Below are 57,671 nucleotides of genomic sequence, written 5' to 3' on the forward strand. Positions count from 1 at the left end.
CGAACTACGAAAAGAGAAAAGGTCCGGGCGTCGAAAACCCAACCTACGCCGCGATGATCGAGGGGATGGATGCATCGATCGGGAAGCTTCTCACCGCAATCGACGATCAGGGGCTGAGTGAAGAGACTCTGGTGGTCTTTACTTCCGACAACGGACCGTTCGCGGCGAACGTAAAACCTCTGAGGGCTGAGAAGGGTTATCTATACGAAGGCGGAATCCGTGTCCCGATGATTGTTCGCTGGCCTGGTCGCGTCAAGCCTTCGACTCGGACGTCGACGCCCGTGATCACGATGGACATTCACGCAACGATTCTGGATGCCGCCAAGTTACAGGCCGATCCGTCCAACACTCAGGACGGAATTTCTCTGTTGCCGATGCTGACCGGCGAATCAGAGTTGCGGCGTCAGTCGATTTACTTTCACTATCCCAATTACGCGTTCCACAAAAAGAATCGACTGGCTAGTGCGGTTCGCTCGGGTGATTACAAGTTGCTCTGGTTTTACGACGACGATTCCGTTGAACTCTACGATCTGAAAAACGACATCAGCGAGTCACGCAACCTCGCGAGCGAAATGCCGGACAAGGCACGACAGCTTCGATCGGAACTGGAGGCATGGCTCAAAGAAACCAATGCCAGCCAGCCTGGACGTGCCAATTGAGCCAAGTTTCTCAGCCCGGACAAATCCCTGTTTTGCTGGTTTAAGAACCGGCGATACGCCTGTCCGAGCGAGTCCGGTGGATTTGCGTTGTCCTTTGGGAGTCGGACTTCATGGCTGCCCGAGACTCCCGGTGTCCCCGATCCAGACCGGGGAGTTACCATTTCTTCAATGGGTGTTTTTCATGTTCGTCTCGCCTGAATTGAGCAATCCGACTAACAACATCCGGATGGTTGTCAGTGGATAGGTCGTAGAGTTCGATGTTTCCATACAGACCATTGAGTCGGCAGCCCTTTCATTTATCCGTTGACACGCCAGAAGTCGACCGCCTCGCCATAACTGAGTGTCTGCGGATGGCGTCGGCCCCGACGCAGTCCAGGTCCTCCAATCGCTTTGTTTATCAGTCCGCGCAGCCACCAAAGCCAACGTGTGATGTGGCAGGCGATCAAAGACTCTCAAGCCGTTAACCCGACCCGAGCTAAACATGAACCGTCCGGTTCGGTGGGTCGGAAGCAAACGGCATGGTAACAAGCGGCCACTTTGTGAACCGAGAGCGCGATAGTTCGCAGAGAAAAAACCGCCCGGACGGACGCTGGCTAATGCGAATCTGGGACGGCCGAGTTCGGAAGAGAGGTTTCGGGCAAATCACCGGAACTTGAAAAACGCCCCAAACACGGCGTTTATTAGCCGGCCAAGAACGGCCGATGGAGACTCTCAACCTGCGAACTGGCCGGTAGGGCCAATTCCGCAGATCGTGATGAGTGCAGCGGAAACAACAGTCTTTGTGAAGGCTATCTATATCGATAAGCAGCAGAAGTGATGTTATCGAGTCGGGAGCCTGGGTGCCGGACGGTTCTTCCAAACCTAAGTGACGCTGTCTTCGTTGGCGCGGTAGCCTTCGTAGCCTGCCTTCGCGACAGCTTCGGCGACAAGGTTGCGGATGAGAACATGCCTAGCTTACCCATGCCAGAGTCTTCGCCGAATGCAGTTTCCGTCGCACCGGGTTCGAGGCAAGTGACGTGAAGACCAGTGCCAGCAAGTTTTTCTCGTATACGTTTGGTGAACAACAGCACGTATGCTTTGGTGGCGTCGTAGGCCGACATGTTGGGACGGACTTGATAGGCTGCGATGGAATCTAACCAGTGTTTCTGCGTCTCATCCGGAAGTGATACAGCTTGAAGAAAAAGGGACCCTCGAATGGGCGCACGAGGAACGTTGAACCATTGCATGCCTGTTGTGCTTCAATGGGCGTTGCCTTCGGGCTGGTTTATCGAATATCTCAACGATCACGCTCGGTCGATCAACGGGGCTACGTGGACTCCGCGATTCCGCGTCGATAGTCTCCCGGTGTCTCTCCTGTCTCGCGTTTGAAGACAGCGCTCAGGCTTTCTTTGCGACTGTAGCCTGCCTTTGGTGCGATTTGTTCTAGAGTCATATCCGTTTCCCGCAGCAGTTGCTTCACTCGATCAATTTGAGTATTCGTGATTTGCTCGTGAGGTGTGCGTCCCAATTCCTCTCGGAACCGACGCTCTAGCTGACGGCGTGACAGTGACGTGATTGCCGTCACATCATTGACATTGATTCCGTCACAAGCATGTTGGCGAATGAACCGACAAACGTTGGCTAGCTCTTGATCATCAACTGCGACGACATTCGTCGAAAGTCGTTCAGAAACCGACTTGGGTGCGACGAATTCGATATCCAATTTCGGCTGGATGCCTGAGAGCATTTCGTGCAATACCTCACACGCGCGGAAGCCAACTCGCTCTGCATCGGGACGTACGCTCGATAGCGCTGGGTCGCAAAGCAAGCAGGTGGCTTCATCATCATCGACTCCGATCACCCCAATGTCATCGGGGACGGCGATACCCGCACTGCGACACGCGTTCAAAACTTGCTGCCCGCGAATGTCGTTGCAAACAAAAAGCCCCGTTGGACGCTTGAGTGCAGTAAGCCATTTTGACAATCGATCGGTTTCGACACTCCCAGCTTCTTCCAGGCTGGTCAGTGTGCTTCCGGGGCGTCCCTCCGATTCATAGAAATCGAATGGGCAATCGGACTGCTGAACTAGTTTGCGAAAGAAACACAGCCGAGCCTCTGAGTAGGCCGCGAACCGAAACCCGCAAAAAGCAAAGCGACGAAATCCGCGATTCCAAAGGTGCTCGAACGCCAATTCGGCGACGCGCTGGTTATCCGTTTCGACTTGGGGAACGCCAGTAAATTTTCTGTTGCAGCGCACGTCAACAATCGGCGCCTTCAACTCTCGAAGTGACTCGATGTTATGGGTATCGACACGGGCAATCACTCCGTCGATCCTGGATTGACGCATCCAATCGGGCATCGCTGAATCAAGTGTCATCTCTTGATGCAACAGCGACCAATCGACCTGGGTTCGAGCGAAGTACGACACGCCGCGAAGCAATTCTCGCCCGTAGGCGCGAGACGCCTCGACAAGCAAAGCGATTCTCGGGCGGCTTTTCTGGTGGCTCATGGATGCCTCGCTGAAATGTCGCAAATCGTTATTTCTGTGTCGCGAATCAATATCTCCCGGGCGTTTGCAGTCGCTATTTTGTAGTTTGTAGCAGGCAAACGCGACGACGCAAATGCTTTCTTGTACTTTTGCCTCCGTCCACATTCATGACATCATGCCGTAAGGAACCGAATGACTGACGAAGCCATTCCAACAACTAACATCGCGACGGATGACCAAACCCGTGAGTTGCCCGTGGTGCCAATGCAATACATTTATCCGTTTGTGCTTGTCACGACGCTTTTTGCGCTCTGGGGATTTGCCAACGACGTGACCAACCCTTTGGTGGCGGTGTTTAAGGATGTCTTTGTCATTGATAATGCTCAAAGCACGTGGGTGCAGATGGCGTTTTATGGAGGGTATGCCACGATGGCGCTACCGGCGGCGATCTTCATCCGAAAGTTCTCCTACAAGTCTGGCATCATTGTAGGCTTGTTGCTTTACGCAACAGGTGCCCTGCTCTCGGTCCCTGCTGCTGCAGGCGCGAACTTCAATCTGTTCATCATCGCACTTTACATTTTGACCTTTGGGCTGGCATTCTTGGAAACGACGGCGAATCCTTACATCTTATCGATGGGACCGGCGGAGACATCGACCCGTCGTCTCAACTTGGCTCAAGCCTTCAATCCCGTTGGTTCGCTGACAGGAATGTTTATTGCCGGCACGGTCATTCTGTCCACGATTCAAGTCGAGGACTTCAAGAATGATGTAAATGGTTTTCAAGCCGAACTCAGGCCAGCAGCAGTGGAGAAACACGAGCACAAGATTCTTCCGTTTCTCAAGGCGAAAGATCGCGAACGAACCAATGACCCGAATGTCAAAACCTACGTCACGAACCTGGGTCCCGATGCCCAGAACGTCGCCTCGACTGCGCTGCAGGATTTTAAGGACGGAAAGATCGCTACGTTTCAGGGCAAAACCCATTCGGAACTACAGAAGCAGGATTTGAAGACTGTTTCGATGCCTTACATGGTGATTGGCTTTATCGTCATCGGCGTGATGGTCGTTTTCATACTGACGAAGATGCCAGACACTAGTCCCTCGGGCGACGAGCATGACCTCCACTTCGGCAGGACCGTTGGCAGATTGCTGAAAAATCCCCGTTACGTGGGAGGCGTGATTGCGCAGACGTTCTATGTGGGAGCACAGATCATGTGCTGGACGTTTATTATTCAGTATGCTGAAAACGCTTTGGGCATCGACAAGGCAACAGCGCAAAACCACAACATCCTGGCGATGGTAATTTTCCTCTGTAGCCGATTCATCTGCACGTTCTTCCTGAAATATATCTCACCGGGACGGCTGCTCATGGTTCTCAGTCTGGGCGGGTTTGTCTGCACGCTGGGAGCCATTCACTTGGAAGGCATGTCGGGACTCTATTCCCTGATAGCTGTTTCCGCATGCATGTCGCTGATGTTCCCAACCATTTACGGCCTGGCGCTCGACGGTGTCGGTGAAGATGCCAAACTTGGTTCGGCAGGACTGATCTTTGCCATCGTCGGCGGAGCTTTCATGCCACGTCTGCAGGGTCAAATTCTTGACTTGGACAGTTTCATGGGAACCACCGCGACGCGGGGATCATTTTACCTGCCAGCACTTTGCTTTGTGGTGATTGCCATCTACGGAATTGTTTGCTGGAACCGGAGGGAAGTTTCAAGTCCGGAAAGCAAACTCGCTTAGTAAACCACCCGTAGCCACAATTGTCTCGACAGTTCTTTTAAGCATCAAATAGACGGTAACTACATATGACCCATAACCAAACTTCTCCAACCATTTGGAAAGGCAACCTTCCCAAGATCGGCATCCGTCCGACGATTGACGGTCGATTGGGTGGCGTTCGCGAATCGCTGGAAGACCAGACGATGAACTTGGCCAAGCGAGTTGCCGAGTTGATCTCGTCCAATGTCCGCTATCCCAACGGTGATCCGGTCGATTGTGTAATCGCCGATTCTTGCATCGGTGGCATTGCCGAGGCAACTGCCTGTGAAGATCAGTTTCGCCGCGAGAATGTTGGCGTTTCACTCACTGTCACGCCGTGTTGGTGCTACGGATCGGAAACGATGGACATGGACCCGCTGCGTCCAAAAGCGGTGTTCGGGTTCAATGGCACCGAACGTCCCGGCGCGGTCTACCTCGCTGCCGTACTAGCGGGCCACACGCAAAAAGGCATCCCCGCGTTTGGCATTTATGGTCGTGATGTTCAAGAAGCAGGCGACGCCGCGATGCCTGCTGATGTGCAAGACAAGATTCTGAATTTTGCTCGCTGCGGACTCGCGGCGGCGCTGATGCGTGGCAAAGCCTACTTGTCGATGGGCGGAACTTCGATGGGTATTGCCGGTTCGATGGTCGATTTCGCTTTGTGGGAAAAGTGGTTCGGCATGCGTGTCGAAGACATCGACATGAGCGAGTTCATCGGACGAATGAACAAGGGACAGTTCGACCAAGCGGAATACGAGCAGGCAATGGCTTGGGTGAAATCGAACTGCCCAGAAGGCGACGACTACAACAGCGAAGAAACGAAACGCTCACGCGAGCAACTCGATAGCGAATGGTCGGACAGTGTGAAGATGTCGTTGATTGCACGCGACTTGATGGTCGGCAATCCGAAGCTGGCGGAGAACGGACTGGGTGAACAGGCTCAAGGGCACGGAGCGATCGCAGCGGGATTTCAAGGCCAGCGTCAATGGACCGACCACTTCCCCAACGGCGATTTTCTCGAAGCGATCCTAAACACGTCGTTCGACTGGAATGGAAAGCGTGCCCCCTACATCGTCGCAACCGAAAACGATGCCCTCAACGCGGCAACGATGCTGTTCGGTCACTTGCTGACCAATACGGCGCAGGTGTTCGCCGATTTGCGGACGTACTGGAGTCCTGACGCGGTTGCTTCCGCATGCGATGGCTATGAGCTTGATGGTGCCGCCAGCGACGGGTTGCTGCACCTGATCAACTCCGGACCAGCAACGCTCGACGGTACAGGTCAGCAAACCGATGCGGATGGCACACCGACGATGAAGCCGTTCTGGGAAATCAGCGACGATGAAGTCGAAAAGTGCTTGAAGGCAACGACGTGGCATCCATCGATCACTGAGTACTTTCCCGGTGGTGGGATGAGTACCCGGTACAAAACGAAAGGCGGCATGCCGGCCACGATGACGCGAATCAACCTAGTTGATGGTTTAGGTCCAGCGATTCAGATCGCCGAAGGTCACACGGTTGAATTGCCGGAAAATGTTCACGATGCGTTGGACAATCGAACCAATCCGACTTGGCCAACGACCTGGTTTGCTCCAACGGTCACTGGTCGCGGTGCATTCACGTCGACTTACGAAGTCATGAATCACTGGGGTGCCAACCACTGCGTGATGACCGCCGGGCATGTCGGCCATCTGTTCATCACTTTGGCTTCCATCCTTCGGATCCCCGTTTACATGCACAACGTCGATGAATCTCGGGTCTTCCGTCCGAGTGCGTGGAATGCGTTCGGTACCGACAATTTGGAAGGCGCTGACTTTCGTGCCTGTCAGAACTTTGGACCGTTGTACGGAAGGCACTGAGCCGACGGCGCTAGCCGCGGGTGACACAGCACCGCTATCAACACAACCAACAACGAAACCCGCGGCTAGCGCCGTCGGCTCAAAGAGGATGCTATGAACGACACCATCGCAATCTTAATAACGTGGACAACCTACGGCACGTGGATGCCGGGTGACGCGAGAGGCTGGAGAAAACGAAAGGGCGGTTCGCAATTGCCGCAGCCTCTCTTGGCCGATTGGTGTCGCAAGCAAATGAAGGGTGAAGCTGTGCTTCTAGAACCTCACCATCACGATGCGGTTGAAACTGCGTGTCGCAACCACTGCGAACATCGCGGTTGGCATCTCTACGCTGTTTCAGCAAGGACCAACCACGTGCATGTGGTGATTGCAGCCGATGCAAAGCCCCAAATTGTCCGAGATCAGTTGAAAGCGAATTGCACAGGTGCGATGCGAAGATTATCAACACCGCTCAGCGTTGAAAGAACGTGGACCAAGGGCGGCGATTGTGAAACGCTAGAGACCGATGAAGACATCCACGAAGCTGTGATCTACGTGACCGAAGCGCAGGACCAGAAAGGGCGTGAGCAAAGCCAAACCGCAACGACTGCTGACCATTCAGAATAAACTGAGCCGACGGCGCTAGCCGCGGGTAATCGAGCACCACCAGTAACAACGACCAACAACGACACCCGCGGCTAGCGCCGTCGGCTCAGAGAAAAACACATGAACATACTACAATCCATGCTGGAACTGTCTCACTTCGTTGGGCAGGAGCATCGAGACTTAGCGATCCTTGGCGAAGGCAACACGTCGGCGAAGATTGACGAGGAAACTTTCTTGGTCAAAGCGAGCGGTAGTTGCCTTGAAACGCTCAGGGAAGACGACGCGGTTGCGTGTCGATTCGATGCGCTGCTGCCGATGTTGGATCAAGACGACATCAGCGATCAGGAAATCGAAGATCGCTTGCTGGCCTGCCGTGTCAACTCAAACGCCAAAAAGCCGTCGGTCGAAACGCTCTTTCATGCTTACCTGCTTTCATTGCCAGGCGTTGAATTCGTAGGCCACACGCACAGTATCGCCGTGAATCAAATCCTCTGTTCGCCGCTCGCAGAGAAATTTGCAACCAATCGACTTTTCCCTGACGAGATCGTGTGTTGCGGCACACGATCGGTCTTCGTTCCCTACGTTGATCCGGGACTCACGTTGTCGCAAGTGATCCGAGAAAAGACTCAGGCGTTCATGGACGAAGGTGGAAACGCTCCGCGTGTGATCCTGCTGCAAAACCACGGATTGATTACCGTCGGCAAAACACCCGGTGCTGTGAAAGCCGCGATGCTAATGGCTCACAAGGCAGCGGAAATTTTTGTTGGTGCCGCAGCCTTGGCAGGTCCGGTATTCATGAGTGATGCCGACGTGGATCGCATTGCCAATCGTATTGACGAACACTACCGCCAAAAAGCACTGAAACTATGATCAACCGTCGCTACGTCGCGTGCGACTTGGGTGCCGAAAGCGGACGAGTCATTCTTGGCACGCTCGATGATGGTCGCGTCGTACTGGAAGAAGTGCACCGATTTCCAACGGGCGCGGTACGAGTCCAGAACTCACTGCGTTGGAATGTCCTGAGCATCTTCGAGGAACTCAAGCAGGGTTTACAGAGGATCGCCGCTCGCGACGTTTCGGTGTCATCGTTGAGTGTCGATTCGTGGGGCGTCGATTACGTGTTGTTCAATGACCGCCAACCAATGGTGGCGTTGCCCTATCAGTACCGCGATTCGCGAACGGAAAAGACTTACGCCAGCGCGCTTGCCGGGGACGGACGCGAGAAGATTTTCGCCGAGACCGGCATCCAATTTATGGCGATCAACACGTTGTATCACTTGATCGCAGACGTGAAAGACAATCCGGATGTGCTAGCGATCGCAGATCATTTTCTGACGATCGCCGACTACATGAACTACCTCTTCAGCGGAGTGGTCAGTGCGGAGGTGAGTTTGGTCAGCACGACTCAGCTCTACAATCCGATTGCAGGAAAGTGGTCGGACGATTTGATCCAGCGGTTTGGCCTGCCCGGAAAATTATTTCCCCGTATCGTGCCTTCTGGCACTCGGCTTGGCCCTTTGACTGCAGAACTTGCCGCGGAAACTGGCTTGGAAGATGTCCAGACGATCGCGACTTGTTCGCACGACACCGGCGCGGCGGTTGCTGCAGTGCCGGCGGAACCCGGCGACGATTGGGCTTACCTGAGCAGCGGGACATGGTCATTGATTGGCGTCGAACTTCCGCAGCCACTAATCAATGATCAGATCTTGGCAAACAATTATACGAATGAAGCTGGATTCGGCGGTACGACGCGCTTTCTGAAAAACATCGTTGGACTGTGGTTGTTACAAGAGTCGCGTCGTGCGTGGCAGCGCCAGGGCAACGACTTGAGCTACGCCGAAATCAATCAGCTAGCCGAACAAGCCGAACCGTTTCGCTCAATTATCAATGCCGACGACCCGCGGTTCATGAGTCCTGCTGACATGCCGGCGGCCATCGTCGAGTTTTGTCGCGAGACGAATCAACGCGAACCGGAAACCCCGGGGCACTTTGCTCGGTGCATCTTCGAGAGCTTGGCACTCCTTTACGGAAAAACCCTCGATACGATTGAAGAGTTGACCGGCCGTACGATCAAAAAACTACACATCGTCGGCGGCGGCAGTCAAAGCAAGCTGCTAAACCAGTTTGCTGCCAACGCGACTGGCCGAACTGTGCTCGCCGGACCCGTTGAAGCCACGGCGATAGGCAACGTTTTGATTCAAGCCATCGCGATGGGCGAACTGCAATCGCTCGCCGAGTTACGTCAACGGGTGAGCAAGTCGTTCGAGATCGACTCGTTCGACGCACTTCCATCGCCAGCACTACAAGAAGCACGACAACGTTTCGCGGGAATGACCAAATGATCGTTTCCGTCTTAACGAACACAAGCTGAGCCGACGGCGATAGCAGCTAAACCCGCGACAACTCCCACCACTCTATAGACGAGAAACGACCATGAGCTTGCGACTAAGAGTCTTCGTCAGCCTACCCCTCATCATCGCGTCGATACCTTCATCGATTCATGCACAGGAATCAATGGACAAACTGTGGGGGGATCGTGTCGTCAAACTGCGTGCAGAAAACGCTCAGCGCGGACAGTTGTTTGACGAAGGCAACTACGCCATGTTTATTCACTGGGGTCTTTATTCGCTGCTGGGAAATGAAGTCGACGGAAAGACTTATTACGGCATCGGCGAGTGGATCATGAACCCACGCATGGCGGGCATTCCGGTCGAGAAATACAAGCAGCTTGCCGGCCAGTTCAATCCAACGAACTTTGACGCCAAAGAGATCGCACGCATCGCCAAGGAAGCGGGCATGAAATACATCGTCATCACAGCCAAACACCATGACGGTTTCGCGATGTACGATTCAAAGGCATGCGACTTCAACATCGTCGACGCGACGCCGTGGAAGAAAGACCCGATGAAGGAGCTTGCTGCCGCGTGTCGTGAAGCTGGTTTAGGTTTCGGATTCTACTACTCCCACAACCAAGACTGGACATTCCCCGGTGGCAACGGTGGTCCGACGACAGATGAAGAAGGCAATCCGGCGACGTTTGATGATTACTTTTTGAAGAAGTGCGTGCCGCAAGTTAACGAAATCACGACCGAGTATGGTCCGATTGAACTGGTCTGGTTCGACACCCCTGGCAAAATGCCCAAGGAGTACGTGCAGCAACTCGTCGACTTGGTCCATAAGAATCAGCCGCGGGCATTGGTTTCGGGCCGAGCTGGTCACGGACTTGGTGACTACCAAACGCTTGGCGACATGGAAGTGCCACGAGAGAACATCGAGGGCATGTGGGAAAGCGTTGATACAACTAACGACTCGTGGGCCTATGCTTGGTACGACGAGTATTGGAAATCGCCGAAAGAGATTCTCCATCGTTTGATCTCATGTGTCGGTCGCGGTGGAACCTACATGCTGAACATCGGCCCAAAAGGCGATGGTTCCGTACCCAAGCGAGCTGAACAAACGCTGGCCGCTGCGGGCGAGTGGATCCATCGTTATCCGCAAGTCGTTTACAACACAGCCGCTTCACCTTGGCATCACGCACTGCCGTGGGGCGATGTGACACGGAAAGACAACACACTGTTTCTTTGCGTGTTTGATTGGCCTAAGTCCGGCAAACTGTATCTGCCGAATCTGAAAACTAAGATCGCATCCGCCAATTTGCTGTCAGGCGGTGAATCGGTACCGGTCACGTGGACCGCTGCGGGCGACTGGGCTGTGATCAATCTTCCACCACAGGCACCGGAGAAACTGGCCTCGGTGATCCAGGTCAACCTGGAATCAGAACCAATCGTTGACCCCGTTTGGGCACTCGACCCGGGAATGGACACCGAAGTGCTTGCGGAATTCGCAGAAGTCGAGAACGCGAAGAAAGGCCGCAAGCGATGGATGGAAAAGTTCGGCGAGTGGAAAGCAGTCGTTCACGCACACGCGTTTGAAGATGGCGGCCACGCATCTTGGGAAATCGATGTCCACCAGCCCGGCGAATACAACGTTTCACTTACTTACGCGGGCACAGGGCGGCTTGTCTGGAGTGTCGCGATCGAGGGTGGAGAGAAGATCCAGAATCAACAGAATTCGTCGCACAACTATCAAACGTTCCCGATCGGATGGATGAACTTTTCTAAAGCCGGTCGGTACACGGTTTCGGCCAAATGCATAGACGGCGACATCGCTTCGGCAAGTCTGAAGGCAATCCATTTCGAGCCGATGCAGTAGTTTTGCAGATGCACTTTGCTTCACCCTCCCACTGCGTGGGAGGGTCGGACGCGGTAGCGGCCGGGGAGAGCCCTTTCCGGGGCCTGAGAGCCCGACTCTTCCAAAGAGAGAGTGAAGACAACTGGTCAAATTCAAAAACCGTGAAGTCAACCACCATGCGAAACGCATTAGTGCAGATGAGCAATTGAAACCGATGACCATAAAACTTGTCGTGGGCACCGTGTTGCTTGCCGTAGGTGCCTGTGCGGGCTTCGCCCAAGCGGAAACCATCGATGGCAGTCGCCCGAATATCGTCCTGGTCATGACCGATGATCAGGGGATGGGCGATCTTTCCTGCATGGGAAATGAAGTTGTCAAAACGCCGCACATCGATCACTTCTACAAACAGTCGACGCGGTTTACCGATTTCCAGGTCAGCCCAACCTGCGCGCCGACTCGTGCCGCGATCATGAGTGGCCGCGCGCCGTTTAAGAATGGTGTGACGCACACGATTATGCAGCGCGAACGGATGGCGCCCAGTACGTTCACGATGCCACAGGCGTTGCAGTCTGCCGGCTACAAGACTGGGATTTTCGGCAAGTGGCACCTTGGTGACGAGGACGCGTATCTGCCCGGAAGCCGTGGTTTTGACGAAGTCTTGATTCACGGTTCCGGTGGAATTGGACAGGTCCCGCTTGGCGATTTCCCTACCAACAAGGAGAACCTCTATTTCGACAACGTGCTATTGCACAACGACACGATCGTGCAGACCAAAGGTTTTTGTACCGACCTGTTTTTTCACTCTGGCCTGGCGTGGATCAAGAAGCAGCATCAATCCGGCAATCCCTACTTTGCGTACATCTCGCTGAATGCACCACACGCGCCGCTGGTCGCCGCGGAAAAGTACACGCGGCGGTTCACGGAACTCGGTTACGACAACGGGACGGCGGGTCGCTATGGCATGATCGAAAACATCGACGACAATTTTGGACGCTTGATGGAAAAGCTCGACGAGTGGAAGGCGCTCAATAACACGCTTGTGATTTTCATGACCGACAACGGCGCGACGCATTTGAGTGGCAAGCTAAATGGCAAGAGGGTGAGGCACTTCAACTTCAATATGAAGGGAGGCAAGAATTCGCCCAACGAAGGCGGTTCGCATGTTCCGGCATTCTGGTACTGGAAAGGCGTGCTGGGCGAAGGCGTTGATATCGATGCGTTGACGGCACACATCGATCTGTATCCGACGTTTTGTGATTTGGCAGGCGCAAAACTGCCCGACAACGTGCAGGAGTTTGACGGTCGATCAATGGTGCCGTTGCTGAAAAATCCGAAAGCAGCGTGGGCCAATCGAGAATTATTCTTCCATTGCGGTCGTTGGCCGATAGGGAAAAGAGACGAGTTTAAGTTTCATAAGTGTGCAGTGCGGACCGATCGCTGGCGTTTCGTCAACAACACACAGCTCTACGATATCTCCGCCGACCCGAATGAAACGACAGATGTGGCGGAATCGCACCCTGAAGTGATCTCGCAATTGCGCACATCGTACGATCAATGGTGGTCGTCTTTGCCTCCACTGATGGTCAACGAAGATCTCCCTCGGGTTGCCCCGGCCGACCAACCGTTGGCGATTCGGTACTACAAACAATTGGAAGCGAAAGGCATCCCCGATTGGGTGCCCGATGACATTTGACTCCGTGTTCATTACTAGACTGAGCCGACGGCGTGAGCCGCGAGTGACCGAACACCGCCGGTACGACAACCAACGACGCCACCCACGGCTCGCGCCGTCGGCTCACGAAGTTTGCTGCACATCCAAGCACGACACTACTCAACCAAAGAATCTGCATTGCCCCTAAGGCTTATCATGCATCTAGAAAGTATCACTCAAATTTTGTTCATCGCAGCGGTCATTGTGCCGTCTGTCCATGCAGATGAAGCAAAACGACCGAACGTTGTGGTTGTCATTACCGACGATCAGGGCTACGGCGATCTGGCCTTTACTGGCAACCCCGCCATCAAGACGCCCAACATCGACAAGTTGGCCACGCAAGGAACGCTGCTGAACAACTTTCACGTCGACCCCACCTGCGCGCCGACTCGATCCGCGTTGATGAGTGGACGCTACTCCGATCGCGTCGGCGTTTGGCACACCGTTCAAGGACGCAGCATGTTGCGTCGCCGCGAAACTACGATGGCGAACGTCTTTGGCGCTAACGGCTACGCCACAGGGCTGTTTGGCAAATGGCACCTCGGTGACTGCTATCCCTATCGCCCCGAAGATCGCGGATTTCAGCACTGCGTTTACCATGAGGCCGGAGGCGTTGGGCAGGCACCCGACTATTGGGGCAACGACTATTTCGATGACACCTACATTGTCAACGGAAAGCACCAACAATTCGAAGGTTTCTGTACTGACGTTTGGTTCGACGAGGGGATGAAGTTTATCGAGGCCAACAAAGACAAGCCTTTCTTCGCCTACATCTCCACCAACGCGCCTCACAGTCCGTATTTCTGCCCCGAGAAATACACGCAGCCGTACGAAGGCAACCCGCAAGTTTCGATCACCGAATTCTATGGCATGATCACCAACATCGACGACAACATGGCCAAGCTCATGAAGCTGCTTGATGACCAAGGCATCGCCGATAATACAATTCTGGTTTTCATGACCGACAACGGAACCGCCGGCGGCATTAAAAACGGGCGTGGTTTCGATGGTGGCATGCGTGGCATGAAGAACTCTGAATACGAAGGTGGTCATCGCGTCCCGTTTATCATTCGTTGGCCCAACGGCAAGATCGAAGCGGGTAAATCCGTCGAGCGTTTGACCGCGCACATCGACATCCTGCCGACCTTTATCGAACTATGCGACCTCGAAGCACCTGAGATCGAGTTCGACGGCCGCAGCATTGCCGACTTGCTGCACACCGATGGCAAAGACTGGACCTCGCGTGCGTTGATCGTTGAATCGCAGCGCGTCGTGGATCCGATCAAATGGCGGAAGAGCGCCGTGATGAATGACCGCTGGCGATTGGTCAATGGCGAAGAACTTTATGACTTGAAGGCCGACCCCAAGCAGGCCACGGACCTGGCCGCATCGCATCCTGACGAACTGAAGCTTCTGCGTGCTGAATACGATCGGTTTTGGACTGACGTTTCCGCCGAGCATGACCTCACCAGCTACATGGTGATTGGATCGGACCATTCGCCCATCGTGTCGCTGTCGTCGCATGACTGGCTGATCGACAAGCTTCCACCATGGAGTCAGGCCCACATCAAGCAAGGAGCGGTCGCAGAAGAATCGTTCTGGGCGATCGAAGTCGAACGTGACGGCGACTATGAAGTCTCGCTGCGACGTTGGCCCGTGGAAGCCGACAAGGGCATCAACGACGGCACTTACGGCAAAGCGTTCAATTACAAGCAAGCGCGTCTGCGGATTGGCGACGTCGACGAAACGATCGACATTCCCGAAGGTGCTAAGGAAGTCACGTTTAAAGTGAATTTAGAAAAGGGGATCACCAAACTCGCACCGGTTTTCATCGGCCCCGATCTAACGGCCACGCCGTACTACGCCTACGTGACGCACCAACCCAAAGCCGACTGGCAAACGCCACAAGGCATGGGCATTCCCGTCTACGACCCGTCGTATGGACGCGTCCCGCCACAGGTGAAAAAGTAAACGCGAGACGTCACATGTGTTTTGAGACAATACCCTGATCGTCGTAGTGGGATTCGCCAGAATTCCTGACGCGGGCGAATCCGAACCAAGGGATTTCGGGCGAAATCCACTACGGCACGTTAATCGACCCGCGGGCTCGACACCTACACACTTCAAGAATAGAAACCATCGACGCAACGCATCGACCTAAAACTCTGGACACTCGTCATTACCATCGAGCCCACTTGGGAATCGTTAGCCGAACACTATCAAGTGCCAGATTGGTTAAGCGATCCAGCTTTTGGGCGAGAGGGGAGCCAGACCGTAGAACGGGGACTTATCTCCAGTTCGTTCCTTTGCATTCCCAAACAACTTTTAAACACTAGTGAACGAGCACCGAATGAGATACTTGCAAATTTTGACTTTGGTCCTGCTGACCGGATCGTACTGCCAGGGCGCGGATACGGAAGCGAACTTCTATGTTTCCCCCACTGGATCTGACGATTGGTCCGGGGCCCTTGATGTGCCTAATGCCGCAGCCAATGACGGTCCATTCGCGACGTTGGCGCGAGCGCGTGACGCGGTCCGAGATCTGAAGCAGACGGAGAAAAACGACATCGTTGTTCTGGTTCGCGAGGGCACCTACTCATTGAAACAGACCGTGGTCTTTGGAATCGAAGACTCGGGACCAGATGGTTCGACGATTACCTACGCTGCGTACCCCGACGAAACGCCTGTCTTCAGCTCGGGCAAGGCCATCGACGGATGGACGAAAGTCACTGCTGCTCTGCCGGGCTTGCCCGACGTCGCCGATGGGAACCTGTTGATGGCCGACGCCTCAGATCGGTTCTTGACGCTTTACGACAAGGAAGGGTTGCTACAGCGAGCACGCTCGAAGGGCTTTATTCCGCTCGGTGGTGGCAGTCGCAATCAGCTGCATTTTCCTAAGGGCCGATTGAAGAATTGGCCGAACGTGGAAGATGTGGAGATCGTTGTCCGGCCGCATCACGCCTGGATCTCCAATGTGCTGCCGTTGGTATCTGTTGACGAAAAAAAGCAACTGGCCAAGACGTCGATCGATGCAACCTACGCGATGAACAAGCTCCATTTTCTGCCGACCGTTAAATCCTGTTGGGTAGAAAACGCGTTGGAGGAACTCGACGAACCAGGTGAGTGGGTTCTCAATACAAAGGAAAGCAAGGTCTACCTCTGGCCGCGAAACAATTCGACCGTCGTCGCTCCCCAGTTGACGGAGCTGATTCGCATCGAAGGCGAGATCGATAAGGAAGGTCCGAAGGACACGCCGGCACGGAACCTACGCTTTCGTGGTTTGACATTTATGCATGGCGAGCGATATCAGTTGACTGCTGACGACGCTGGACTGCAGCACGACTGGGACATGCATGACAAGGCCAATACATTGGTTCGTCTTCGCGGCACCGAGAACTGTGTGATTGAGCAGTGTCATTTTGCCCATAGCGGCAGTGGTGCGATCCGTGTGGATCTACACGGTCAGAAGAATGAAATCTCCGGTAACCATATTGAAAACATGGGAGGTGCAGGCATCCTGCTGTGTGGCTACGGCCCAGGAACGAAGGATGTAAATCATCACAATCTGGTCTTCAACAACCACATTCATCACATGGGGCGAATCTACCTGCACTCGCCTGGAATTCTTGTCTGGCAGAGCGGCGAGAATCGCGTGGCGAACAATCTGATCCACCACATGCCGTACTGTGGAATGATCGTCTCCGGTTTCATGAGCCACTTTTTCGACAAAAGCGGGCGGGAGCTTTGCAGAACAATACGGAAGCATGAAGTCGGCGACTTGCCTAGAAATCCGCAACCGGACGATGTTAAGCCTTTCCTTCACTCGCATGACAACCTGATTGAGTACAACGAGATTCATCATGTGATGGAAACAATGGGCGACGGTAACGGTATCTACATTCGCGGCGCGGGTGCGGGTAATGTGATCCGTCGCAATTACATCCATCACTTGGTCACGCCGATGCTGATGCAAGCGGCGATTCGGACCGACGGCGGTCAACGAGATACGCTGATCGCAGAGAACTTGATTTACAAGTGCATGGCACAAGGGATCATTTTAAAGCTGAATAATCGCGCGGAAAACAATATCGTTGCAGACGTACTTGCCCCGCCACGCGGCTACTACATGTCGTTGCGGGAGGGACCGTTAACGGGTGCCGCTATCAAACGAAACATTTTCTACTCCGTTAACAAAGAAACTGTATTCATCGATGAACTGGCGGCCGGGAACAAGAAGAAGACTGAGGATAGCCGCGGGCGTGAACTAGCGAGATCGATCGACGCCGACACGAATTACAACATCTACTTCTGCGCTGTGGATCCCAGCCTGGGCGAAACGATGCTGCAGAAACAGCAAAGCGAGGGCGTTGATGCAAACAGTCAGGCAGCCGATCCGCAGTTCGTTGATCCTGAAAATGGTGACTTCCGATTTAAGCCAGACTCGCCCGCACTGAAGATGGGCATCGTTCCCATCGATCTTTCCAAAGTCGGATTGCGTACTGCGAAACCGTGAATCCGGGCGTTTCATTGAAGGTGACTATAGTTGGCAACTACGGTCCGACTATGGTCGATAAGATGAGATTGACACGAACGTAGAAATTACAACCAAGCCATTCCTGCTCTGCTGCGAGCAATGTGGTACGAAGCGGTTGTCGCGTTTTCTATCCAACTAGACCATGGAATCTGGCCCTCCCATGCAGACTGCATCTCATTCGTTCAAGCGTCCCGAAGCCGATCTTTCGATGTTGGAACTGCTCGCGGTCGAGTATCCCAACGTGGACGCCGCGATCGCCGAATCCGCACGACTTGCAGCAGTCCGAACACTGCCAAAGGGGGTCGTGCATGTCATCAGCGACATCCACGGCGAAGACAAGAAGCTCCAACATGTGATCAATAACGCATCGGGAACTTTGCGACCGCTGGTTGAAGAGTTGTTCGCTGAAACGATGGACGCGGAGGAGAGGTTGGAGTTTCTAAAGCTGACGTTCTATCCAGCCGAAGTGACCGAGCGCGTTGGTAATACACTGACACCGCCTGACGAAATTCGAGCGTACGCGTTACGGATGCTCGGGCCACAGCTGGAACTGCTTCGTTACCTTGTTTCCAACTTCAGTCTGCGGCTTGCGACCAACGTCTTCCCTGCCGAGTACCGCGAACTATTGCTAGAGATCATGCACGCGCCGTCCACCGAGCGCGGTCCCGAATTCGTCGGAGCGATGCTTGACGAACTTGTGCGGCATGATCGCGCATTGCACTTGATCCATTTGCTCGGGCGTTTGATTCGCAACCTTGCGGTCGATGAATTGATTATCGCGGGAGATTTGTGGGATCGAGGGCCACGTGGTGATCGCGTGATGGATTACCTGCACCGTCAACCCAACGTCGAATTCGTCTGGGGAAATCACGACGTCCTGTGGATGGGCGCGTCGTTGGGACATGAAGCGCTGATCTGCACCGTTCTGCGAGTCTCGTTGCGGTATCGTCGTTTGGGTCAATTGGACGAAGGCTACAGTGTTCCTTTGACGCCGCTGGAGCATCTTGCTAGAACCGTCTACGCCGATGATCCGGCGGAGCACTTCATGCCCAAGGGCGAAGGCATGCGGCCAATGGAGGTGGTCGCAAGAATGCAAAAAGCTGCCGCCGTGATGCAGTTCAAGCTGGAAGGACAAATGATCGAGCGGAATCCGCATTGGAATTTGGACCACCGACGTTTGTTGCACCAAATCAATCACGAAGCAGGGACCATCGACATTGATGGTGCAACCTACGCCCTCCGCGACACCTGTTTTCCGACCATCGACCCGGAGAATCCTTACGAGCTTAGCGTCGAAGAAGCGAAGTGTTTGTCGAATTTAAAACACTCGTTTTTGAACAGCCAAAAGCTGCGTGAGCAAATGCGATTCATGGTCGGGCATGGTTCGATGTATCTCAAGCGAGACGAATGCCTGATCTTTCACGGCTGTGTGCCCGTGGATGCCGATGGCAACTTCCTGTCGTTTGAAATCGACGGAAAATCGTTTGCGGGACGTGCACTGTTCGAGGAGATTGAAAAAGTTGTCCGGCGCGGCGTCGTCGAATCCCAACAAGCCGATCTGGATTTCCTTTGGTATCTATGGAGCGGTCCGAGGTCACCGTTGTTCGGCAAAGATCGTATTGCGACACTCGAGCGGGACTTCATCGCCGACAAGACACCGCATCGAGAAACGAAGGATGCCTACTTCTCGTTAATCCACGAAACCGAATTCTGCGACAAAGTGTTGGCAGAGTTTGGGATGGCTACCGACGATGGGTTGATCGTCAACGGGCATGTCCCGGTGAAGGTCGAGGCAGGCGAATCGCCGCTGAAACGCAGCGGCAAAGCGATCACGATCGACGGAGCGTTCTCCGAGGCGTATGGCGATCACGGATACACCTTGTTGCTGGAACCAGGTCGCATCGTTCTGGCTCAGCACTCGCACTTCGATTCGGTGGAGGTTGCGATTCGGGACGGTGTCGACATTGTTCCCAGCGTTCAGGACATTCGCGTCTTCGATTCACCCAAACGCACCTGCGACACCGAGCGCGGCCAGCGAATCGGGCACCGCGCTGACATGCTGGAGCGGCTAATCGAAGCGTACCGAACCAATCGCCTGCACGAACGACCGAGCAGTTCGCGTTAGGCAGTCGAAGGATGTCGTATTGGCTTCTAGCCTGCGATCAATCGATGCGTTGAAGTGTCACTTGACGAAGGTTCATCGGTTGCCTGTTTTCTGGATCTGGTTTGATAATTAGATTCAGTCGCCGCGGTTGGTCAATGGTGATGACTCCCAACCGGTTTTGCTGGTATTTTCCGTAGCTGCCCGTTGATGAAACTTTGGCCGCAGTCATGTCCCCTTCGGATCCAAAGCGGAATCGCGTTTCTTCGTTCTGCACCGACATCGTCGCATGGACTTTGTACTTGCCCGGCTGATCAATTTGAATGCTCCAATCGACCCAATCGCGGTTGTCGAGCCAGTAGCCGATATGGGGAATGTCGTCATGATGTCTCACATCCGCTTGTTTTTGCTACCCTCGTTGTTGTGCACATATGCCGTGTCTGCAATCAAAACCAACTTGCCGCTCGCGTCGGGTGTGGGAAGCTGGACTTTCACAATTAACTCGCCCTCGATCGTCAGCTTGATCACGCTGGCGTTCGGATCAGGAGCTTTCGTGGGAAGTGCCAATTCAAGACCCGCATCGGTCACCGCCGATGCGACGTCGCGGTTCCCGTCTAGCAAGCGAGCACTTAGTAGCTTCTGAGTCAGTCCTGGTACGATTAGCTTGCCCTCCTCAGGCCAATCGAACACATGCAAATAGAGCGTTGTTTGTCCTTCATGGAGCTTTGCGGTGCATCGTCCCCAATCGAGCTTTGGAAGCGGACTTGCCACGGTTCCATAGATGGATTCGCTGTTGACGTCCATCCACTGACCGATTGTCTTTAACCGTTCGATCGCAGGCGGCAACAACGTGCCGTCTCCGGTCGGGCTAACATTCAACAAGTAGTTGCCGCCCTTGCTGGCGATGTCGATTAGGTTGCGAATCAACTTCTGGCCCGACTTGAAATCGTTGTCACCCTTTTGTAGCCCCAACTCCCGCTAATCGGAATGCAGACTTCCCAATCTTCACCGACGGGGGCCTGCTGAGGAATGTTGCGTTCGAGCGTTTTGTAATAGCCACGGTAACCTTCGCCCAAGCGATCATTGGTAATCGCGTTTGGCTGCAACTTGGTCAGCGAATGCAGCACGTCAAACGATTCTTGGCTCATCTTTCGGGGCGTTTCCCACCAAAAGATTCCGATCGGGCCGTAGTCGGTGAGTAGCTGACGAAACTCGGGGACGGCTTTGTCTCGAACATAATCATCGGTGCTCACCCGCTGGAATTTTGGTACCGGCGATTTCGGCCAGCGTGGGAAAGAGATCGAAGTGGCGCGTCATCCGATCAATCTCAACGCCCGGCTTCATGATACCGGGTAGACGCATAAACAGAGGGACTCGCGAGCCTCCTTCGTTCATTGATCCCTTGCCGCCCTTCATCCCGGCGTTGTGGATCGGCGATCCCGCCGCGCTGCCATTGTCGGTCATGAAAATCAGTAGCGTATTATCGGCCAAGTTCCATTTGGTCCAGCTTCTCCATCAGTTAACCAACGTTCTCGTCGATGTTGACGATCATCCCTAGAAACGCAGCCTGCTTTGCGTCGCATTTGTCTTTGAATAAGTCAGAGTAGCTCGGATCGACACGGTAAGGAGAGTGCGGTGCGTTGGTAGATTTGTAGGCAAAGTAGGGTTGTTCTTTCTCTGTACCGGCTGTCTTTGAGCTCGTCGCTTTCGACTGGATCCAACCGAGTGCTTGCTGAAAGAACACGTCGGTGCAATACCCGCGGGTTTGCTCGAAGCGTCCGTTGTGCTTGAGGATGGGGTCGAAGTAGTTGGTGCCGGGAGCGTCGCTCTGGTCACCCGCGTGACTTTGGCTGGATGAAGACTTCATCAAAGCCACGGCGATCGGGTTGAAAAGAATCAGCATCACCTAGATGCCACTTGCCGAAGATTCCCGTGGCGTAACCGGCTAATTTCAAAACTTCTGCAATCGTGGTCGTCTCCAGCGTAAGCCGTTCCCGTTCGACCACAGTATGAGTCACCCCGACTTTGAACGGCGATTTGCCCGACATCAGCGCCGCTCGCGTGGGAGAGCAAGTCGCGCTGACATGAAAATCGGTGAAGCGAATACTTTGGCTGTACAGCTTGTCCATGTTGGGCGTCTTCAAGAATGGATGCCCATGACAACTCAGGTCACCGTAACCCTGATCGTCCGTCATCACCAAAATGATGTTGGGCCGCGTTTTGCTTGTAGATTAATTATCGGCAGCCGACTCTGCAATCGCAGATTCGTGGACAATTGCAATTGCTAAAAAGCAAATCGCGATTGACCAGCAAAGTCCAAGGCGACCGAAAATAGGTGTCAACAAATTCATTTCGCGTTTTTCAAATGGATGGTTTCTTCGATGGCATTCTTGGCCACGCTCCTGCCTCCGTCACTCGCACTGATCGGTGAACGCGAGTCGGCCCAGCGAACGTACCCTAGCTACTAAGATAACGTTGTCACTGTGCTCCAGGAACCTGCGAATAACGCCCTTGGCTCGCCATTCGATATGCTTCTAGCCTGTCGCAAAACGTGAGACAGCTGAACCTCGCTCCAACGGCGACAGCAATAAAAGGTCCATCCGGGAACTCTGTGGGTCGGTTAAAATTCTCCGAGAAGGAGAACCCGAATGCACGAAACAGAATTCTATCAGCGGCTCCTTGGCTTGCAGGCTCCTTGGACTGTCGCTGACGTGAAGCTTGATCTCGAAGCCGGCCAAGTGGACATCCATGTCGAGCACACCGAAGGCACGAAGTTTTGCTGCCCAAAGTGTGTTTCACGATCTTGCGTGTTACGACCACGTTACTCTACGTCACGACGCTGCAAAGACTAGGTGTCGAAACGGAAACCTTCGCCGACAGCACCGGCACCATTGCTGAAGTTTGACGATGATGAATTCGCCGATCTGCCGGGCAATGACGCTTGAACAAATATGAAACTGTAAAGCAAGGCATTGAATATGAGTTATAGAGAGATCCTCCGTGACGTTCTCCTGTCAACGGGGTTGATAGTGAGTGTGGCGACGAGTGTGTGTGCTCAGGAGGGGAAGACGACCGCACCGACGAACAAAAACAAAATCGTTCAGCTTGATCCTGATGGCGTGACAGCGATCATTGCTTCAAGTGGAACATTGTCCAGCAATGCGAAGCGTCACTTTAGAAGTGGTAATGTGGTGCACGGGTTTGAGTCTCCGCAGGATACGGTGACCTGGACGATCGATGTTCCCAAAGAAGATGATTACGTGGTCGATGTACTATTTAGCAAGCGGGAGCAGACGCAACTGGAAGTGAGTTCGGGGGACTCTGTTCTGACCGCCCCGTCCATGATTAGGACTTGGGAGTATCGCCCTTTTTTCTGGCGTCAGGAACTACCGGGCACCTTGCATTTGAAGGCCGGTGTGAACCAGATCACCCTACGCCTGCCTGATGCAAAGCCTGCAACGGCGTCCGCAGGAAATAACGCCAACAAGTCCACGCGATTCGGCCAAGGAGTGACCGAGGATTTCAACCTGTTTTCCATCGAGTTGGGAACAGCCGCTGCGCGTCGGGGGCAAGTGGAACGCGCCGAAGCGATTCGGGGCGATGCCTCGTGGATGGCCGATGGGAAGTACGGCATCTTCGTCCACTGGTCGTCACAAAGCCGTGGATTCAGCATCGATGAAAAGAGAGTCGATTGGTTCCAGAAATCAGTGGAGATGTTCGATGTCAAGGTTTTTGCGGATGCCATTGAACGCACCGGTGCCGCGTGGATCACCTTTACCGCGACGCACCAGGGATTCTATTGGCCCGGACCCAACGCAGCGATCGACAAGGTTGCGCCGGGACGTACCGCCCAGCGCGACTTGCTGGGTGAAATCATTGATGAACTGGACCAGCGAGGCATTCGCACGTTGTTCTATCTGCATACCGGCTACAACGGTTACGACCCCAAGGTGTGGCGGGAGGCGTTAGGCGCCAACGATGCAGACACCAAACGCTTCAGCGACAATATCGAGGCGATTCTTCGCGAATGCAGCCTACGCTATGGCGAGAAGCTGATGGGATTCGGCTACATGGATGGCGCGCTGGCATGGGACTATCCCCTCAGGCCATCCTGGGAAGGCTGGGCCCGCGCGATCAAGGCGGGCAATCCCAAGGCCGTGGTGGGGCTCAGTTCGAACCGGGGCCCGACGGTCAGCCCGTTCAGCGAATTGGCCGTCACCGATGGTGGCAGTGAATTGCACGAGATCGATCCCCAGCTCATCGGGCCCGGTAAGCAATTGGGAGATGTCTCTCCGGCATGGTGGTGCCTGATGGACCAGGGCGGTTGGTTCCAAAATCGACCGATGAACGCCCGGTATAGCGGTGGCCCGGTTCATTCGACGCAGAAGTATGTTGACTTCTTCAAACGCATGGCAGAGGCCAAGGTTCCCGTGACCATCAACCTGATCATGACCGCCGATGTTACCGATGACCATCCGATCTTTAACCCCGAATGCATGGCGGTCATGGAAGAAGTCCGCAAGGCCATTCGTGGGAAATAGACGATGACGCTTAACCGACTCGAAACCCATATGCAATTACCGTCGTAGCTTGTGACTAGAAACACCATGAAGGATACAAAGATGACGAAGCAGACCTTAACTCTTTTCTTTTACGCGATGTCCGGGCTGATGTTGTCCGCAACCCATGCGGCGGATATCTATGTAGCACCGGGTGGTTCGGATGCCAGTGGAGGCACCTCCGACCAGCCGTTGGCCTCTCTTGCCGCTGCGCAAAAAATGGCCCGCAAGGCAGCCGGTGCAGAAGCGGTTACCGTGCATGTTGCTGACGGAATTTACTACCTGCCGGAGACCCTGGTCTTTGCGCCGCAAGACTCGGGCACTGAAATCAATCCTGTCGTTTACAAGGCGGTCAACGAGGGCAGTGCGGTGCTGAGCGGCGGGTCCAAATTGGAACTCAACTGGCAACCTTATGAGAACGGAATCTTTCAGGCGAAGACTCCGGCCGGGCTTGATGTCGACCAGCTGTTTATCAACGGCAAAAACCAACGCATGGCACGCTACCCGAATTTTGATGCCTCGAAAAAGACCGAGGCCTATCAAGGCTTTGCAGCTGATGCTTTTTCCAAAGAGCGTGCCGCCAACTGGGCTGATCCGACGGGTGGTTATATCCACGCCATGCACTCCAAACGCTGGGGCGGATATCACTATCTGATCACCGGTAAGGACGCCAAGGGAGAGGTGACCTATGAGGGCGGATGGCAGAACAACCGTCAGATGGGAATGCACAAGGATTTCCGCATGGTGGAGAATGTGTTCGAGGAACTTGATGCTCCCGGAGAGTGGTTTCATAACGCGAAAACATCAACGCTTTACTACATGCCGGAGTCTGGCGCAGACCTGCCGAACGCCGCCGTGGAAGTGGTCCGTCTTCGTCATCTGATTGAGTTTCGCGGTTCAGAAAGTAAACCTGTCAAACACATCACTCTGCAGGGGTTTGTTGTCCGCCATGCGGCGCGTACTTTCATGGACACTAGGGAACCGATGGTGCGCAGCGACTGGGCGATCTATCGCGGCGGCGCGTACTTCCTGACCGGCACGCAGCACATTCAGATCCTGGACACAGAATTCGATCAAGTCGGCGGCAACGCGGTTTTTGTCAACCACTACAATCGCCATACGTTGGTAAAGGGCTGCCACATCCACGATGCGGGTGCCAGCGGTGTTTGTTTCGTCGGCGATCCGGACGCGGCGCGTGACCCGTTGTTTGAATACCGTGAAAAGAATGACCTGACAAAAATTGACCGTACGCCCGGTCCGAAAACGGATAACTATCCAAGCCGTTCAGCGGTCGAGGACTGTCTGATCCACGGCATCGGCCGCGTTGAGCGTCAGCCGGCCGGAGTGATGATGGATATGGCTTCCGAAATCACGGTGCGTGACTGTTCTGTGTATGACTGCGCACGCGCGGGGATAAATATCGGCGATGGTGCTTGGGGCGGCCATTTGATCGAGCGCTGCGATGTGTTTGACACGGTGCTCGAAACTCACGACCACGGATCTTTCAACTCTTGGGGACGGGACCGCTTCTGGCACTCAGACCGAGGCATCTCGCAGGCAGAGATCGACAAGGATCCAAAACTTCCGTTCCTAGATGCCGTCAAAACCACGACCATTCGAGACAGTCGCTGGCGCTGCGATCATGGTTGGGACATTGACCTCGATGACGGGTCCAGCAACTACGACATCTACAACAATCTCTTGCTCAGCGGTGGTCTGAAGTTTCGCGAAGGCTTCCGCCGTCGTGCGTGGAACAACATTGCGGTCAACAACACCTTTCATCCCCATGTTTGGTATGCCAACAGCAATGATGAAGTGTATGCCAATATTTTCATGGACACCTACAAAGGCGTCCGCACACCTACAAAGACGGCCTTTGGAAAACGGATCGGTGGCAATTTGATTTTCGGCGGCAACCTGACGAAAACATCCGGATGGGACGAGGGTTCGATTGTGGCCGACCCAGTGTTTGTCGGTCCGGCCAATGGTGACTTTCGCGTCAAGGAAGGATCACCGGCACTGAAGCTCGGTTTTAAGAACTTTCCGATGGATCAATTCGGAGTCAAAAAGCCTTCGCTGAAAGCAATTGCTCGCACGCCCGTGATACCAACTCTGGAGGTTGCCAGTGGCGGTGTAGGTGTAGCATCCGCTCGGACAATGACATGGTTGGGCGCTACCTTGAGTGATTTGTCGGGTGAAGAATTTTCGGCCTTCGGTGTGAGCAAGGACGAAGGAGGCGTCGCTGTCATGAAGGTTATGAAACGCTCGGAGGCAGCGACAGCCGGTCTTCAAAAAGGCGACTTGATTCAGGGAGTGAATGGCCACGCGACTGTCGACGTCAAACAGTTCAATCGAGTCGTTCGTCGAGCAGACGGAACTCTAAAACTGAAGGTTGTCCGCAATCAGCAGGAAATTGAAGTGAAGGTATCTCGATAGAAGGCTGGGTTCTTAGGGTTACATCACCGTCAGTATCATGAAAAATCAACACATGGTCCTCTATCGTTTTCTATTTTCGATCAGCTTGTTGGCTTTCCTGCCTGTTGCCGCGTTCGCCCAACATGCCGATGTGCATTCCTACTGGGCACCGAGGACGTGGCAACTCAGGGCGGATGATATCACCACCATCATGGGATTTCTCGCTCAGCTAAGCGGAAACCTTGCTCATGCTGATCGTCCCACCCCGACGGTTGTCAACGATGCGTTCGTCCGCGGGTTTCAAACCGAAAACGATGTCATGACATGGGAAGTGAATGCACCTGATGAAGCGAGCTACTCGGTTTCCCTTCGGTATGCGGGTCGCGAGGAAATTCTTGCGCAATCTACTTTGGAAGTCAGTTCTAGTGGGACAACCATCCGCGAGAAAGTGAATGTGCCGAATTGGGACACGCGGCCTCTGGTGCAGACGCACACGCTGAAAAGGACGCTGCTGCTGAAGACGGGAATCAACAAGATCAGTTTGCGACTGGTGGACTTTCAGGGGACGCAGGATGAACGAGATGCGCTGGACAACATGAAGAACGCGAGAGGGAAGACAGCTCCGTTTTCCCTGTGGTCGATTGAGCTGGTGCGTCCAGAAGCATTGGTTGCCATGAAAGCCCGCGCCAAAGCGATGAAAGCCGATGTGCAATGGATGGTCGATGGAAAGTACGGCTTGTTTGTGCATTTTTCATCGGGCCGATCCAATGGTGGCGAATACCAGCAGCGAGTCGACAGTTTTGACGTGGATGCCTTTGTCGAGAAAGTGGTCGAAATAGGCGCGTCGTGGGTCTGCTTCACCTGTTCGCATGGCGCACATTTCTGGCCGGGGCCCAGCAAGTCCATCGACCAACTCAAACCTGGGTTTACCTGCCAGCGTGATTTGATTCGGGAGCTCATCGATGCGTTAGGGAAACACGATATTCGCCTGATGCTTTACTACAATCCGAACAGTGGCATGCAGGAGCTGTATGGCAACACATACGGCAGTGGTACCGAGCCGGACCCGACCGGTTACTTCAACTTTTTGGAATCCCATTTTCGCGAGGTGAGCCTCCGCTACGGTGAGGATCTCGCAACGACCGCTGGTTATATCGATGACTGCGGCTGGAAACTCTATCAATTGGATCCGCCGTGGGAAAAATTCGCGAAAGCGATCAAGGCAGGCAATCCGAATGCTCCGGTAGGATTCAGCCAGAATTTGTTTGCGAACTTAACTCCGTTCAGTGACTTCGTGGTGTCCGACGGAGCCGGCCGGGAGCCGGAGCATTACGCTGATTTTCTATTTGAAGAGGGCGGCCAATTAGAAGGTCAGACCACGGCCGCATGGTTTTACATGGACGGTTGGAGCGGCGGCGCACGCAATGGCGTGTGGCGGGGAAAACCCAAGTTCTCTGCTGAGAAATACATCGAGATTTTCAAGAAAGCGGATGAAGCCAACATGCCGGTCACCATCAATCTTTCGTCAAGCGCGTACATCACTAGGGATGCACCGTTTTTCAATCCTGCGTGTATCGACATCATGAAAAAGGTGCGTGAGGCAGTGAAAGGCAACTAGAAAACAGGATATAGAGCGACAGACGCTCGCGACGTTAACAAAGTCGATACTTACCAAGGTAAAGAAGAAAACATGAGTCGCTGCACCGTGAAACTACTGGGGCTGTTTGTCGGTGGCCTGCTGGCCGGAAATTCGTCCGCTGCTGAACTAGGGACGGCTGATTTTTATGTTTCGCCGAAAGGTTCCGATGAGTGGTCTGGCACGGTGGCTGAACCCGATGATCGGCGAGCCGATGGACCGTTCGCGTCGCTCTCACGCGCGAGAGATGCGGTGCGCGAATTGAAGAAGCAGAAGACGACGGATATCGTTGTTCTGGTCCGCGCGGGAACCTATCAACTTTCCAACACCGTTGTTTTCGGACTGGGCGATTCGGGAGTCGGAGAGTCGACGATTACCTACGCGGCCTACCCTGGCGAAACGCCCGTGTTCAGCTCTGGACGAGAGATCCAAGGCTGGGAAAAGGTGACCAGCGAGCTTCCAGGTTTGCCTGAGTCAGCGAAGGGGAAGTTGCTGGTCGCGAAAACTGCGGATCGGTTCTTAACGCTCTATGACAATGACGGGATGCTGCCACGCGCGCGGTCGGAGCGTTTTGTTCCGAAGGGTAGCGCTACCGAGTTGCGTTTTCCAGAGGGACGATTGAAGAACTGGCCGAATGTGAAGGACGTGGAGATCCTGGTTCGTCCGACTCGGCTCTGGACCATGAACGTCCTGCCGTTGGCGTCGGTGGACGAAGACACCGGGATTGCTCGCACTGCCATTCCAGCGACCTACGGAATGAACAAAATCGGCTGCTGGGTTGAGAACGTGCTGGAGGAGTTGGACGAGCCAGGCGAATGGGCGCTCAACACAAGAGAAGGCAAGATTTACCTTTGGCCACGTAATACCGATCGCGAAGGCGACTCACCTGTGATGGCTCCACAGTTGATCGAATTCATTCGGATCGAGGGCACGATCGACAAGAAGGGCCCCAAAGACATTCCCGTACGCAACCTTTGCTTTCGCGGCCTGACGTTCCAGCATGGCGACCGCTATACGCTGACCAGCGACGATGCCGGCCTTCAGCACGACTGGGACATGTTCGACAAAGACAACGCACTCGTTCGTCTTCGTGGTGCAGAGAACTGTGCCATCGAGCAATGCCATTTTCTTCACAGTGGAAGCGGCGCGATCCGCGTGGATCTGCATGGGCAGCACAATAGAATCACCGGCAACCATATCCACCACATGGGCGGCGGTGGCGTTCTGCTTTGCGGTTATGGTCCCGGCACCAAGGACGTGAACAAGAACAACCTTGTTTACAACAACGACATTCATCATGTGGGCGAAATCTACTGGCAGTCACCCGGGATCTTCCTTTCGCAGAGCGGAGAGAACCGCATTGCGAACAATTTAATCCATCACACCAACTATACGGGGCTGATCGTTTCGGGAATTGTGCACCGCTTTATCACGAAGGGCGACAAACGCGAATCGGAGCGCACTGTCCGATGGCATGAACTTGGCGACCTGCCGAAGAACCCGGAGCCAGACGACGTTCGCCCGTTTCTGCACACCCGCAACAACCTGGTTGAGCACAACGAGATTCACCATGCGATGCAAATCCTTGGTGACGGCAATGGTATCTACGTTCGCGGCGCTGGCCCAGGCAATGTGATTCGCCGAAACTATATCCATCATCTGGTTTCGGAGATCCACGGGCAAAGCGCGATCCGGACAGACGGCGGACAAGAGGATACGCTGATCGCCGAAAATTTGATCTACAAATGCAAGTCGCAGGGCGTGACGTTGAAGCTGAACAACCGCTTTGAAAACAATATTGTCGCCGATGTCATCGTACCGCGCGGAATTTACCTGAAGATCGTCGAAGGCCCGATGAAGGGCGCGAGCAACAAGCGGAACATTTTTTATTCGTCGCTGGCGGATTGCACATTCATCTCGGAGCCAGGAGGCGGAAAAGGAAAGGTGGGCGAAGATCGTAGAGGCCGCGTCCCCGCACGGATGAAAGACATCGATTCAGACGACAATATTTACTTTTGCAAAGCGGACTCGAGTCTCGGTGAAAAGACGCTGGAAAAACTCCAACGTGACGGCGTCGACGGGAGAAGCCTCGCGGTCGATCCGATGTTCGTCGATCCCGAGAATGGTGACTTTAGTTTCAAGCCAGATTCACCGGCATTGAAACTAGGGTTCGTTCCGATTGATTTGTCCGAAATCGGATTGCGTACCGACGAAGAGTAGCGAACAGTCGGGTTTCGCTCCCCGAAAATAGCGTGTTGAGTAACTTGTGCAGAGCAAGATGCGACGATGGAAGAGACCCAAAAACACATCTTTAGAAAAGGCACGACACGATGAAACTGATTGTCACACACAAGTTGATGCTGGTGTTTGTACTCGCAAGCTTGTCTTCGATGGCATCTGGCGAGATTGCGAAGCCGGATGTCTATAACATCAAAACCTATGGTGCCATCGGTGACGGCGTGGCCATGGAAACGGAAGCGGTGCAAAAGACCATCGATGCCTGCCATAATGCGGGTGGCGGTGTTGTTCGGGTGCCTGCTGGTGATTTTCAAATTGGAACGATCATCTTAAAGAGCAATGTCACCCTGTCGCTCGATTACGGGGCCAGCTTGCTCGGAAGCACCAATGCGGATGACTACCCAACTGAAAACCTCAGAAAACCTCGAGAGGGCGCGGCCCATTGCTTGATCTACGCTGCAAGCGCAAACAACATCACCATCGAAGGGCTCGGCGTGATCGATGGCAGGGGAACGCACGAGAATTTTCCTCGGAACAGAAAGGGCGGGAGAAACTCAGGCATCCGGCCACGTTTGATGCGGATGGAGCATTGTGGAGATCTCACCTTTTCGGGCGTCACCTACAAGCGTCCAGCCTTCTGGGGATTGCACTTAATCGACTGCAAAGTGATTCACTTCAATGCAGTGACCCTGCGCTTTCGTAACAACAATTACAACAATGATGGACTGGATCTGGACGGATGCGAGAATGTGCTGATTGAGAACTGTGATCTCAGCACAGGAGACGACGCGATCTGCTTGAAAAGCTCCTTGAACCCTTGCAAGAACATTGTCGTCCGTGGGTGCAGGGCGGACAGCAATACGGCTGCGGTCAAATTTGGCTCGTCCTCCCGAGGCGGATTCATCGATGTCAGCATCACGAACTGCTACTTTCATGATTGCCCGATGGGGGCCATTAAACTGCAGTCGGTGGATGGTGGGCGTCTCGAGAATATCACGATCTCCAGAATCGTCATGGAAAACGTCGGCAACCCAATCTTTATGCGATTGGGAAATCGCGGCAGTTCTTTCGGCGAGCGGTCCGAACGAGGCCAGAGGGAGGACGATTCTTCTAAGGATGCATATACCGGCACATTGAAAAACGTGCGCATCAGCGATTTGGTCGCCGAGGTGACGATCGAAGACCGCGAGAAAACGCTGGAGGCCGTCTACAAAAATCTCAAGCTAGACACCACTCCCGGTGTGACCGACAAGGAAAAAGGAAGAGCCGGGCCGATCATGATCACAGGTATCCCCGGTCACTTGATCGAAAACGTTGTCTTGGAGAACATCAAGATTTCCTATCCCGGTCACGGCACCCAGGAAGACGCGCAGCGGGTGGTGGCGGAGGACGAGAGTCGGTATCCGGAACAGTTTTTCTTTGGCGTACTACCTGCCTGGGGTGCTTACATTCGTCATGCCAAGAACATCGAATTCAAGAACGTCGAATTGACACTTCGCGGTGACGACGCACGCCAGAAGGTTGTCTTGGATGATGTGCAAGGATTCGTTGAACACTAACCAGTAGAGTTGCTCCTTACGCTGGCAACTTCCCATGAGAAATGCAAATTAACAGCAACGGAAATTATGTTTGTACGCAATTTGATGACAAAAGTCTTAGCCGTGACCACTCTGGCCTGGACGGGGATGTATCTCGTTCCGGAGGCTTCGGCTGAGGAGCAGGGCTCTGGTTTGATCGCAGACGGGGCGGGCAAGGCTCTGCGGCTTTGGTATGACGAGCCTGCACCCGACAGCGATGCCGGCTGGGTCAACCGTTCGATCCCGATGGGCAACGGTTACATGGGTGTCAACGTGTTCGGTGGCACAACGAGCGAGCGCATCCAGATCACCGAGAACAGCCTGTACGATTGGGCGGCAAAAAATAGTGGATTCAAACGCCGCGGCGTGAATAACTTCGCCGAGGTCTACATTGATTTTGGCCACAACAACACCAGCAACTACGAACGGGAGTTGAACCTGAACGAAGGGGGCTCTTATGTGAAGTACAAGGAGAAGGATGTGGAGTACTCGAGGGAGTATTTCACCAGCTACCCCGACAAGGTCATGGCGATCCGGCTGAAGGCGTCGAAGGCAGGGGCCTTGTCGTTCACGCTGCGTCCAACCATCCCATTCCTGGGAGATTCCAAATCCGGTTCCGTCGCGGCGGATAGCGACACGGTCACGCTGTCCGGTGTCATGAGTTACTTCAATATTAAGTTTGAGGGTCAGTTCAAGGTCATCCCCACAGGTGGCAGGATGAACGCATTAAGCAGTGAAGGCACCATCGCTGTTTCGGATGCCGACAGCGCGGTGATTCTGATTGCGGTCGGAACCAACTACCAGTTCGACCCCAAAGTGTTTCTGACTACGAAGGCAGCCGACAAGCTCGCAGATTTCCCCGATCCCCACGCCAAGGTGACCGGCTATCTGGCCGACGCGGCGGCGAAGTCCTATGAGGCGTTGCGGGCAAACCACCAAGCCGACTACACCGAACTTTACGACCGAGTAAGCATGGATCTCGGCGCCACGGCACCGGCGATTCCCACCGACGAGTTGGTGGATACCTACCCTGATGGCGAATCAAGCCGTTACCTCGAAGAGCTCGCGTTCCAGTTCGGACGCTACATGTTGATCTGCTCCTCCAGAGCCGGCACACTTCCGCCCCACTTGCAGGGAATCTGGAACGTCTACGCGCGGCCGCCATGGTCCTCGCAGTACCTGCATGACACGAATGTACAGATGGCCTACGCGCCGGCCTTCAGCGCCAACTTGCCTGAGATGTTCGAGTCCTATGCGGGCTTCTTTAAGGTCTTCGTCCATCGGCAGCGGTTGCACGCCACGGAGTACATCAGAAAATACAACCCCTCGCAGCTCGACACGAGTGGAGACAACGGCTGGTCCGGCCCCTTCTGGGCCAACCCGTATGATGTTCCCGGAAAAACCCCCATTGCTGGATTCGGCACAGGGGGCTGGATTTCTCAAATGTTCTGGGACTACTACGACTACACACGCGACGAGACCCTGTTAGCCGAAACCGTCTATCCCGTGATGTATGAACAGGCCAACTTCGTTTCCCGGTTTGTTCAGGAAATCGATGGCGCGTTATTGGCTAAGCCCTCCTCATCCCCAGAACAATACCTGGAAGGAAAAAAGAAGCGCGAGACCATCGGCACCACCTTCGACCAGCAGATGTTCTACGAAAACCATCACAACACACTGACGGCCGCCAAAATCCTCGGCCGCAACGATGACCGATTGGAGCTGTACGAAAAGCAGCTCCCGTTCCTGGACCCGATCCATGTCGGAAAGTCGGGGCAAATTAAGGAATTCCGTCAGGAACAATTTTATGGCGACGCCGGCAGTACCATCGACCCTCACCACCGACACACGTCCATGCTGCTTGGATCGTATCCGGGCCAGTTGATCAACGACTCAACCCCGGCTTGGCTCGATGCCGTCAAAAAAACCCTGACCCTGCGCACGCGCAGCTCCAACATTGGCTGGGCGCGCGCCGAGCGGATCGCCTTTTGGGCTCGTGTGCATGACGGCGATGAAGCGTATCTCTTCTATCGGGATTTGCTGGAAGGAAACTACCTGCACAACCTGTTCAACGACCACCGCGGCGGCCCGCTGTTCCAGGCTGACGCAAACTACGGCGCCACCGCCGGAGTCGTGGAATTGCTCTTGCAGAGCCAGGATTACGTCGTGTCCCCGCTGCCCGCATTGCCCGCCGTCTGGTCCGACGGTAGCTACCGCGGCCTACTGACGCGAGGTAACTTTGAGGTTTCCGCACAGTGGTCCAGCGGACAGGCGACCCGCCTGGAAGTGTTGTCCAAGGTGGGCGGAATGTTGGAGCTCAGGTACCCCAACATCGCCAAAGCCGTCATCAAAACTGCGGACGGCAACACGGTAGACTTCTCAGCCAAGGGCACAGACCAGATCAGCGTCGAAACCACGAAGGGCCAGGCCTATGTAGTCTCCGACATCCCGGCCTATACCCCTGTCGCCGCCCCATTGAACTTGAAAATCGACAAAGACGGCAAAAGTCAGGTCGAGCTGTCCTGGACCGGCAGCGCGGATGCTGCGTCGTACAACTTGTACCGCGCGGTAGGCAACGCACCGGACTATGAAATGATCGCCTCAGATATCGCAGGCACCCATTTTGTCTACAAAGCCGCCGACCTGAAAAAGATTGGCCAGATGACGCTTAAGGTCATCGCAGTTCGGGCCGATGGGCGCGAGAGCGACGAGGGTGCCACGGTGATCCGGCTGTTGCCGTAACTAGTAGTAACAGCAATCATTGACTCATGGACTACTTAACCTTGATGAAAACACAAAACGACATAACGCGAACTGAAAAGGGGAAACTGCTGTTACGGACAGCAGCATTCTTGGCTTTTCTCATCCCCGCAACCCTCCATGCGCAGCCGGCCGGTCCGGGCGACTGGTCCAAAGTGCGTCTGTTCGGTCACGCCTTTCGGAATGACGACTATACGCCCGAACAATACGATTTCATCCGGGACCATTTCGCGATCTTTACGATCGAGAAGCGGCATGCAAAGAATGTTTACGGCGCAACCAGCACTGAAAAAGCAGCAGCGGAAACGGCAAAGAAACTGTTGAAGAACAACCCGGATATGCGCGTGCTGCTCTACTGGAGTACCAACACGGCATACAGTCAGTTCTATACCACCGTCCGGGATACTGTTGCACAGCATCCGGACTGGGTGGAGGAGGTCCGGAAAGGAACCGTACGCTGGACGTATCCCGACGATGCCGCGCGCAACTGGTGGTCCAGTACGTCCGACCAGTTGGTCAAAGACAGTGCCTTAAACGGAGTTTTCGGCGACGGCGCCCCGGGAGCCAACGCTCGCGGCCAATTGGAAAGTGTCGAGAGCTGCCTAGAACGATTGTCCAGTTTTGTCATCTATAATGGCTACCGCGTCCAAACCTCCAGCAGATACGTAGCCGGGGCGAGCACACTCGCTCACGCTGACGGCGTCTTCTGCGAAGCCTTCTTTCGATCCTCAGTGAAAACCGCTGATGAAGGCGTGAAGCTGATGGAGGAGTTGTTAGCCATTCCGCCGAACAAATACATTCTTTGTCGCGGAGCTGGGGACGGTGCGTTTGGTTCCACCCACGACTTTTCACTTGCCTGCTACTTGATCATCGCCAACGACTACTCCTTCTACAGCTGGGGCGGTGCCGAGAACTCCTATGCCGCCGACGACTCTCTCATTTACTGGTCCGACGACTTTGATCAAAAGATCGGCAGCCCGTTGGGTAAGGCCACCAAAGACGGCTACGCCCATCACCGGGATTTTGAGCACTGCAGCGTCGATGTCAACTTGAAAACAAAAGCTTCGTCCATCATTTGGAAACCCGTGGACAGAAAAATTACTCCGTCAAAAGACGAAACGAAAGAATGAAATCGCAATTGATGAACGGCACCGTAGAACCAGACACTTATGGATACAACAGAATGAGAATTCACACGATCGCTGCCATCATGATTGCACTTGCAGCAACCAGCGGCATAACAGCCCAAGAAACAAAGCGTCAGCGCAACGCTTCGCGTGCTGCCAAGGGAGCCAAATACCTGGAGACTGGCGGAGAGCGCAAGCTGGAAGTTGTCTACAAAAACATCTCGGGACGAGACCTAAAGCTGGACCTGTATTACCCGACGGCCAAGCGCACCGAGAAATGTCCGGTGATTGTCTTTACTCACGGCGGAGGATGGGCAGCAGGTAATCGGTACAAGGCTGCCAGTGGATCTTTTGCGACTGTTTTTGAACAGTTGATCAAGGAGGGTTTCGCGGTAGCGCCCGTGACGTACCGACTCGCGAAGAAGGACCGCAATGTAGCGATGCGTGATTGCGTCATCGATTGCAAAGACGCCATTCGCTACTTGGCGAAGAACAGTGAAGCGTTTGAGATTGATCCCATGCGTGTTTTTGTGATGGGAGATTCTGCAGGCGGCCATATCGCACAGATGCTCCTGCTGGCATCGCCCGAACAATTGCCGGGAGATCCAACGCTTGCCAAAGCCCCTTACCGAATGGTTGCCGGCGTCTCTTGGTATGGCCCGTGTGATTTTGAAAAAATGGAACTGTTCAACCACGATGACAGTGCAAATTTCAAGGATCGGTTTGCCGCCCGCATTCTCGGCTCCGATTCAGGGCCGACCGAAAAATTGGCACGTTACCGGGAAGTCAGTCCGATCAACTACCTGAGTAAAGACAGTCCGCCACTGCTGATGATTCAGGGTGATAAAGATACGACGATTCCGGTCAAGCATGCTCACTACATGAAGCAGAAAGCAGTCAAAATTGCCGCACCCGTTGAGATCATGATTGTCAAAAACTCGGGCCACAACTGGCGAAAGGTCGATGCGGAAATCGATCCCTCGCGGGAAACAATTGTCCAGCGCACGGTGCAGTTTTTTGTCGACCCTCTCAATAAGTAAGGAAATCTCCCGTAGTTAGGCTACGGAAGAATCACAGATAACACCACGAAACTGTCTTGCTAGGCAAGTACATCTGCGGCGAACAAGTTGAATAATCAGAATCACAAAAATGAATGAAACCCTAATGCAATCGAAGCATCATCAGTCACTCGTTGGATTGTTCGTCGGAGTCGTCGCAATCGCCGGTTTGTTGACAAACGAGGTGCACGCGCAATCGGAATTCATTGAACAGTTTAAATTCAGTGGCGGAATCGTCATCGCGATTGATTTCGATGACGGAGAGTCGATCGCGGAATTGGCGACCGAGGGACCGTTCGTCATTCACGGGCTCTTGCGTGATGAGGCACGCGTCGTGGCGGCACGCCAGGCGATTCGGCAGGCAGGTGTTTACGGGAAGGTTGCATGTGACCTCTACAACGGGCGGGACCTGCCCTACGTGGATGGTTTGGTGAATCTGGTGCTGTGCAAAGAATCGTGCGAGGTGCCCGAAGCGGAATTGATTCGCGTACTCGTTCCCGGCGGGCGTCTAATCGTGGAAGGGCCGAACGGCTGGAAGAAGCGAGCGAAGCCGGTTCCCGACGGCATGGACGAATGGAATCAGTTCCTCCATGGTGCGGACAACAATGGCGTTTCGCGGGATGATGTTGGGCCTCCCCAACGACTCCGCTGGCACGACACGCCGGAGTACGGTCGATCGAAGGCGCTTTCCCCGTCCTTGACCAACATGGTCTCTGCCGATGGAGTGTTGCTGACGATTGAGGACCGGGCGACGACAGAAGATGTCAACGCTCCAGTCGACTACCAGCTAGTGGCGCGCGACGGATTCAACGGCATCGAACTGTGGAAGCGTTCGATGAAGCAATGGAGCAAGTGGCAGACTGGCAGCATCAAATCGATCCCGACGCAGCAGCAGCGTTGCCTGGCCGCGGTCGGCAGAACGGTCTATGTCTGCTCGGGATTCGGTGATCCCGTCACGGCTTATGCGATTCGCACCGGTGCCAAAAGGAAGGTGTATAAACACACGAAACGGGCTACGGAATTCGTCGTCGATGGAAAAAATCTCTATGTGATCAAGGGAACGCCCTACAGGCTTCCCAAAGCGGCGGCAACGGATGATCGTGCTGAACTTTGCGCTGTTAATTTGAAAGACGGCGCCGTTCTCTGGAGTCGCGTTTTTGCAGACGAGCGAGCTACGGACAATAGCGCTGCGGACGAGTACGCTGCAGACGAGTATACGGGGGGCACGTTCGCCGTGAAAGGAACTCGAGTGATCTATCACAGCACCAGAGGGTTGACCTGTCTCGACAGCGTAAGCGGAGAAGCGCTATGGACGGAATCGCTTCCGATCAAGGCCGTGCCACCTGCGACGAAAGAGGGTGGGCGCGCCCTCCGACGGGGAAAGAAGCCAAGCAAATCTGCGCTGTTTTCCTCGAACATCCATCCGACGATCGTACTGACCGAAAACACGGTTTTGTGCGCCATTCATGACACCATGACGGCGAAGAGTCTTGCCGACGGCAAAACGCTCTGGTCGGCGCCGGCCGGTAAAAACTACATGAAGAGCACTGAGATCTTCTTCGCAGGTGGATTGGTGTGGAGCCGCGAACTACAGGGACACGATCCCAAAACCGGCAAAGTCGTCCGCACGTTGGCGCAGGAGATGACCGGTCCGATGTCGCACGACCGCTGCTACCGCAATCGCATCACGCATCGGTACTATCTCAATAGCGCCTCGGGCGGCAGCGACTTCGTGAAACTGGATGGAACGGCGGAGTCCCCGAATCCTTGGGCTCGTTCGACCTGCGGACTGGCCGTGATGCCCGCCAATGGCATGCTCTACAACGGCCCCTATGTTTGTCAGTGTGCCATTGGCACCATGGCCACGGGCGTGAACGGTTTCTACAACGGCAGCGGCAATACCGACCGTCGCTTCACGGTCACGATCGAGCCGCGCCTAGTGAAGGGGCCCGCGTTTGGAAAAGGCGACGGTCCTGTCGCCTCGGCGGACGACTGGCCTACGTACCGCTATTCCAAAATGCGCAGCGGGATCGCATCAGGGCGTACTTCGGAACAGCTTACCGCCAAATGGAAGGTCGATGTCGGTTCGCGCCCCACCGCGCCGGTCGTCGCTGGCGACAGTGTGTTTGTTGCCGATCGCGACGGCTACACGCTCTATTCATTGAATCGCGAAGACGGCAGTACTCGCTGGGAGTTTATCGCCGACGGACGCATCGACAGCCCGCCAACTTACTATCAGGGCAAAATCCTGGTCGGCAGTCGCGGCGGATCGGTCTACTGCCTGCGGGCATCCGACGGCAAGTTGGTGTGGAAGTTCAACGGCATGCCCCAGCGGCAGTTGATCTGTGATACGGGTCGCCTCGAATCCGCCTGGCCAGTGCATGGCAGCATCATGATGTTTGATGACACGGCTTACTTCGCCGCCGGACGAAGCACATTCCTGGACGGTGGTATTGCCGTGTTTGGACTCGACCCGGTCACCGGCGAGACGAAGCACAGCAGAATCATGCACGGACCCTACGAAGATGAGACTCAGAGTTTTCCCATTCAAGCGAGCGGACAGTTCCAGCTGGAAGGATGCAAAGGCGACATTTTCTCTTGCGCGGGCAACGAGCTGTTCATGCGGAACCAGGCCTTCCAGCCCGATCTCGTACCGATCATGCCTAAAAAGGTCAAGTCGTTGCACCTGATGGCTTCTCCCGGTTTTCTGAATGAATCGCCACAACATCGCACTTACTGGACGGTTGATCGTGATCTTCGCTACGGCGGCGCGATGGGCAAGTTTGGCGCCGGTCCAGCGGGAGACACGATCGCCTTCGATGGCAAACTGTTCTATGAGATTCGCGGTTACGCGCCGGGTCGCAATCTGCCAGGCCGAGGACGGGACCTCGACCAGTTGGAACTCTACAACGTCTATTCGGGAAGCTACGGCGGCACCAGCGACAAAGAGGAAAAGTCCATCCCCGCGATGGGCAAGTGGCAGCGGCGGTGGACGACGCCGACGCCCTTTGCCGGGCACGCGATCGTCGCTGCCGAGAACACCGTGATGGCAGCGGGTGTCCCGATGCTGAAAGGCTATTCCAAGGAAGACACCAATGCCTCCTACGCTGGCGAGAAAGGCGGTATCGCCTGGCTGCTCGACGCGAGCGATGGTCACCAGTTGCAGGAACTGCGTTTCGATTCGGCACCCGTCTGGGACGGCATCGCGATCGCCCACGGGAGTTATTTCGTCTGTCTGAAAGACGGATCGGTCCTGTGCTTTTCGGCCAAATAGTCAAATCGCGATTGAGAGAAACACGACGATCAAGCTGACTACTGGACAGTGAATCTTTGACACTTCTCGGCAGGTCGCTGTCCCAAATGTTGGTCTAATAGGGTTGGTCGGAAACGATAAGGAGAAGCGAAAAGCAACTGAGTGACTATGAATAGCTCTATCCGTATATTTGCCGTCAGCGTTTTTCTGTTTGCAACTTCTCTACAGGCCGAGGAGTTGACGCTGGAACAGATCAAAGCGACGGGGGCGACTCAATCGAAATATCGCAAGACCATTCCGCGGCCTATTTCCAGCGGCGCTCCCACGGCAGACTTGGAAGCGTTTCGTGCGGAGATCGAGCCGACGCTAAAGAAGGCCTGCTACCAGTGTCACGGATCGGAGACTGCCGAAGGCGATTTTCGCGTCGAAACGTTGGACCCCGATCTTCTGCACGGAGAAGACGTCGAGTCTTGGCTGAAAGTCTCCGCGGCCGTCACCAATGGCGAGATGCCTCCCGAAGATGCTCCCAAACTAGCTGACGGGGATCGCAGTAAGATCATCGCGTGGCTCTCTGGCGAGATTCAGGTTGCTTCGCAGTTGCGCCGTACCGCGTCGGGGAACTCGTCGTTTCGTCGCATGACGCGTTACGAGTACAACTACGCGCTACAGGATTTGCTTGGGCTTGAGCTGAACTTCGCGAAAGACTTGCCACCGGACCCCGCGTCGGCGGAGGGTTTCAGGAACAGTTCCGAAATGCTTCAGATGTCGGCCAAGCAGTACGCTGACTACCTGGAGATCAATCGCAACGCACTGAACCGAGCCACGGTGCGCGGCAAGCGTCCCGAAGTTTTGTATTGGGGTATTTCGGCGGAGAGGGCGGCAACAAGAAGAACGAAAACTCGTCAGGAGCTTGATGCCGAAATCGAGCCGAATGCAAAGAAGAAAACGGAGGAGAAGAACGTCGAAGTGGAGGCGGAAGCGACGCAGACACAAGATAGACGGAGAGGCGATCGCGGTGGCAGACGGGGTCGCTGTGCTCACTACTTGAACACAGAAACTGGCAAGACGTCGCCGGCCACCTGGTCTTTCCGCCGGGCGGTCCACGCGTGGGCACCCACGAACACGCTTGCCGCAGCGCCCGAGTCACCGGACTATGTTGCCGTGCTTCCGCCTGAGCAAGGGTTGATTGTCGAGCTCGGGAATCGGCTACCTGACGAGGGGACACTTCGAGTTCGCGTCCGTGCGTGGCGAGTCTCCACCGAATCCGATCAAATTCCCAGCGTCTCTCTCGACTTCGGCTGGCAGGGGAACAATAACTCGAAGGGCTCGCTGAGAATCAGTGACCGTGACCTCGAGATCGATGCGTCTCCCGGGAAACCACAGTTCTATCAGTGGGATATCCCACTGAGCGAGATCTACCCGCGCAATCCGTCGCGCAAGACTATCGAATTGGGTACCCCAAAGAGAACCAATCCATCCGAATACATTCAACTTCAAAATACGTCGCTTTCACAAACAGGTGACGTGCAGTTCGATTACGTCGAGGTGTCGGCTCCTGTCTACGAGCAATGGCCACCCGCCTCACATCAGGGGATCTTCATCGCCAGCGAAAACAGCGATGACGAAACCGCATACGCACGGGAAATTGTGTCGCGTTTTATGAGACGGGCTTGGCGGCGCAGCGTTACCGATGCGGAAGTCGATGGGAAGATGGAGTTTTTTGAATCCATTCGACCTGTTTGCGAAGACTTTCAGCATGCTGTGATCGAGATGTTGGCCACGGTGTTGTCGTCACCGCGATTCCTGTATCTGGTTCAGTCCGATCCAAGGCCAGTGGAAGCGGATCGCCCGCTAGCTGAAGAGCTCGACGAATTCGAACTGGCGACTCGACTTTCCATGTTCCTCTGGTGCAGTACGCCAGATGACGAACTACTCGACCTTGCGCTCAAGGGGCGACTCGGCAAGACGGACGAACTGGTCCGTCAGGTGAAACGCATGCTTGCCGACCCGCGGCACGAGCGTTTCTCGAAGCAGTTCGTGCGGCAATGGCTGAACATGGAGTTGCTCGACTATCTGACGGTCGACCGGTCAGCCTATCCGCAGTACGACGAGACGTTAAAGGAAGCGATGCAACAAGAGCCGCTCGCGTTTTTTGAGGAAATGCTGCAGCACGATCGCAGCGTGATGGATTTCATTCACGCCGATTGTGCAATGGTCAACGGGCGACTCGCGCAGCACTACGGGATCAGCGACGTCAGCGGAATCCGCTTCCAAAAGGTGTCGTTGAATTCGGAGGAAACTCGCGGCGGGTTGCTGACGATGGCGGGGGTGCTGGCGATGAATTCCGATGGCAAAGACTCTCATCCGCTCAAACGCGGCATCTGGTTGCTCGAGAGTGTTTTGAACGATCCACCGCCACCACCGCCAGCAGCCGTTCCCGAGATCGATTTGGCTGATCCCGAGATTCTAAGAATGACGCTGAAGGAGCGGATGGAGGATCATCGCGATCAGCCGGCCTGCTTTGCATGTCACGCAAAGATTGACCCGTGGGGGATCGCATTGGAGAACTTCGATGCCATCGGAAGCTGGCGCACGCAGAGCCAAGGAAAAGACATCGACGCGTCCAGCCTGTTGTTCAACGAGTATGAACTTGATGGTGTGGGCGGACTGAAACGTTATCTGCTTACCTACCGGCAAGACCAATTTGCTCGGGCGATGGCTCATAAGATGACAACCTTCGCTCTCGGACGGCCATTGACCTTCGGCGATCGCGCAAGCGTCGAGCGACTGACTGCGGAACTCCGGAAAGAAGGGGACGGGCTTGCAACGTTGGTCACGGCGATCGTGACCAGCGATATTTTTCAATCGCGATAACAGCGGATAACACCAGGCACATGGATTCCAGATTCTTCCCACTCGACCGTCGGAGCTTCCTTCGTGGAACCGGCGGGTTCGCCCTTGCACTTCTCCCGTTACTCTTTGCGCCGGTTAGTCACGCTGACGAGAGTCACTATCCAGAATTCAGTTGGGATACGGTACCGATCGCGTTCCATTTCGGAAAAAGCCAAGGACTGCTGACCAAAGAGGAGGCTGAGTTTGTCGCGACGCGTTCCAACTTCATCTGCTTAGAAAAAGGTCATGCAACCCGAACTCATGGAACGACTGAGGCGGGAATCGAAGCCGAGGCCCGACAGCTGAAAAACCTGAATCCCAAGATGAAGGTGATCTTCTATTGGAATACCTTTCTGGACTATTCAATGTTCGCGGCTCACAAAGAATATGCCAAGCATCCCCAGTGGTGGCTCAGGACAACGACCGGCGAGTTGGATCGAAAGAAGGGGCAGCTGATGCGCTATGATCTTTCGAATGCTGAGTTTCGCAATTGGTGGACCAACGTGGCGGCGAAAGCGGTGGTGGATGGAACTTGCGATGGTGTGTTCATGGACGCCTTCCCTCAGATTGCCAGCCAAGCGAATCGGAAACTGTGGGGCGACGAAAAGTTCGAGGCGATCCAGCAGGGACTTCAAGACATCATTCAAGAGACGCGTCAGAAGATCGGCGATGATAAGTTGATCGTCTACAACGGCATTCGTTCGACGCCAGATTGGAGCGCCGGATTCGATTTCGCTGAGTACACGGACGCAGCAATGATCGAACATTTTGGTCACTTCCAAAGTGCTTCGAAGGAAACGATGCTTAGGGACATCCTTGAAATGCAGCGTGCCGCGAAAGCTGGGAAGATCGTTGTGCTAAAGGGCTGGGCAGGATTCACTTTCATCGACGACCAAGCGATGCGAAAACCGCTGACCCAGAAACGCAGGGTCGCCAAGGACAGCCTCAAATTCCCATTGGCCTGCTTTTTGGCGGGTGCCCAGGAGAACTGTTATTTCATCTACAACTGGGGATACCGGATGGAAAACGGGTGCCTTGAATGGTATCCGGAATTCGACAAGCCGCTCGGTAAACCTGTGGGCGAAATGGTCAGAGACGGATGGAAACTGAGCCGTGAATACAAACACGCGTCCGTCCGCGTTGACTTAGAATCGAAAGAAGCGGAAATCCGTTGGCGATAGACTGATCATGAATGGACAATAATGTGAAGTGCGGCTTCCACCCTAAGTAAACGATGAAGTCTTTAGGATCGAGATCTAGTATGAACAACGAACTCTCAACGCTTGACCGCCGACGCTTTCTTCGCGGAGTTGGCGGGTTCGCGCTTGCCCTACCGGCTTTCGAAACATTCTCCCAAGTCGCCAGTGCTGCCGAGAAGCCCGCCAGCCGCAAACGGCTCGCCTGCTTCTACCTGCCCAACGGCGTGCCGATGCCTCTTCAGGACGATCCGGCCTTTGAGGACTGGTCGTGGTTTCCGCAAGGCGAGAGAAAGGATTTCCGGTTCAGCAAATGCCTCGATCCGCTGGAACCGCTGCGCGACGAGTTGACGGTGTTGTCTGGTTTGTCACATCCGGCGGCGCGCACCGTACACGGTCATTCCAACGCCGACCAGTTTCTCACGGGTGCCGACACGGGTGGGCGGGGCGACTACAAAAACTCGATATCGCTCGATCAGGTTTACGCGGCTCATGTCGGAGAACAGACCCGCATCTCGTCACTCGTGATGTCGACCGATGGAGGCGTGGGAACGCCCCGGGGCTCCCAGACGATGTCGTTCGCTCGCAGCGGTCGGCCGATCCCAGCTGAGAACAAGCCGAAGCGTGTCTTCGACGAGCTATTCGTGAAACATGACGGCAACGCCGCACGACGACTGGCACTCAACAAGAGCGCGCTCGACGAGCTCATGGGCGATGCGCAGTCGTTGCGAAAGGACCTGTCGACGCAGGACCAGAAGACCTTCGACGAGTTTCTCGATTCGGTGCGCAGTACCGAACTGAAAGTCGAAAAGGCCGCGCGTTGGATCGACATGCCGCATCCCACCGTCGATGTCGATCACCTGAATCTGGACATCACGCCCGATGATCCGCGCGAGTATATCCAGGCAATGTATGAATTGATCTACCTCGCCTTCAAAACCGATTCAACGCGCGTCGCGACCTACATGATCGGCAAAGAACTTGGCGACGGGATTAGCGATTATCTCGCGAAGGCCGTCGGGTTGCCTCTGACGCACAAGCTTTCGCACGAAACGAAGTTGCCGGGCGGTTGGAAGAATTTTGGCACCTATTGCCGTTTTCAGGCCGAAGAATTTAGTCGCTTCGCGGCCAAACTAAACTCAACCGCCGAGCCTGCGGGCGATGGATCGATGCTGGACAGTACGCTTCTCCTTTGGGGATCTGCTTCCAGTGCCTTCCATCTCTCCCGCAACTATCCGCTGGTTTTGGCTGGCGGCAAGAAAATGGGTTTCAAACACGGACAGTACCTCGACTATGCCGGAGAAGGCGCGTACCGCGGAGGCTGGGCTCCAGGAGAGCCCGAACCGTACAGACTTGACTCAACCCGCGAAGATCTTCCCCTGTCGAATCTCTACGTCACCATGCTGCAAAGACTAGGTGTAGAAACGGAAACCTTCGCCGGCAACACTGGCACCGTTTCTGAAGTCTGACTTTTTGCTCGACTCTTTGTTTCCTTCCAAGCCTCTCAGTGACCTTCCTCTTTTTATTTGATTAAGTTAGCAGCATGAGATATTTAGTTCCGATCGCGATGTGTGCAATCCTTAGTTGCGCGACTGCTTTTCCATCAGTCGCTGATGAATCGGTGACGACCCAATCACTGCTTCGTGAGATGACTGATCGTGACCGGGTAGCACACTATCCTCAGCATGATTTTCGACTGAAGCAGGCAAGTAGTTACAACCGTGCCTCCAAAACCCCGGATGATCCCAAAGGTTGGTTTGACAACTTTGATCGAAGCACAAACGATACTCACAAAAATTATGTTCGCGTCGAAGAGAACGATGGACGCAAAGAGTACGTGGTGATGGAGGACGAAGGAGCCGGAGCGATTACCCGGTTTTGGGTTCCATGGAAGAACCAGTTGAAGCCCGGAAGCGATATGGTCATTCGGTTCTACCTGGATGGCTCCTCGGAGCCGGTCATCGAAGGAAACATGTTCGAGTTGTTTCAGGGAAAGGGCCTGATTCCGTTTCCACTCGCTCACGAGTCTTTGCGGTCGGCTGTTTCGTTCTTCCCGATTCCATATGCCAAGAACTGCAAGGTGACGATGTCGGACCATCCGTTCTTCTTTCAGTTCACCTACCGAGAATACGATGAAGACGTCGCTGTAAAAACGTTCTCGATGGAAGACTTCACGGCAGCCAAACCTCTCATCGACACCACTTGCCAGAAACTTCTGAACCCAAACGCGTCTGCGGCGGGTGAAGTTGTGAATATGAAAGAGACCATCGGCGGTGGAAACGAGCAATCGGTTTCGTTACCCGCTCGTGAGGCAGCGATCACGTCGCTGTCGCTTAAGCTGGGCAGTTACGAAGACCCGAACGTGACTCGGCACGTCGTTTTAAAGATAAGTTTTGACGACAAGGAAACAGTCTGGTGTCCGATCGGAGACTTCTTCGGCAGTGGCATCGGTTTGAATCCTCTTCAGGGTTGGTATCGCACGGTTAATGCCGATGGCACGATGACCTGCCGATGGGTGATGCCGTACAAAAACAACGCGAAGATTTCTGTCGTGAACTTGGGTGACGTGCCAGTCAGCGTTGACTTTTCGGCAACGATCGGCGATTGGAAATGGGATTCGCGGAGCATGTACTTTCACGCTGGCTGGCGAGGCCAATACCCCGTTCCGACCCGACCTTACTCGGATTGGAACTATGTCACCTTGCAAGGACGTGGCGTGTATGTCGGTGATACGCTCACCATCATGAATCCAGTGGAAAGGTGGTGGGGTGAAGGTGACGAAAAGATTTTCGTCGACGGCGAATCGTTCCCTTCGATCTTCGGCACCGGCACCGAGGATTACTACGCCTATTCCTGGGGCGGTCGCAGCACCGACTTCTACGAACACCCCTTTCACGGTCAACCGTTCAGTCACAAGTACAACAAGCTGAACCGAAAGACAGGCAACGAGAAAAACACGCAAGGCTTCAGTACCGAGACGCGCACCCGAGCACTCGACACGATGCCGTTTGGCAGTTCGTTGAAACTGGACATGGAAGTTTGGTCCTGGACGGATTGCGACATGGGCTACGGCGTGGGGACGTACTGGTATGGTTTCGCCGATACGACCTCAAACCGCAAACCCGAACCAGTTGAAGCACTCAATGTGCCGCCACTGCCGGACATGAGTGCAGCGGAATCCGCAGCGAAGACCTCACCAAAGGCAGCTTCCAACGCAGCTGATTTCAAGGGAGCGGTCGAGTGCGAAAAGATGGAAGTCGTTTCAAAATCGGGAAAGGTCGTACTGAAGCCACAGAATCTAAGGAAGTTGAAACTGAAAGGCTCCTGGAATCTTGATACTCACGTGCTGTTCAAGGATGCCCAAGTCGGTGATGTCGTGGAGCTGCGCATTCCGGCGTCCAGTCCTTCGGCGCAGAAACTGGTTCTGCATGCAACAAAAAGTTATGACTTTGGTATTCTGCGTCTGTCGGTCAACGGCAAACCGGTCGCAGCGGATGTGGATCTCTATGCTGCCAAACCTGTTCCGTCCGAAACGATTGAGCTGGGCACCAGTGACCCGGTGAAAAGTTCATACGTGTTGCGTGTAGAATTGGTCGGCAAAAACCCGCAAAGCAAAGGCGCATTCTTCGGTCTCGATTGCGTGACCTTGAGCCCGGCTCAATAGAACGGAACATACCGAAGATGAAAACGATTCACCTGTTCCTGCTCTTTGTACTCGGTTGCGCTGGCGGCAATTGCGCCCAAGCTCAAAACTGGCCTCAAGCTGCCGGTCCGCACGGCGATTGGTCGACGCATACGGAGGCAGAGGTCCCGGCATCGTTCAACGTCGCCACCGGTGAGAATGTTCTATGGACGAAGCCATTGGGCGAGAGCGGACAAAGCGGCATCGTCGTTTGGGAGGACCGCTTGTTTCTGACGATATTGAAGCCCTTCGAGCCAAAACCCGGGTCCGAGTCTGAAGAACCCAAAGACAACAAAACGTCAACTATCCGAGCCCTTTGTCTAGACGCTTCAAGCGGAGCGAAGATCTGGGAGTACCAAATCGAGAGTGCCGTCGAAACGGGATACATGGGTGGATTCAGCGATCTGACATCGCCCACGCCGATCACGGATGGCGAGTTTGTTTGGTTTACCAATGCGGGCGGAAAACTGGTCTGTTTGGACTGGCAGGGCAAACTTGTCTGGGAGCGTAGTTGGCGTTCGGAGAACGAAATTCTAAAGCCCGAGAAGGCGTTTCCTTTCAACAAACAGTTCGAGCCTTTCATGGTCGGGGACATATTGATTCATGCTGAGCCCTACGATCGCCAGGATGGAGCAAGGGAAAACGGCTGGCACTACTTGTATGGGCTAGACAAAAAGACCGGCACTGAGAAATGGGTCTCCGAGGATGCGCTCACGCAATACAACACACCGGCATATTCACTTGACGCACTCGGAAAGCCGACGGCCATGATTGGACGCGGTGGCTACCACGACGTGCCGGAATCACCGAGTGGTTACTCGATGATCGATCTGGAGAACGGCAAGCGAATTTGGCAGACGGTGCTCGATGGCAAGGGCGATACCGCACTGAGCAATGCGTGCTTCAACAAACATTTTGCCGTGTGGATTTCGGAGGACGACAACCGGCTAACGGTTCTGAACGCCCAGAACGGTGAAGTCGTCAAAACAATCGATTTGCGTTCCAACGTGGATTTGCGCGTTTACAATCAAATCCTAGGTCGCTACGTCTTGCGGAGAAACTTTGACCTGACCGAATTGCCGAAGTCAAAAATCTTTCCAGCTTGGTACACGAATACCATCGTCGGACAGCACCTGTACTTTATGTGTTTTAACGATGATCTGAAGCAGCCACTGATGAAGCGCTGGCGGGATCTGCTACCCGTGCATTGCTTCGCTCGCGTCAATCTGGTCACTGGCAAAGTAGAAATCTTGGAAGTCCCCGTGCACTTCAACGATCGCGGAGAATACCTGTGGAAGGAAGAGTTGAAGACGAACGGTCTGAATGCGAAAGGGCTGGATCTTATTTCCGACGTGCGATCCAAGCGAGACGGTTGGTGGTGGTGCTTCAATGGAAATCCAATCAAGGTGAACGACACGCTCTTTTTCACCACGATGATTGGCAATTGCTACGCGTTCAAAATTAACACCGAACACTTCGATGAGAGTGCCTTTGTCGCACTGAACCCCTTGGGTCCGCGCGGTGAATCCTGGTCAATGAATACCCCGACCTTCGCCGGCGGCAAGCTATACCATCGCACTGCCAAAGAACTCATCTGTATCGGGAAACCGTGATTCGCCAACAGGAATCTGCAAGTTTGAATAGGAACCCAATGCGAATTGTTACCCCGGCGCTATTGCTCGTGTTCGCTTTGGGCTCAACAGCGTTCAGTGATTTTACCCACCCTGGAATCACGCACAGTCGCGAAAGCATTTCTTTCGTCAAGAAGAAAATCGTCGCGGGGGAACAACCATGGGCGACCGCTTGGGAAGGACTCAAGAACTCTCGATACGCGTCGCTTGATTGGCAGCCGAAACCATTCGCAAACGTCGAACGGGGCCCGTACAACGATCCCAACATTGGGTCGTCGGAGTTCAGCGACGACGCGCGGGCTGCGTACTATCACTCGCTATGCTGGGCACTTTCGGGCAAGGAAACGCACGCGACCAAGGCTGCGGAAATCATCAACGCTTGGTCCGGAACCCTTCGGTCGATCGGCAACCATGATGCACGATTGCTGATCGGCATGAGCGGCTACCACTTCTGTGTTGCAGCCGAACTGCTGAAACACACCGAGGGCAAATGGCCGGCCGACGAACAGGCCCGATTTGAGTCAATGATCAGAGAAGTCTGGTATCCGGTGATCAAGGACTTTTATCCAACCGCGAACGGCAACTGGGATGCATCGATGATGCAAGTGATGATTGCGATGGCCGTCTTCCTGGACGACCAGGAAATGTTCGATCGGGCGAAGGAGTACTACTTGAGCGGTCGAGGAAACGGAGCCATCGGCAATTACTTCCTGGAGTCCGGGCAGTGCCAGGAATCCGGTCGCGATCAAGCGCATACTCAGATGGGCCTGGAGTTTCTGGCGAACACCTGCGAGACGGCATGGATTCAGGGCGTCGACCTCTACGGAGCACTGGACAATCGACTGCTGAAAGGATTTGAGTACACCGCCAAGTACAACCTCGGATTGGACGTACCGTATGAGCCTTACAAGAGTGTTGAAGGACGTTACCACTACAAGAAGCTCTCCGATAACAGTCGCGGCCGGCTTCGTCCGATGTACGAGCGTGTCACCAATCACTACCAAAACCGCAAAGGGCTGGTAGCAACCTATGCCGAACAGGCCGCTCTCAAGCTCCGGGAGAACCAGACGGAAAGTCGCGACGATCAGGACCGACGTGATCGCGGACGACGTCGTGGCGGGCGAAGACGTCGCGGCCGCTCGACATGGTCTCACCTGGACACGTTGATGTACGCCGCTCCACGAACCAAAGACAAGTGAGTTTGTTACGGAAACCATTCAACGGCGATGGGTGGCCGAATGTCATTAAGTCCGTTTCCTTTTTTCCTGTGAGGTCGTGCGGCAAAGGTTGCTTCAGTATCCCGGAGGGAGAGTGAAATTGTCTTTTGTAAAATCTCGTTTCTTTTTCCGCACGAATTCCTGTTTCGAGAATTGTCAATCAATGGCGCGACCGACATCCTATTTCCTGACGATTGCATTACTCGCGGCGATGGCTTTGCCGTCCAGCGAGGCCGCGGATTCGCTACCTCCGCTCAAAGACGGAAGCTCACCGCAAACGCTGGATGAAGTCTGGGCAGGTTATGACCCGACAGTTGAACCGATCGAGGCGGAGATATGCAAAGAGTGGCAAGAGGATGGCACGGTTCTCCGCGCCGTCCGCTATTGCATCGGTACGTTCAAGGGTCAGAAATCGTGGATGGGGGCGATCTATGGATTCCCCAAAGACGGAAACGATCTACCTGCTCTCGTGCAAATTCACGGAGGCGGTGGAAGGGCCAGCAAATCGGTTTGTGTCGCCAATGCCAAAAGAGGCTACGCAACGATCTCGCTGAACTGGCGAGCCGACCAGCGGTACTTGAATGAGAACGATCTTCCCAAATCCGCTCAAACCGACTGGGGTGCTGTCGAAGGTCGACAAATCGCGGAATCGCGGGGCATCGAGCCCAACAACGACAAGCGTTACGACCCTGTTCCTTCTGGCCGCAACGGCGGTTATTTTTTGCGAACCCTGGCGGCCCGTCGCGCGCTCACTTTTCTACAGCAGCAAGTGGAAGTGGATGGCGACCGATTGGGCGTCGACGGCCACTCGATGGGCGGCGTGATTACGCTTCAAACGGCGGCGATGGATCATCGCGTCAAAGCGGCGGCGCCTTCCTGTGCACCGCCGATCGATTTAGAAGGCACCTTGATCGCGAGAACGTACGCGCCTTCGGCCTACGCACAGAAGATTGATTGCCCGGTGTTATTCATGAGTCCGTCCAACGACTTTCACGGGCACGTGGAAGACATGGAATGGATCATGGACCGAATACCGAATCAGGAATTTCGCATTGCGCGTTCGGAGCACTTCAATCACAAACACAATGACAGTTGTCTCGCCGCCAAAGAACTGTGGTTTGATGCTCTTCTGAAAAACAACTACCAGTATCCAACCCGCCCAGAAATCGCGGTGGATCTGAAGACCGACGATGGTCGCCCCCGAGTGCGAATCACGCCCAACGCGTCGCAGCCAATCGACCATGTCGACGTTTACTTCACACGCGATGCAGCGCTGTCCAGTTACAACGGATCGAAGTCGCGTTTTTGGCAGTCCGCAAAACCGGGCATAAACGGGACGGATTATGTTGCCTCGATCGGTCTTTTCGACTTGAGCGATCCGCTGTGGGTGTTCGCGAATGTGCACTACAAGCTGGACGATCGCATTTTGACTAAGGCATCGGGGACCATGACGTCGACCACCCGCATGTTGATGATCGACGCGAAACAAATGCAGGCGGCTGGTATAAAAGCCGATGGGCGGACGACCGCAGTTATCGAAGACTTCGATGACGACTGGCAGAAAGAGTGGTACGTTTCTGGATCTTCTTACCAGTCGTTTCGGCTGAATGATCGACGCGTTCCGATTCCGAAGCACGGCAAACTGGAGCTGACTGTTGCTGGCGACACGGCCGCTGTTAGAGTGTCGGTCGCCGACTATGCGATTGGCGAATACTCGGCGGTACTGAATGCCGACAATGGAGTCGTGTCCATTTATCCATTCGATCTGAAGCACACTAAGAACGGCAGTGCCTTGATGAATTGGACGGACCTGCCAAACCCGCGTCTCACGCTGACGTTCTCGCGTGGAAAGTTGCCAAACTACAGGAGCCTCGTTTGGAAAAAGGTTCCCGTCGCCGATTTCTTGGCCGATCGCCCTTTCCAGCTTGGCGAAGCTCCTAAAGAAAACGGCAAAACAAAACTCTTGCTGAAGCAGGCCGACAAGATCGTCGGGCGGTTCGAAACCGATCCCACGACGCTGAAGGTGAACGAAGACATCATCAAAACGGCTTACAAGCGAGGCCTCCACGTTCACTCACACAGTGAAGTTACTTACTTTCTGAAAGACACTTTTTCGACGTTCGAGTCCACGCTCGTCCCGTGCTATCAGGCTTCGGTCACCTTCGAAGTACACGGTGACGGCAAATTGCTGTTTGAATCCGAAAGGATCGGCGGCAAGAGCCAACCAGTCGAAATGAAAGTCGACGTTGCTGGCGTTCAGAAGCTGAAACTGATCGTCACCGAGGGAGGAAACGGTTGGGGTGGCGACTGGGTGTTGTGGGCCAATCCATTGCTCACGCCAGCACCGTAATGACTTTTCGCTAGCCCCGCGTTAGGCGGAAAACTTCAATCAACAAAGAAATCGAAGCATGGAAATTTGCCGCCGAACATCCGCCACTGCGTTATTGAGCGCGATCGTATTCGCGCTCTTCTCGGCGCAAGTGACTGCGGAAACGACGAAACCCAATATCGTTTTCATCATGGCCGATGATCTTGGGCCGGGCTGGGTTGACTACGACGACAGCAATCCCGAGATCAACACACCAAACCTGCAGCGGCTTGCCGAGAGCGGGATGGTGTTTACCAGAGCGTATGCGGCGGCTTCGGTCTGTTCGCCGACACGCGCGGCCTGCATCACCGGCATGTCGCCAGCCCAGATCGGGATCACGACACACATACCTGGAAAGGCGGGCAATGAACGTCCTGGTCCAAAAGGAGGACCACGCGATGCCGATTCGTTGAAACAACTCCCGCTGGAATTGCCCAGCTATGCACATGAACTGAAAAAGCTGGGCTACACCACCGGCTTTATTGGCAAATGGCATCTGGCCGGTGAAGGTTCGGTGGCAACGAAAAATGGAATCGTCAATAGCGACTACCACCCGGAGCATTACGGATTTGACACCAACGTCGGCGGCTGCGCATACGGGCAACCGAAATCTTGGTTCGATCCCTTCAAAAATGGAACCATCAAGAACCGCGAGGCTGGCGAGTATCTGACGGATCGATTGGGTGACGAAGCTGCCTCGTTCATCAAAGCTAACAAGGACACCTCCTTTCACCTGACACTGTGGCCGTACTCGGTGCATACGCCCATCAAAGCCCCCAAGGATCTTGTCGAAAAAAATGGCGGCAACAAATATTGCGCGATGGTTGAAAGTCTGGACAACGCCGTCGGCAAAGTGATCGACACACTTAAAGCGACCGGGACACTCGACAATACCTTGCTGGTTTTCTATTCCGACAACGGCGGCCACATACCGACGAAGTGGTTGGCAGACAAAAAAGGTTCGCTGCTAGAAGGTGGCCTGCGTGTTCCCATGGTCGTCAGTTGGCCGGGAGTGATCCAAGGTGGAACAACGTGCGACGTCCCCGTCAACAGCATGGACTTCTTTCCGACCTTTGTGCACGCTGCCGGAGGATCGACCGCCGAGATCGAACAGTTGGAGGGCCTAGACCTGAAGCCACTTTTTCAAGGCGAAAGCCAGCTCGATCGCGATGCCTTGTATTGGCACTACCCGCACAACCGCATGGAAGTCACCTACTACATGGGAAGCACCATTCTCCAGGGCGACTGGAAATTCTATAAAGGCTACGGCGTGATCGAGGAAGCATTGTTTAACCTCGAAAACGATCCGATGGAAAAACAAAACGTGCTGAAAGACAACGCGAACCTGGCAGATCGCCTTCGTGAAAAGCTACAGCGTTGGATCACCAAAGTATCTGCAAAGATGCCCAAACCCGCTAGCAACTAACAGATCATCGAGAAAAGAATGCGTACATTTTCAAAAAGCGTTCTCGTGCTATTCGTGTTGCTCTGCATGGCGGGTCTTGCGCGTGCCGACCAGAAACCCAACATCATTTTGCTGTTGGCAGACGATCTTGGTTACGGCGACCTGTCGTGTTTCGGTAGTCCCGCCGTCAAAACACCTAACCTGGATCGACTTGCGAGTGAGGGGGCGAAATTCACGCGGTTCTACGCTGGGTCGGCTGTCTGTTCGCCAACGCGTGCGTCTGTGTTGACCGGTCGATACCCGCTGCGATTCGGGATCACCAAGCACTTCAACGATCGCAATATGTGGCTGCCCGAATCGGCGACGACCGTTGCCGAGCTTCTCAAAGGTGCCGGCTACAGCACCGCACACGTGGGCAAGTGGCACCTGGGTGGTCTGCATGTCGACGCTGACGGCAAGCGAATGAACAATCAACCTGGTCCACGTCAGCACGGATTTGATTTCTATCAAACGCAGATCGAACAACAACCGATTCGCGGGCGAATGGGTCGCGAGCGAACAATCTTTCGTCAGGGCGGTACCGTACTGCTTCGTAACGACCAGCATATCAGCAAAGACGACCCGTACTTCCCCAAACACTTTACCGATGCAAACGGTGACTTTGCGGTCGAGTTGATCGAGAAACTGTCTAAAGAACAGAAGCCATTCTTCATTAACATGTGGTGGCTGGTTCCTCATAAACCTTACGAGCCTGCTCCCGAACCACATTGGTCGGCTACTACAGCGGACGGCATCAGCGACGATCAGCATCGCTTTCGGTCGATGGTGCATCACATGGACGCCAAGGTCGGCCAGATTCTCAGCAAGCTTGATGACTTAGGCATCGCGGACAACACCCTGGTCCTCTTCACCAGTGACAACGGCGCGGCCTACGAAGGGTTCATCGGCGATTTGAAAGGTGGCAAGACCGACCTGCATGACGGGGGAATCCGCGTACCGATGATCGTGCGGTGGCCAGCAGCGATCCCCGCTGGTCAGAAATCCGACCCCTTTGGACACACCAACGACTTGCTGCCCACGTTCTGCGAAGCGGCGGGAGTCGTCTTGCCTCGTGAACTGCCACTCGATGGTTTGAGCCTGTTGCCTCACATGAAGGGCGAGAGTGCACCGACTGCGGACGCACGAGGAACCGTGTTCTGGCAACTCAATCTGTACAAAAGTCTTCAGCGACACTATCCGAAGCCCAAACCGTATGCGACTGAAGTTGCCATGCGAGGCAAATGGAAGCTGCTCGCTCTCAAGGGCGAGCCCGTGGAATTGTTCGACATTGAATCAGATCCGAATGAGCAGAAGAATGTAATCGACGACCATCCTGATCTGGTTGCTTCGCTATCCGCTGAGCTAAACGAGTGGTTGAACGCCCCGCGAACTACCATGAGCAAGTGACGATCAGGAATTCGTTGCGTAGTGGACTTTGCCAGAAGTCCGATGCGTGAAGGAATTCTGGCGAATCCCACTACCACACAGACCTTTTCAAAGAAGAACAATGAAACCTACGTTACTCGCTCACTTATCTGGCGCGTTCTTACTGACCTTTTGTTCGACCTTCGCAGCAGAGCAGACCGAAGGTGCGGAGCAGGCTGCTGCCAAGCCAAACATCTTGTTCATCTTTGCCGACGACTGGGGCTGGGGAGACCTCGGCTGTCACGGGCATCCCTACCTGAAGACGCCGAACCTTGACCGGCTCGCCAAGGAGGGAACTGACTTCATGCGGTTCACTGTGGCGAGCGGCGTGTGTTCACCGAGCCGTACGGCGGTGATGACTGGTCATTTCCCAGCCCGCTTCAACATCGATGGCCATTTCGCGACGGTACGTAGTAATGAGAAACGCGGTATGCCCGACTGGGTGGATCCCAAAGCGCCGACGATTCCAAGAATGCTGCAGTCGACCGGCTACGCGACGGCGCACTTTGGCAAATGGCATCTCGCCAATAACATGATTCCCGATTCGCCGCGACCGGAGGCCTATGGCTACGACGAGTGCGGCGCGTTCAACTGTTCTGGCACGCAGATGCCGGTGCACGAAGACGCCAAACGCACGATTGCATTTATCGAAAAAAACGCCGCGGCGAAGAAGCCATTCTTTATCAACTTGTGGATGCACGAACCGCACACGCCATTTCACACGCTGCCTGAATACCGCAAGCGTTTTCCGAAGATGGGCGATTCAGAAAATGCGTATGCGGCGGTTCTGTCTCATGCCGACGACCGAATCGGCGAAGTGCTTGCGGCGTTGGACCGATTGCAGTTGACCGACAACACACTGGTAATCTTCAGCTCGGACAATGGCCCGGCCGGCAGCGGTAAACCGCGCCCGCTAAAAGAGATGTACGATTCTGCAACTGGCGCGGGGTTCAACACCGGTGCTTGTGTCGGGACAACAGGCGGCCGAAACGGACGCAAGAAATCCATTCTTCAGGGTGGGATCGGTGTTCCATTCATTGCCCGCTGGCCAGGACAAATCAAGGCAGATGCGATCGATGACGTGTCGTGGATTTCCGCCGTCGACCTGTTGCCGACGTTTTGTGAAATTGCCGGCGCTGCGATGCCCGAGGGATACCGACCCGACGGCAAGAGTCAACTGGCAACCTTGCGAGGGACCGAGCTGACACTGCGTGACAAGCCGTTGTTTTGGAAGGGGCTGCCGAGTCCAAAAGGCCCAGTCTATTCAGTGCTGGATGGGCAATGGCGACTGTTGGCCAGCACTAGGTTCGAGGTACTGGAATTGTTTGACG

General features: G+C 54.6%; 34 protein-coding genes and 2 pseudogenes (2 of these 36 only partly in view). 30 read left to right on the forward strand and 6 right to left on the reverse strand.

The annotated features are described in order from the left end of the window. Positions 1–659: the end of a sulfatase gene (locus K239x_RS00880; protein ID WP_145415823.1), read on the forward strand. It extends 769 nt beyond the left edge of the window; the window shows 659 of its 1,428 coding nt (coding positions 770–1,428); its start codon lies off the left edge, out of view; it ends in the stop codon at positions 657–659. Between the two features lie 296 nt (positions 660–955). Here the strand turns inward: K239x_RS00880 and K239x_RS00885 are convergent, their stop codons facing one another. The 3 genes from K239x_RS00885 to K239x_RS00895 form a co-directional block, all read right to left on the reverse strand. Further along, the gene (locus tag K239x_RS00885; RefSeq protein WP_145415824.1) at positions 956–1,105 is read right to left on the reverse strand and encodes a DUF2867 domain-containing protein; all 150 of its coding nucleotides are present in this window, start codon (positions 1,103–1,105) and stop codon (positions 956–958) included. Between the two features lie 342 nt (positions 1,106–1,447). Next, the gene (locus K239x_RS00890; RefSeq protein ID WP_419189517.1) at positions 1,448–1,885 is read right to left on the reverse strand and encodes an SDR family NAD(P)-dependent oxidoreductase; all 438 of its coding nucleotides are present in this window, start codon (positions 1,883–1,885) and stop codon (positions 1,448–1,450) included. An 80-nt stretch (positions 1,886–1,965) separates the two neighbouring features. Then, the gene (locus K239x_RS00895; protein WP_145415825.1) at positions 1,966–3,147 is read right to left on the reverse strand and encodes an AraC family transcriptional regulator; all 1,182 of its coding nucleotides are present in this window, start codon (positions 3,145–3,147) and stop codon (positions 1,966–1,968) included. 264 nt (positions 3,148–3,411) lie between these two features. Between K239x_RS00895 and K239x_RS00900 the strand changes: the two genes are divergently transcribed. The 10 genes from K239x_RS00900 (at position 3,412) to K239x_RS00945 (ending at position 19,886) form a co-directional block, all read left to right on the forward strand. Then, complete coding sequence (locus tag K239x_RS00900; RefSeq protein ID WP_419189518.1) at positions 3,412–4,866, forward strand: MFS transporter; 1,455 nt, start codon at positions 3,412–3,414, stop codon at positions 4,864–4,866. Positions 4,867–4,931: 65 nt separating this feature from the next. Further along, on the forward strand, positions 4,932–6,743 hold the full coding sequence (locus K239x_RS00905) for an L-fucose isomerase (protein WP_145415827.1): 1,812 nt from the start codon (positions 4,932–4,934) through the stop codon (positions 6,741–6,743). Between the two features lie 93 nt (positions 6,744–6,836). Next, positions 6,837–7,346 carry a hypothetical protein gene (locus K239x_RS00910; protein ID WP_145415828.1) on the forward strand — a complete coding sequence of 170 codons (510 nt, stop codon included), beginning with the start codon at positions 6,837–6,839 and terminating at the stop codon, positions 7,344–7,346. A 99-nt stretch (positions 7,347–7,445) separates the two neighbouring features. Further along, on the forward strand, positions 7,446–8,195 hold the full coding sequence (locus K239x_RS00915; protein ID WP_145415829.1) for a class II aldolase/adducin family protein: 750 nt from the start codon (positions 7,446–7,448) through the stop codon (positions 8,193–8,195). After that, the gene (locus tag K239x_RS00920) at positions 8,192–9,667 is read left to right on the forward strand and encodes a rhamnulokinase (RefSeq protein ID WP_145415830.1); all 1,476 of its coding nucleotides are present in this window, start codon (positions 8,192–8,194) and stop codon (positions 9,665–9,667) included. Before K239x_RS00915 ends, K239x_RS00920 begins: the two co-directional genes overlap by 4 nt. Positions 9,668–9,758: 91 nt before the next feature. Beyond that, entirely contained in the window at positions 9,759–11,537 is a 1,779-nt protein-coding gene (locus K239x_RS00925) for an alpha-L-fucosidase (protein ID WP_473163560.1), read from the forward strand. A 193-nt stretch (positions 11,538–11,730) separates the two neighbouring features. Beyond that, positions 11,731–13,209, forward strand: a complete 1,479-nt coding sequence (locus K239x_RS00930) for an arylsulfatase (protein WP_145415831.1) — start codon at positions 11,731–11,733, stop codon at positions 13,207–13,209. A gap of 174 nt (positions 13,210–13,383) precedes the next feature. Then, positions 13,384–15,198: an arylsulfatase gene (locus K239x_RS00935; protein ID WP_145415832.1), complete on the forward strand. Its 1,815-nt coding sequence runs from the start codon at positions 13,384–13,386 to the stop codon at positions 15,196–15,198. A gap of 379 nt (positions 15,199–15,577) precedes the next feature. Next, a complete protein-coding gene (locus tag K239x_RS00940; protein WP_145415833.1) occupies positions 15,578–17,740 on the forward strand; it encodes a right-handed parallel beta-helix repeat-containing protein in 2,163 nt (720 codons plus the stop codon). Positions 17,741–17,921: 181 nt separating this feature from the next. Then, positions 17,922–19,886 (forward strand): fructose-bisphosphatase class III, encoded by a 1,965-nt coding sequence (locus tag K239x_RS00945; RefSeq protein WP_419189519.1) that lies wholly within the window; start codon positions 17,922–17,924, stop codon positions 19,884–19,886. Between the two features lie 37 nt (positions 19,887–19,923). Here the strand turns inward: K239x_RS00945 and K239x_RS28185 are convergent, their stop codons facing one another. From K239x_RS28185 to K239x_RS00955, 3 genes and pseudogenes are all read right to left on the reverse strand, one after another. Then, the gene (locus K239x_RS28185; protein ID WP_419189520.1) at positions 19,924–20,256 is read right to left on the reverse strand and encodes a carbohydrate-binding protein; all 333 of its coding nucleotides are present in this window, start codon (positions 20,254–20,256) and stop codon (positions 19,924–19,926) included. Next, positions 20,253–21,115: pseudogene (locus tag K239x_RS00950) on the reverse strand (alpha-L-fucosidase). Before K239x_RS00950 ends, K239x_RS28185 begins: the two are co-directional and overlap by 4 nt. 4 nt (positions 21,116–21,119) lie before the next feature. Further along, positions 21,120–22,057, reverse strand: a pseudogene (locus K239x_RS00955) (arylsulfatase); the annotation flags it as partial. 783 nt (positions 22,058–22,840) lie between these two features. Between K239x_RS00955 and K239x_RS00960 the strand changes: the two are divergent. The 19 genes from K239x_RS00960 to K239x_RS01050 all read left to right on the forward strand — a co-directional run. After that, a complete protein-coding gene (locus K239x_RS00960; RefSeq protein ID WP_145415835.1) occupies positions 22,841–24,403 on the forward strand; it encodes an alpha-L-fucosidase in 1,563 nt (520 codons plus the stop codon). A gap of 66 nt (positions 24,404–24,469) precedes the next feature. Then, positions 24,470–26,857: a right-handed parallel beta-helix repeat-containing protein gene (locus K239x_RS00965; protein ID WP_145415836.1), complete on the forward strand. Its 2,388-nt coding sequence runs from the start codon at positions 24,470–24,472 to the stop codon at positions 26,855–26,857. Between the two features lie 37 nt (positions 26,858–26,894). Then, positions 26,895–28,454, forward strand: a complete 1,560-nt coding sequence (locus K239x_RS00970; protein ID WP_145415837.1) for an alpha-L-fucosidase — start codon at positions 26,895–26,897, stop codon at positions 28,452–28,454. A gap of 72 nt (positions 28,455–28,526) precedes the next feature. After that, entirely contained in the window at positions 28,527–30,692 is a 2,166-nt protein-coding gene (locus tag K239x_RS00975) for a right-handed parallel beta-helix repeat-containing protein (RefSeq protein ID WP_145415838.1), read from the forward strand. Between the two features lie 137 nt (positions 30,693–30,829). Further along, positions 30,830–32,269, forward strand: coding sequence for a glycoside hydrolase family 28 protein (locus K239x_RS00980; RefSeq protein WP_419190125.1), 1,440 nt, complete (start codon positions 30,830–30,832; stop codon positions 32,267–32,269). Between the two features lie 84 nt (positions 32,270–32,353). Then, positions 32,354–35,029, forward strand: coding sequence for a glycoside hydrolase family 95 protein (locus tag K239x_RS00985; RefSeq protein ID WP_419189521.1), 2,676 nt, complete (start codon positions 32,354–32,356; stop codon positions 35,027–35,029). A gap of 110 nt (positions 35,030–35,139) precedes the next feature. After that, on the forward strand, positions 35,140–36,177 hold the full coding sequence (locus tag K239x_RS00990; protein WP_419189522.1) for a putative glycoside hydrolase: 1,038 nt from the start codon (positions 35,140–35,142) through the stop codon (positions 36,175–36,177). 53 nt (positions 36,178–36,230) lie between these two features. Further along, the gene (locus K239x_RS00995) at positions 36,231–37,214 is read left to right on the forward strand and encodes an alpha/beta hydrolase fold domain-containing protein (protein ID WP_145421997.1); all 984 of its coding nucleotides are present in this window, start codon (positions 36,231–36,233) and stop codon (positions 37,212–37,214) included. Positions 37,215–37,323: 109 nt separating this feature from the next. Next, positions 37,324–40,506: an outer membrane protein assembly factor BamB family protein gene (locus K239x_RS01000; RefSeq protein ID WP_145415842.1), complete on the forward strand. Its 3,183-nt coding sequence runs from the start codon at positions 37,324–37,326 to the stop codon at positions 40,504–40,506. A 147-nt stretch (positions 40,507–40,653) separates the two neighbouring features. Further along, the gene (locus K239x_RS01005; RefSeq protein WP_145415843.1) at positions 40,654–43,359 is read left to right on the forward strand and encodes a DUF1592 domain-containing protein; all 2,706 of its coding nucleotides are present in this window, start codon (positions 40,654–40,656) and stop codon (positions 43,357–43,359) included. Positions 43,360–43,379: 20 nt separating this feature from the next. Further along, entirely contained in the window at positions 43,380–44,558 is a 1,179-nt protein-coding gene (locus tag K239x_RS01010; RefSeq protein ID WP_145415844.1) for a putative glycoside hydrolase, read from the forward strand. An 80-nt stretch (positions 44,559–44,638) separates the two neighbouring features. Continuing rightward, positions 44,639–46,042 (forward strand): DUF1552 domain-containing protein, encoded by a 1,404-nt coding sequence (locus tag K239x_RS01015; RefSeq protein ID WP_145415845.1) that lies wholly within the window; start codon positions 44,639–44,641, stop codon positions 46,040–46,042. A 74-nt stretch (positions 46,043–46,116) separates the two neighbouring features. Next, positions 46,117–48,237 (forward strand): glycoside hydrolase family 172 protein, encoded by a 2,121-nt coding sequence (locus tag K239x_RS01020; RefSeq protein ID WP_473163561.1) that lies wholly within the window; start codon positions 46,117–46,119, stop codon positions 48,235–48,237. Between the two features lie 17 nt (positions 48,238–48,254). Further along, complete coding sequence (locus tag K239x_RS01025) at positions 48,255–49,868, forward strand: outer membrane protein assembly factor BamB family protein (RefSeq protein ID WP_145415846.1); 1,614 nt, start codon at positions 48,255–48,257, stop codon at positions 49,866–49,868. 38 nt (positions 49,869–49,906) lie between these two features. Continuing rightward, positions 49,907–51,085, forward strand: coding sequence for an alginate lyase family protein (locus K239x_RS01030; RefSeq protein ID WP_145415847.1), 1,179 nt, complete (start codon positions 49,907–49,909; stop codon positions 51,083–51,085). Positions 51,086–51,266: 181 nt separating this feature from the next. Continuing rightward, on the forward strand, positions 51,267–53,453 hold the full coding sequence (locus K239x_RS01035; protein WP_145415848.1) for an NPCBM/NEW2 domain-containing protein: 2,187 nt from the start codon (positions 51,267–51,269) through the stop codon (positions 53,451–53,453). 58 nt (positions 53,454–53,511) lie between these two features. After that, complete coding sequence (locus K239x_RS01040; protein WP_145415849.1) at positions 53,512–54,897, forward strand: sulfatase; 1,386 nt, start codon at positions 53,512–53,514, stop codon at positions 54,895–54,897. An 18-nt stretch (positions 54,898–54,915) separates the two neighbouring features. Then, entirely contained in the window at positions 54,916–56,322 is a 1,407-nt protein-coding gene (locus K239x_RS01045; RefSeq protein ID WP_145415850.1) for a sulfatase family protein, read from the forward strand. Between the two features lie 100 nt (positions 56,323–56,422). Beyond that, positions 56,423–57,671, forward strand: partial view of a sulfatase family protein gene (locus tag K239x_RS01050; RefSeq protein WP_145415851.1) — the 5' portion only. Its footprint extends 203 nt past the window's final position; the window shows 1,249 of its 1,452 coding nt (coding positions 1–1,249); the start codon lies at positions 56,423–56,425; its stop codon lies off the right edge, out of view.

Source organism: Stieleria marina, assembly GCA_007741555.1.
Taxonomy (GTDB): domain Bacteria; phylum Planctomycetota; class Planctomycetia; order Pirellulales; family Pirellulaceae; genus K23-9.

Excerpts from the sequence above, each read along its gene's own strand:
- K239x_RS00970 (WP_145415837.1), top strand. The coding sequence starts at position 26,895 with ATGAAAAATCAACACATGGTCCTCTATCGTTTTCTATTTTCGATCAGC.
- K239x_RS01040 (WP_145415849.1), top strand. The coding sequence starts at position 53,512 with ATGGAAATTTGCCGCCGAACATCCGCCACTGCGTTATTGAGCGCGATC.
- K239x_RS00890 (WP_419189517.1), bottom strand. The coding sequence starts at position 1,885 with ATGCAATGGTTCAACGTTCCTCGTGCGCCCATTCGAGGGTCCCTTTTT.
- K239x_RS00925 (WP_473163560.1), top strand. The coding sequence starts at position 9,759 with ATGAGCTTGCGACTAAGAGTCTTCGTCAGCCTACCCCTCATCATCGCG.
- K239x_RS00965 (WP_145415836.1), top strand. The coding sequence starts at position 24,470 with ATGAAGGATACAAAGATGACGAAGCAGACCTTAACTCTTTTCTTTTAC.
- K239x_RS01010 (WP_145415844.1), top strand. The coding sequence starts at position 43,380 with ATGGATTCCAGATTCTTCCCACTCGACCGTCGGAGCTTCCTTCGTGGA.
- K239x_RS00945 (WP_419189519.1), top strand. The coding sequence starts at position 17,922 with ATGCAGACTGCATCTCATTCGTTCAAGCGTCCCGAAGCCGATCTTTCG.
- K239x_RS00905 (WP_145415827.1), top strand. The coding sequence starts at position 4,932 with ATGACCCATAACCAAACTTCTCCAACCATTTGGAAAGGCAACCTTCCC.
- K239x_RS01045 (WP_145415850.1), top strand. The coding sequence starts at position 54,916 with ATGCGTACATTTTCAAAAAGCGTTCTCGTGCTATTCGTGTTGCTCTGC.
- K239x_RS00910 (WP_145415828.1), top strand. The coding sequence starts at position 6,837 with ATGAACGACACCATCGCAATCTTAATAACGTGGACAACCTACGGCACG.
- K239x_RS00985 (WP_419189521.1), top strand. The coding sequence starts at position 32,354 with ATGACAAAAGTCTTAGCCGTGACCACTCTGGCCTGGACGGGGATGTAT.
- K239x_RS01005 (WP_145415843.1), top strand. The coding sequence starts at position 40,654 with ATGAATAGCTCTATCCGTATATTTGCCGTCAGCGTTTTTCTGTTTGCA.
- K239x_RS01030 (WP_145415847.1), top strand. The coding sequence starts at position 49,907 with ATGCGAATTGTTACCCCGGCGCTATTGCTCGTGTTCGCTTTGGGCTCA.
- K239x_RS00895 (WP_145415825.1), bottom strand. The coding sequence starts at position 3,147 with ATGAGCCACCAGAAAAGCCGCCCGAGAATCGCTTTGCTTGTCGAGGCG.
- K239x_RS00975 (WP_145415838.1), top strand. The coding sequence starts at position 28,527 with ATGAGTCGCTGCACCGTGAAACTACTGGGGCTGTTTGTCGGTGGCCTG.
- K239x_RS01035 (WP_145415848.1), top strand. The coding sequence starts at position 51,267 with ATGGCGCGACCGACATCCTATTTCCTGACGATTGCATTACTCGCGGCG.
- K239x_RS00935 (WP_145415832.1), top strand. The coding sequence starts at position 13,384 with ATGCATCTAGAAAGTATCACTCAAATTTTGTTCATCGCAGCGGTCATT.
- K239x_RS01000 (WP_145415842.1), top strand. The coding sequence starts at position 37,324 with ATGAATGAAACCCTAATGCAATCGAAGCATCATCAGTCACTCGTTGGA.
- K239x_RS00915 (WP_145415829.1), top strand. The coding sequence starts at position 7,446 with ATGAACATACTACAATCCATGCTGGAACTGTCTCACTTCGTTGGGCAG.
- K239x_RS00960 (WP_145415835.1), top strand. The coding sequence starts at position 22,841 with ATGAGTTATAGAGAGATCCTCCGTGACGTTCTCCTGTCAACGGGGTTG.
- K239x_RS00920 (WP_145415830.1), top strand. The coding sequence starts at position 8,192 with ATGATCAACCGTCGCTACGTCGCGTGCGACTTGGGTGCCGAAAGCGGA.
- K239x_RS00930 (WP_145415831.1), top strand. The coding sequence starts at position 11,731 with ATGACCATAAAACTTGTCGTGGGCACCGTGTTGCTTGCCGTAGGTGCC.
- K239x_RS01025 (WP_145415846.1), top strand. The coding sequence starts at position 48,255 with ATGAAAACGATTCACCTGTTCCTGCTCTTTGTACTCGGTTGCGCTGGC.
- K239x_RS01015 (WP_145415845.1), top strand. The coding sequence starts at position 44,639 with ATGAACAACGAACTCTCAACGCTTGACCGCCGACGCTTTCTTCGCGGA.
- K239x_RS00980 (WP_419190125.1), top strand. The coding sequence starts at position 30,830 with ATGCTGGTGTTTGTACTCGCAAGCTTGTCTTCGATGGCATCTGGCGAG.
- K239x_RS00940 (WP_145415833.1), top strand. The coding sequence starts at position 15,578 with ATGAGATACTTGCAAATTTTGACTTTGGTCCTGCTGACCGGATCGTAC.
- K239x_RS01020 (WP_473163561.1), top strand. The coding sequence starts at position 46,117 with ATGAGATATTTAGTTCCGATCGCGATGTGTGCAATCCTTAGTTGCGCG.
- K239x_RS00995 (WP_145421997.1), top strand. The coding sequence starts at position 36,231 with ATGAGAATTCACACGATCGCTGCCATCATGATTGCACTTGCAGCAACC.